Here is a 57,671-nt window from a genome sequence, read left to right as displayed (position 1 = left end):
GGTGAGCGTGATGAAAGCACTGACGGTGCGGCAACCGTGGGCGTCGGCGATCTTCTGGGGGAAGGATATCGAAAACCGCAGCCAGCTCTGGGGGTATCGCGGCCAGATCGCCATTCACGCGGCGGCCAACGACTCGCAGGCTGGGTGGGATAGTCCTCTGGTGCGCGACGCCTTCGGCGGAAGGGTGGACATTGAGGGAAGGACAGTGCCGCGGTCGGCGATCCTGGGGACAGTAGAACTTGTCGATTGTCATCCGGATGGCCCGGGATGCTGCCGGCCATGGGGAGAGTCGTCCTACGTCGAACACGGCGGACGTGTCAGGCCCAACGTGACACATCTTGTGTTTGAGAACGCCGTGCTTCTCGACGAGCCGATCCCATGCCGCGGTGCTCTAGGCCTATGGACACTGCCGACCGATATCGTCGCTCACCTGTCGGGCATTCAAGCGCGCGGTCAGGTGTAGCCACATGCACGTGGTTGTCGGTTAGGCGGAGGTCGAGCCTCCAAAAAGTTCCTCTGGCCCTACTGCCTTCTGGACGACACACCACAATCCCCACCGGTGCGGCTGAATGTAGACGTTGGTGGGCTCGGCCAAATTCGCGAAGCGAATTGGCACGCAGACGAATTCGTCTGGCGCGGCTGCCTTGAGGTCGCTTTCGACCTTCATGGCGCTCTCGTCGGTGTCCTCGCCCAGGGCATAGATGAGAAACTCGTTGGGCTTCGACGTCGGGTTCTGCAGGACCAACGCCCAGGAGAGAAGGGATCGGTCAGAATCAGCCGAGTAGTTCATGAGCCATGAGCCTATTCGATTCGGGCTCCAGGCCGATTCATCGACTCTGTAGCGCAACTCGATTGGGCATCGCATCTGCGGCCAGGCGTGTAGCCGCAGAGGTCAAATCCTCCAGTGAAGCAGAACTTTCGGTGTTGCGGAACATCCAGTGGGCCAGCCGATCTGGATCGGCGCCAGCGGTCAGGAACACGCTCAACGCGCGCAGGTCGCGCGGCCGCAGCGTCTCGTTTATTGTCATCGGGCTACCTCCATTGTCGCCGAGGTGAACGCTACCGAGGGACACCGACAAGTCGATACGGTCGCTAAGCAGCGGCGTAACCGTGTCACTGACATCGGTGGGCAGACCTAGCCGGGCATGCCCGCGCCCGCTCGCCGCCAGGGCGGCCTTGGGCTCAGGCATATGCCGCAGGACGATCAAGGTGCATCCCCGGACTGGTCCGTCATCGACACAATTGCCCTGCAAGGGAAAACTGGCGACGACGCGCGAACCATTGCAGCACCTAGATGGCGTTAGCCTCCGACTATCGGCTCCCTGGAGCAGGGCGCGATTCGCATCTTCAAACGGAGGGACCACGGCATGGCGCGATATGAAGACCCCGCATCAGCGCGCGGCGCAGCGTGCGGGCGGCTGGACGCCAATGGCAGCGTGATCGACTGGCGCCGTGGAATCCGCGGCGCTGTGTCGCCATGCCCGGACGTCGACACCGACGAGCAGTGCCGGCAACTGGCCGATCGTATTGAGCGCAAAGGTTCGGGCCACTACCTGTACGCGACCATTCCGGTTCTCGTCGCATCCGGCCACAGGGCAGAGGTGTCGCCGAGCGCGTATGGGGAGGAGGCCCGATGAGCAAGCCGCGCGCCGTCGACGGGTTGAGAATGGCGCGAGCTGTCGCGGCGGGCGGGAAACAAGCGCAGCGGATCAGCTTTCGGGGCTGGATCGTCGACGTCGTTGATGATGTCGTTGTCATACCCAGTCAGCGCTGCACCCGTGGAATGGCAGTAGCCGACCTGGAGACCCTGATTGCTCACGCGAAGGCCGAGGCGCAGAAGAAGTTGCGGCCGCCAATGCCGTGCGGCGCCGAGCCGAAGGCCGAACACCCCGATGCGCGCCTTCGCCGTGCTCGCGCATACGCAGAGGTGTTGCGCAGTGCGCACCACATGGTCGCCGACCAATGGCATCCGCTGAAATGCGATGTGTACCAGTGCATCGGTGAAGCCTGGGAAAGTCACTCAAATCCTGACGTTGCGCACACAGCGTTGGTGAAGATGGTGCGCGGCGCTCTTCCCGATCCGACCATCGCACTGATGGACTTCAACGACTCCTGCAATCGACGCGACATCGTCGAACTGTTCGATCGCGCACTAAGCCGAGCCCTGGCCGAGGTACAGGAGTTGGCGCACATCAGTGAGGTCGGTCCGACGCTCGCCGAAACCCATGGGGCAGCGTGATGGGGCGCCCGCGGCACAGGTCGTGCCGTCCGCGTAGCGCCGGCTGGATGCGTGGACTCTGCGCTGCGGGCGAATGCTGAACCGCGGGCTCTCCGGTGAATATTCGCCTGCGCTGTCATCGTCTGTGACGCATGACGTATTGATGCAGTGCGAAGCCACTACTGTGCGATGAGATGGCTCCGAATCGGAGGTTTGATCTGCACATGAGCGGTGAACAGACTCAGATGATCACGTGGACAGCATGGTGGCAGTGAGTAAAGAAGCCCGCGTGCCGGTGCCGCAACAGCAGCTGGCGACCGTAACCGACATCGTCGGTCGACCTCGCCGTGCAAGCAAGTCGATCAGACGGACGACGTCGGCAGGAGAATGCGTCGTTGTGGAGCTGGGGCAGCGCCAGGCGGCGGCTCTGGCCGTGCGGGTTCCGGGCTCGGTGGTCAGCTATGACGTCGCTGAGCAGGAGAGTGCTGCGCGGCGCCTGTGTTCGCGGTGCGGTGTCGATTTCCGGCGATGCGCGCGCGCCGCGGCAAGCACCATTTGCCTCGACTGCGTTGGCGTTCCGTGACGGCCCGGGCAGCGTCCTAGCGGCGTTCCCGCCGAAGGGCATGACGGCATCGGTGTGGCGGGGAGCCCTTTTGGGATAGCTGGAGGTATCTCAGAAGGTGTTGTGCCCCTTGCGTTGGCCGTCGCCTTTGCGTTCGGCGTTGAGGCGGCTCGATTCGTCATCCCAGAGTTCACCGATGCGGAGGGTGGCGGCGCGGTGCGCGAGTCGCGCTTCCTCTAAACCTCAATCCGTGGACTGACTTGAGTGGTGTGGTTCGACGGTGATTCTGACGGCGGTTTGTGGGGTGGGCAGGATGTAGCCGCTGGTCTGCCCAGCTTTTCCTGTGTGCTTCGGTGGGGCCTGTTCGGCGACGGTTAGACGGTTGCGGTAGCGGGTGGGCTGTAGCCGATGGTGTTGCGCCACAGGGTGAGCCAGTGCTCGGTCCAGGGCCAGTGGCTGGGTAGGTGCAGGATGGGTCGGCGTTGCGGTCGGGCCAGCCGTGCCGGGACGGTGATGATCGTGCGTCGCAAGGTGGCTCCCCGGGCCACTGCGTGCGCTCCACCGGCAAGCACACCGGCGGCGCGCAGCAGATTGTGGGCGATGGCCCCGCAGAGCACCCACGCGGAGTTGGCGCCGAATTGCCCGGAGGGCATGTGGGCCAAGGGGCCGGCGATCAGGTCGGCGAAGACAGTTTCGATGATCGCGTGTTGACGGTGGGTGATGTCGGCGTCGGCGGTTGGTAGGTCGGTGTTGGTGAAGAACGGGTGATACCGCCAGACCGGGAACAGGGCGTCGCGGAAGCGCGCATCTTTGACCCGACGTACCACCAGTCGGGCGGTGAAGCGGTCTGTGGTGGCCGCGAATGCGGTGTAGCTGATTTCGGCGACTTCGGCATCAGAGATCCACTCTCCGGTGTCGGGATCACGCACCGCGCCCGGGTATTTCACCGGTGTCCACGCCGCGTCGTCGATGGCGTTGATGGCCCGGTTGATCGCGCTGTTGCGGCCCATGACCACCGAGAATTGCGCACCATGGCGTCGGCAGGCGCCGACGACGGCGCGGGTGCCGTAGGACGAATCGCCGCGGACCAGGATCTGGCCGGTGACCCCGGCCGCTCGGGCCGTGGTGATGGCCTGGGCGACCATTCGACCGGCTCCTTTACCGGAGCCGGTCTTGCCGGCCCGCAGCCGCATCCCGGCGATCACCGGCGCCGCACCGGGGGTGCTGATCGTGGTCGCCAACGGCGAGAGTCCTTTGCGCAGGACCTGCTTGCCAGCGATTTTGGTGTGTCCGTAGGAGGCGCCTTGTTTGGCATGGCCGTAGACCGGTCGTAGCAGGGAGTCGATGTCGATGAACACACCGCTGTCGGATCCGGGTAGCAACTCAACGCGCCGGCAGAGGGCGGCCAAGTGTTCGCGCAGGACTGATTCGAGTTGGCGTGCGTGTCCGAAGGTGAACTCCCGCAACAGGGTTCCGATGGTTGATGGTGCGTACACATCGCCGAAGAGTGTTTTCATGCCCCCGGCCCGGACGATGTTGAGGTCATCAATGCTGTCGGCGCCGGCGCACATCCCGGCGATCACCGTGGCCAGCTTCGGTGCCGGATTCGCTGACCCGGATTTGATCTTCGGCGCGGGGATGAAGATCTTGTCAGCCAACAGATTCGGCAGGCCGGTCTGCTCAGCCAGTGTCATCACCGGCACCAGTCCGGCGCACGACACGAGATGATCCTCATCGAAGACCGCCGACGACGCAGCGAACCCGTGGGACACTTGCACTGGAAGTGCCTTTCTTAACTGGCCTGATTGATGCGTAGAGAACACCAATCCTCCCAGCTCAAGGGGCACTTTCCTTATATCGACACCCACCTACACAGGCAATTCATCGGTGGATCGAGGCTAAAGCTGCCGCGGCTCGGGCCACGTCAGCCTCGAGTGCGGGGTACTCGGGCCTGGCATGCACTCGCCGCCGCAGCTCGTGCACCTCGACTTTGTGCAACTTGCCCGAACGAGGTCGGGATGTTACGCGATCACCGAGACCGAGACAGATTCCGGCCGGTGCGTGAACCGTTGTGGGACAGGGCGGATTGCGGCAGCTGGCATGAATCGATGATCTCCGATTTGCGGCCCGGATGAGTCTCCCGCGACCGCTGAATGTGTCCTACGTCGATGCAACACGCGACTTTGGGCGCTGAAAGGCGAATCGCTGACCTTGTCATTGGAGGACCAACTCGCTGTTTGAAACCGCGCGGGCGGGCCAGGCGGCGGCGCGTACTTCGTGAGTTCATGACCGGACTGGGGCGTCCCCGCAGTTCCTTGAGGGCGCCCGGTTGCCGAGTATGCGGCAGCGTCCTCTGTCGGCGGAGTCGCTGCTGGCGCTTGCCCGGGAAGAATCGGCGCGCCGCTTGAACGGGGCCGTGGCCAGTGAAGGTGAGTTAGCAGGAAGGTCTGGGGCCTAGGTGGGGGCAGCGCCCGCGTCCTATCGGCGGGGGTTCTCTGTGATGGTTCGGCGTGTTGATTCCCGCAAGGCAATTTCGGGCCAGAAATCGGGATGACCTGTGGTTTTTCGATTCTCCGCCGGTTACATCTGGAGGGAAAACTAACCAAAGGTGGTAATTTTCGCCGTGGAGGGTTAGTCTGAGGACGCCAAAGACTTCTCAACGGGAAGGATCACCCATGAACATCACCGCTGCTGACGTGTTTGCCGGAAGGCGATTCTGATGTGCCGGGGGGCGGCGTCGGGGAAGCGCCGTTACTGCCCGAGTTGCAGTACCCCTGCAGCGGCATTCCGATCGAACGGAAACCGGCGGCTGACACGGCTCGCACGCCGGCGGGTGTCGGAGTATCTGCAGTGCCAGCAGCTGCCTCAAACCGCCGAAATGGTGTTGAAGTCACCGCCGAGCATCCTGCACGAACTGATGAGCGTGATGAAGATCGATATCGCTGTCCTGGGTGAGGGGCGTGTCCCTGCGGCCGACTGCGCCAATGTCGCCTCAGCCGAACCTGTGATCGCATGCGCCTTCGCCGAGCTTGCTGCTTTGGCGCAAGGCCCCACCGACGCGGCATCGCAGGCGGCGCCGGTGCCGGCAATGCCCAGTGAGCAGTCGGAGCGCCCGGTCATCGTGCCCGCTCCCGTTGATTGTGAGTTGAACAAGGCCGAGGGGCTTGTGGCCCGGCGTCGACTGGCCGAATCGCTGGAGCGTGAACGGCTTACGCAGACCGCGGCGATGCTGATGGACTCTCCTGCGGGCATCGTGGCAGCGTTCATGGACGCGTTGGAACTCGGCATCGAGCGGCTTGGTGGTGCACAGATGCCCCCCGCCAGCGTTGACGCAGACATGTTGGCGCAGCCGATCATTGCCTGCGCGCACGACGAACGTGAGCGCCTGGCCGCCGAGGATCGGCGCCGGGCAGCATCGGCGCGAGCAGCCCAGCCCAACCCGGCGCGGACAGGCCCACGTCACCTCGGAATCGCAAAGGCGGGACAGCCGATCCAGCGTGGAGGCCGCGTGGCGGCCGCGGCCAAGGCTCCCGAGCAGAAGCGCCTTGCTTGCCAGGCCGACCCTGACCGAGTGATCCAGTGGGAGAAGACGGTCAAGCAGATCTTCAGCACCGGCACGCGTACCGGAGCCCGCGCCACGCTCGCCGAAGCTCAGATGTTCTGCAAGGACTGCCCGCTGGCAGCCATGTGCAGTGACAACGCTCGCAATGCTGACTACACCGGTGTGGCTGGCGGGCAGGTATTCGTCGGGGGCCGGCACCGGAGCAGGCCCACTAACCCGGCAAGGGTCGTCGCGTAGATCGCGCGTGCATCCGTTGGTGCAGAGAGGAATTGGAGAACGAAGTGACCACGGGTATTGCCAAGCCGATCGACGTGTTCAAGCTGGGCTTGAATTATCTGCGCAACAAGGACCTCAATAAAGCGCAGCAAGCATTTGCTCACGCCACAGCCGCGGATCCCGGTATGTGTGACGCATGGATTGGCCGTCTGGCTGCCGGCGACCCGGACTTCGCGGAAGTTGCTGCAGGGGCCTATAAGTCGCGAGGGAATCTTGGCGGCGCGCTGCGCTCGGCTAAAGACAAGACGGCGACGGTCTCCGACCTGGAGGCCCGGTTCAAGCTGACGCTGGGTGCGATTGGCCTCGTGCGGCAAGTGTCGGGCGACACCGATCTGGCTATCGCGTATGCGATCTCGTTGGCTGAGTCATCGGAGCCGAATCTGGCTGCCGCCAACGAAGTGATTGAGCGGGCCGCTCGGCGGAATGGGCTCTCAGCGTTCGAGATGGACATGTTGGACTATGCCCGGCTGGGGTTGTTGGGCATGGCTGCGCGGTGGCCAGATGTCCTGAGTGTCACCAGCGAACAGGTGTGGCGTAGCGAAGAACCCGCACTGACGAATCTTCTCGATGCGGGAATGAATGTCTGGAAGGCCTGGGCGTTGATCGGCACAGGAAATCCTTCTGCTGCCATGCAGGCCGCCGAGGCTGGCCAATCGGTGAAAAACCTGCCGAGCGACGTTCATCAAAAGCTGCAGCTGGCCCGCGGTTACGCACTCCGGGCGTTGGGGCAGGCTGACGAAGCGATGCAGGCGTTCCGTGATCTGCGGGCCTGGATGCCGTCGACAGAGGTCAGCGAGGCGATCGCGCATCCGGACAAGACGATCGACATCGTGACCGCTGAGTCGCTGGCCACTCGACGGGATGTGTGGGACCCCACGTCGGGGGAATCGGCGGCAGCTCTGGAGACCGCTGAACTGGACAGCGCCCGCGAAAAAGCGTTGGACGAGGCCATGGAAGAGCTCGGCCAGCAGATCGGCATGGACGGCGTGAAAGAGCAGATCCGCCGGCTGAGAGCCCGAATCGCCATGGACAAGCTGCGCGCCGACCGTGGGCTAGGCGACAGGAAAGACGTGGGGTTGGCGTTCATTTTCGCCGGGCCGCCCGGGACCGGCAAGACCACCATGGCTCGAATCATCGCAAAAGTGTTCTTCGGGCTGGGCCTCATCGCGCGCTTCGATGTCGTCGAGGTGTCGCGTCAGCACTTGGTTGGCAAGTACTTGGGGGCGACGGCGCAGAAAACTGACAAGGTCATCACCTCGGCGCTCGGTGGACTGCTGTTCATTGACGAGGCGTACTCGTTGATCCAGAAGGGGTATTCAGAAGGAGACTCGTTCGGGCAAGAGGCTGTCGACACCTTGCTTGCGCGAATGGAAAACGAACGTACCTCAGCGGACCCTCGCAAGAAGCTCGTGGTCGTGATTGCTGGCTACGCCGCCGACATTGACCGGCTCCTCGACTCCAACGACGGTTTCCGTGGACGGTTCACCACCCGCATCGAGTTCGTGTCCTACACACCGGCCGATCTTGTCGAGATCGCCACCAAGATGGCAAAGAGCTACAACGCTGCGTACTCCGCAGAGGCCCAGGAGTTGCTGGAACAACGCCTGGAAAAGCTGTCCACCATCATGGTTTTCGATGAAAAGAAGAACCGTGAGATCCCGGGACTCGATAAGGCCGGCAACGCACGGTTCGTCCGGCACGTCACAGAACAGGCCGCTGAGTTCCGGGATTGCCGGGTGTTCGAGCGTGATCCTACGACGCTGTCTGATGAGGATCTGTACAACCTCAACGCCGACGACGTGGACCAGGCCTATCAGGTCGTGGCCGTGACGCAGGGGGTCGATCTGTCATGAGATGGACGGCCAAGACACATGTAGGGGCACAGTGATGGCAGAACTCGACGGTCCGGAACGGCGCCGCGGGCGCCGCGGCTTCCGGCTGACCTCGAAGTACCAGATCAGCGGAATTCGGTTCCTGCTCAGGAGATTGCAGCACGCCCTGGTGCGCTCGGACACCAGAATGATCGACGACCCGCAGCGGGCGCAGTCGTCGCCATTAATAGCGGGCATCGTCGCGGCAGTTATCGGGTTGGGGGGCACCGCGGTGTGGTCACTGTTGAGTCCCGCCGGCGTCGTCGACAACGCCCGCATCGTGGTCGACCGCGACACCAACCAGATGTATGTGCGGATCGCCAACCGCCTCGACCCGGTCACAGGCGGACTGACCTCAGCGAGATTGATCCTGGGGAGCCCTGAGAAACCGGTCAAAGTCAGCCCTGCCGAGATCCGGAAGTTTCCGCACGGATCGCTGGTTGGCATCCAAGGTGCGCCCGACGTTGTCGACAACGCCGACCCATCGTCGATCTGGACGGTCTGTGACACGACGTTGACCGGTGCGGCAGTTCCACTGGATCCCGTGTCGGGATTGCCGACGACCGCGATGGCTCCAGTGAAGACCACGGCGATCGGCGGTCCGCTGGCGCCCAGCGACGAGGTGAATGAACTATCAGGACAGCAGGCACGCGTCGTCGGTTATGACAGTCGTACGTGGCTGATCTATGCCCGACCCGACGGTGTCGTGGTGCGATCCACTGTCGATCTCAACAATGCGGTGGTAGCAGATGCCCTGGGGCTCAACGCCAAAGACCTCGTCCTGCCGATCTCGGCTGGCCTGTTCAATGCGATCCCCGCTGAACCACCGTTGGAGGCACCAGCGATCGCCGAGGTCGGGGCGCGCCCGGAGTACGCGCTGGATCGTCCGCTGACAGTCGGCACCATCGTCAAGGTCCAGGAACTGTCCGGCAGCACCTCGTATTACGTGGCGCTGGGCGACGGAGTGCAGCAGGTGAGTGTGACCGCTGCAACCATGATCCGTGCAGCTAACCGGCAGGTCGGGACTGAGCCGGTGGAGGTGGGGCCCGACGAGCTTGCGGCGCTGCCCAAGTCGACTCAACTGGCGATCGGGTATTACCCAGCTGCGCCGGTTGAGCTGGTGTCACCGGATCACGAACCTGTCACATGCTGGTCGTGGTCGCGTACCGGTAGCGAGCCGACCGCCCAGACTCAGGTGTTGGTCGGACGGACGTTGCCGTTGACGCGCGAGCAGAGTGCTGGTCTCAACGCTCTGGTGCCCGCGCCTTCGTCGAAGGGGATGACCGCAGATCAGGTGTACTTGCCCTCGGATCTGGGCCGGTTCGTTCAGATAACGGGTGCGGCGGTGGATTCGAAGAACCGTGAGAGTTTTTTCTGGATCGCTGATAACGGGATGCGGTACGGCTTGGACACCACCGATCCCAAGTCCGGCGATGCGACGTTGTCGTCGCTGGGTCTGCATAACGCGGTTCCGGCGCCGTGGGTTGTGGTGTCGCTGTTTGCACCTGGACCGACGCTGTCGCAGAACGATGCCCGCATCCGGCACGGCGGCGTGCTCGGCGATCGGGTCGTTGGACGTATTTCCGATGAAGAAATGAAGGAAAGGGCGCACTGATGCGCGTGAGTTTCCAACGGCTGCTGGTAGATCCAGACGAGACGCCGCGAATTGCCGCCAGTGACATCGAAGTGCCGGCGCCCAAAGAGATCGAGCCCAGCGAGCCGATGCCGAAATGGCGCACGATCGGTCTGCCCATCCTGATCCTGGTTGCTCTGGTCGGCGTCGTCGCGTTGATGATCCGCTCGGGCCGCGGGTTCAGCCCGTACATGTTGATCTTCCCGGTCATGATGCTGATGGGAGTCGGCGGCATGGCATTTGGGCAGAAAGGCAACGGGGGAACGTCGCGGGCGCAGCTACTGGAGGACCGCAAGGCATCCACGCGCGCTTTGGGGATGATTCGCGAGAAGATCTTCGACAACGGCCTGAGCATGCACCGCGGACTGCAGCACGCCTACCCGGATCCCCAGATGCTGACCTCCCGCGTCAGATCGAAGCTGATGTGGAATGTGACCCCTGTGTCGGCCAACAACGACGGTTACACCGCTCTGCGATACGGGCTCGGCGATGTGGAAATGAGAGCCAGGCTCATTGCCCCTGAAGCGCCCGATGGCGAATTCCTGGATCCGGTGGGCTGGTTTGGGACGGTGCGCCTGCTCAAACATCACTCGACGATGTCGAACATGCCGGTGGTCGTGACCGCCTCTCGGTTCCCGGTGATCGGCTTTAGCGGGGATCGAGAGGTCGCGCTGGGAATGGTGCGTTCCATGCTGGTGCAGGCTGCGGTCTCCCATGGGCCAGACAACTTGTCGATCGTCGTACTCACAGATGAGCACGACAGCCGCGAGTGGGGGCACTGGATGAAGTGGCTGCCCCACACCCGGCACCCCTACGAACTCGACCGGCTCGGCAACGCCCGGATGATCTATACGGATTGGTCGACGCTGGAGGAAAGCCTCAAGGGGAATCCCGAGGATCCGGATGATCCACGGAAGGTCATCGACTTCGACCTGAACTTCAATCCCGATCCCGAATACGGCACTGACGACTATCGGCACACGCTGGTAGTGGTGGACTCCAAGGCCCACTCCAAGTTGGTCGACTCCGTGATCTCGCCGCGCGCTGCGGTGACCTGGTTGCTGATCGATCCGCCCGAGGATGCCCTGACAGCCAACGAGGGAATCGTCTTCCGGTGCGATGCCGATCGCACAGTGTGGCTCAGCGAAGCGGAGCGGCCGCTGGCCAAACCGGTGAAAGTGGCCAAGGTAGACCAGGTGTCTCTGCTGGATGCGCTGACGATCTCCAGGCTGCTAGCCCGTTCGGAGGTAGCCACGCTGGCCGACATGAGCCTGGGTGCGAAGACTACTGAGCGGGGCCGAGATTGGCAGGCGCTGACCAAGATTCGTGACCCTGGTGCGTTCGCGCCGCTGGAAGCTTGGTCGGTGATCAACCGTTACGGTGACAAGCGCAGGTTGCGCATCCCGATTGCATTTTTGGTGCCCAGTGGAGACCGATTCGAACTGGATCTCAAGCAGGTCGCCGAAGGCGGCATGGGGCCGCACGGAATGCTCATCGGAGCGACCGGCTCGGGTAAGTCGGAATTCCTGCGCAACCTCGTGATCAACGGCTGCGCCACCCATTCACCCGACCTGCTGAACTGGCTGCTGGTCGACTTCAAAGGCGGCTCCACCTTCACCGGCATGGAGAAGGCGCCGCACGTGACCGCGGTCATCACCAACATGGAGGATGAGGCGCACCTCGTCGCCCGCTTCCGCGACATGCTCAACGGCGAGATGGACCGCCGCCAGCGAGTCTTGCGTCGGGCCAAAGAAGATTACAACGCCGACGTCAAAGATCAGGCTGAGTACGAAAAGCTGCGTGAAGGCGGGGCAGATCTGCCGCCCATGCCGACGTTGATTGTCGTGATCGACGAGTGGTCGGAGCTGCTGCAAGTGCACCCCGAGTTCGGCGAAGACTTCGTGCGCCTGTGCCGGCTCGGGCGATCACTGGGCGTGCAAATCCTGTTCGCCTCACAGCGTGTGGACACCTCAGGGCGTACCGACAAGCTCGATGCCAACATCAGCTACCGGATTGGGTTGAAGACATTCACCGCCGGTGAATCCCGGATGCTGCTGCAGTCGGACGCAGCATACAAACTGCCACCGCAGCCCGGCCACGGTGTCATGAGCGTCATGGGTGGAGATCTCATCCACTTCTACTCGGGCTACACCGGTGCTCCGTACTTCCCGCCGGCGACCGTAGACAAGCCGGGCGACACTGAGGTGAGCCAGGAGGGGGTGCAGGCTGACCCGGCCGACAGTGTGCCGGTGCGGCCGTTCACCGCCGCGCCGCAGCCGCTGTCAACGTCCGACGTCGTCGAATTCGTTGCGCCCGAGCGGACCGCGGAGGAGATCCGACAAGCCTCCAGCGTCTACACCACGATGGTGGAGAGGGTGGCGAGCGCCGAAGTTCCGCCGGCCTACCGTATGTGGCTGCCTCCGCTGGAAGTGGTGACCCTCGATACGGTCGATCCGCGGCTGCGGCAGTGGAAGGTGCCGACCAACAACAAGATCGCTACCCTGCGTGTTCCGATCGGCCTGTTCGATGAGCCGCTGAAACATGCTCAGCCGCAATGGATGTTCGATGCCGAGAAGCACACGCTCATCTACGGTGGCCCGCAGACCGGCAAGTCCACCACCGTCAAGACGATCGCCATGGCTTTGGCTGCGGCCAACACGCCCGAGCAGATCCAGATGTACATCATCGACTATGCAGGCGGTGGACTAAACCTCCTGGACCACCTGCCACATGTGGGCGCGGTGGTGTCGAAGTCGGATCCTGACGGCATCAACCGGATCCTGACTCAGATGGCGGCGTTCAAAGCGGCCCGAGAGAAGCTGTTCCTAGAGAACCGGCTGACCATCGAGCAGTATCGCCAGGCGCGGACCGATCCGGCGTCGCCCTATCTCGCCCAAGACCCCTACGGCGATGTTTTCGTGATCGTTGACGGCTGGGACGCTGCCGTGGCGCAGGGGCAGGTGCTGCAGTACCGGGGTGGCGGCGAGGTGGAGGCGCTGATGGTCGGCGCGGCCAACTACGGGCTGCACTTCATCTTCACGACGACTCGCACATCGGAAATGCGTGGCATCACCCCGAACGTGCAGACCACAATTGAGCTGCACACCACCGAAATGTCGCAAGTCAAGGCGTCGCTTGCCAAGGAGCGGCGCGCCGATCCCGGTCATGCGATCACGACCGCCTCGCAGCTGCAGGGGCTGGTGGCCCTGCCGCGGATCGATTCGGTTGCCGACCCGATGTCGATCCCCGACGGCCTCAACGCCATGGTCGGCGATGTGGCCGCGGCGTTCGCGCAGCGCGGCGCGGCGCGGCTGAAAACCTTGCCGACGTCCCTACTTCGCGAGGATCTGGCCGCGATGGTCGCAGACGCGGACTATTCGGCTGCCGCCGATCCGCGCCGGCAGTTCCGGCTGGCGCTGGGCGTCCGGGAAGACACCCTCGGGGTTGCCTACGCCGAGATGTATCGAGAGCCGCACCTGCTCATCATGGGAGACGGACAGACCGGCAAGAGCGAGCTGATCGGCACGGTCTGCGACAGCATCACCCGCCGATTCGAGACCAAGCAGGACGCCGTGATCGTGCTGATCGACCCGCGGCGCCGGCACCTGGGCGCTGTGGACGGCAAGAATCTGTTCGCCCATATTCATCGACAGGAGGACATCCAGCCCACCATGGAGCGGCTGTATCTGGAGTTCGACCTCAAGCAGCGCGAGGTCCCCCCGGACATCGACGCCGCGACCAGAGCGGAGCGGTCCTGGTGGAGCGGCCCGGAGATCTTCATCGTCGTCGATGACTATCACCGCGTGGCCAATCCACGTGACATGGCCAAACCGTCGCCGATGTTCCCGATGCTGCCGTGGTTGGAAAACCAGTCGCTGGCACGAGGATTCCACTTCATCCTGGCGCGCAGCTCCGCGGAGCTGTACGTCGCCGAAAACCGCGATCCGCTGATCAAGCGACTGCTAGAGGAGAAGGCTCCCACGGTGATGCTGTCGGCTGATAAGACCGCCGGTGCCATCGGTGAGACGAAGTTTGAACGGTTCGCCTACCCGGGGCGGGCCCGCTACGTCGAAACGGCAGTGGGCCGCTCGAACCGTATCCAGGTCGCATGGTCGGGTCATCAGGACACGTCGGGAGCGGACTTTGACGACTAACCGCGCCACGCCGACGAAGAAGTCCGCGACACGAGACGGTTGCGCATACGCTCCATCCACGGCAAGATTTACCATCAGAGGGAAGTTCTCGGTTCGTGAGCCAATCTGTTCGTGCAGGAAAAGGGGATAGCTGAGTGATTACCCAGGTGCAGACGCCGGCCCTGTATGCGGGCGTCATCGATGTAGTCAGTAACGCGTCCACCACAGCGGGCGTCGTAGCTGGCGGTGCGCCCATGATGGGCGCGACCCTGCCGGCCGGTACGGACGAGGCGTCGGTACTGGCGTCGAGCAATACCAGCCTGCACGCGGCGAACTTCGTGGGCGTCGCGGCAACCGCTGCGATGTTGCTCGGGGTGCAGTACGGCGGCCAGCTCGGGTCGTGTGCGTTCAACTACGACCTGGTCGACGGCGCCAACGCGATGAGCCTGGTCTAGCGGGAGCTGCAATGCGAAACGAACCGGGGGAGGTGAACACGGATGGTGTTTGCGCCACCTGAGGTGATCACCGGACGGCTGATGTCGGGCGCAGGGGCTGCTCCGATGACAGCGGCAGCCGGCTCGTTCACGGCCGCCGCTGCGGCTTACGAAGCGGCCGCGGATCGGCTGCTTGCACATTTGATGACGCTGCAAGGGGCCTGGCAGTCGCCCACCATGGAGACGCTGGCGGCAGCAGTCGCCCGATTCATCGGCTGGCTGCGTGTTACCCAGGTGCAGCTGACGACAGCAGCGGCCAGGACCGCAGACCAAGCGCTGGCGTTCACTACCGCCTACGCCACCATGGCGCAGATGCCTGAGATCATCGACAACCGCGTCACTACCGGAGTTCTGCATGCCACGAACTTCCTTGGGATGAACACGATCCCGATCGGAGTGCGCGAAGGTCAGTACCTGGCGATGACCCTGCAAGATGTCATGGTTCAAGAGACTTATCTCGCAACGTCGATTGCCAACACCACGTTCGAGCCGTTCGTGACGCCAACGCCGATCGCCGTCGCTCCGCCGGTTGTTCCCCCACTCATCGACCAAGCAACCATGGGGGCGGCCCGGGCTGGGGACACTCTGATGCTGGCCGCCGCGAAACTCGAGTCGAGCGCCCACATGCTGCAGCAAGCCCTAGGTCAAGGTGTCGCATTGGGTGTGATGTCGGGGATCAATGCGCGGACCGGCGCAGAGCAAGCCGACGCACGTGACGCGCTCGATCGATATCGGGACGGCCAGTCGCAGCAGGACACGGCAAATCAGATGGGTAATCAGCTGATTCAGCAGATCCCGCAGCAGATCGCTCAGGGGGCGTCGCAGGCTGGACAGATTCCCCAGCAGTTACAGCAGGTGACCCAGCCCCTGCAGCAAGGCATGCAGCAGATGACTCAGCAATTCAGTTCACAGATGAGCAATCTGATGAACCAGGTCAAGCCGGAACTGCGCCTCGACAACCCCGGGTTTTTCGATACCCAGCCGTCCTCGCCGACGTTGGACCGGCTGGCCGGCGGCATGGGGATGCCTGCACTGACTGCGGCGCTGCGGGTGCCCTCCTTCAGCGGCTTGTCCTCGGCATCAACGGGATTTCGCTTCCCCAGTGGATGGGATGACGTGGTTCCTGCGGCGCCGCCGGCGTCCACGCCGGGAAGCCCGGTCGCTGGCGGTCGGCCGATGGGGATGGGCCCACTAAACGCGCTACGTCGTCGTGGTGAGGACGACGAGGAAAAGGTGAAACGGCCGACCCCCGAACTCATTCCAGTGTGGGGAGCTGCACCGGAGGAGCAGGACACCGTTTCACCCGGTCAACTGGTCGGCGAACTGCAGGACACTAATGCGCGCACGATCTAACACACAGACTTGCACCCAACGCTATTCGGGGTGCGGCACGTCACGACGGCGTGAGAACCGAAGGAATGGCAGCAACCACCTGAGATCAGATGACAGGAGATGCTGATGACAGCAGGTACGCCGTTCTCGATGGACACGGCAAACCACATTGCCCAGACCCAAGGGTTCCACTCCCTCGTGGATGAGACCCGGGGTAACAACCAGCGGATGCAGGCCGCGGCGGACACGTTCCAGACCGTCAACCAGGGCCAGATGGCCCAGGCGGCCAACGTGGCACTGGCCGACGTGCACGCCACCGCGATGCAGAACAACCAGGTTCTCGACGGGATCACCCAAGGCCTGCAGAGCAGCTACTCGATTCAGGACAACACCGAGGCCGACAACGCCTCCAGCGTGGCCCACGCCGTGTCGAGCCTCGGCACCGGTATTTACACCTAACCGCCGCTCGACGCGAAAGTGGTGTTAGTGCACCACAATCCGCGTGGAGGGAATCAACACTCGTCAAGATAAGGACGGAAAAATGACCGACGTTCTTTACAACTACGCAGGCATTGAGGGCTGCATCAGCGAGATGACGCAGGTCCACCAGACTGCGACTGCGCTGAAGATGACCGGGATTGCTCACAAGCAGTCGCTTGCCGGCACCTGGAATGGCTCCTCGCACATGTCGTTCGAGGATGCGTTCAACAAGTACATCGCCGTCAACGAGAAGGTCGAGGAGGCCTCCGGCCGTGTCATCGCGGCGTTGTCCAACGGCACCCAGAGCATGCAGGGTGCAGAACAGGCCATGAGCGCCACGTTCTGACGCCACGGCGGGTTGCGCGCCCCGAGCTCAAGCAGAGGACAATCCTCTGCAATGGGTTCGGGGCGCGCTTCATTGTGCCCACTTCGGAATCATGTTGAAAGCCAGGCGTCAAAACAGTATTAGTGAAGCCGCGCAAGCGATCTGACGCTATCTCCAGCAGTAGCATCACTTTTCATGGCACGGAGAACCGACATGCTGGCCACCGCCGACCTCAGTGTCGACGGGGCACTGTTCCTGAAGCGCTTCTTGGGTATTGAGGCATTCCCCGGCGCGCTGGCGCTGCTGAACAACGTTGCCTACCGCCACGATCAAGCCGTCGTTGACGACCAGACCGTGCCGATCCTGGTGCAGAGCGGACTTCTGAACATCGACGGCACTGTCGAGCCGTCACTGCTGAAATGGCTGCGGGTCCTGGAGCGGCCCGATGTGCATATCGCGGTGCGCTCCCTGGACGGTGGGCGGATGCGTCGGGCCGTTCTGGCCCGCCGCGACAAAGAACATGTGCTGGCGGGCCGGCGCAACGAGGCTGTGAATATCCAAGGCATTTGGTCTCAGGGGCAATCGTTCGACAACACGGTCAGTGCCCCGGTGTGGTCGTCGCTGCGCGTGAACAAAGAAGTTCTCGCGCCGCCGGCAGCCGACATGGACACGGTGACCTTGACTCTGGATGAGGTCGAACAGCTCAAGCAGCTGCCGCCGGGGAAGAACTTGCCCTGGCTACGTGATCACGGCATTGACCCAGATTCGGCACGAGTCCTCAACGAGGTGTCGACCTACTCGGGGCAGCGCGCTGAAATCACTGCGCTGCAAGACAAAGGGATCACCACCTTTGAAACACCAGTGGGGGTTGTGGTGGCTGACACGAGTTTTGGCCGAGTCGTATCAGGAGTGCGTCGGCACGGGAAGCGAACTCATATCACGTTTGGTCCTGGCACGTATGCACGGTTTCGGGTTGCGATGGCAGATCTGATCGACCTCACTCCGTCAAAAGACTGGTTCACCGCGCGGCCGTGGGAGAAGTGATGCAGGTTGGGAACGATTCGCGATTTTTCATGATGTCGCGCAATCGTTTTGGCCGAAAAATGTGCATTAGGCTGCGGTATATGCGCGAGCTGGGCCGCGCGGGGTAGTCGAAGCGCAATTGGCTTGGTGGGGGAAACACATTGGCTCGACACAAGATTTGAAGATCCCTGGAAAGAGGTAAGGGCAATGTCTGAGGAATTGGACACGAACAATGGCCGGCACCGGTCCGAAGGCAGCGAGGTAGATTCGACGCTGAGTTCGGCCCTGACCAAGCCCGAGGATGTGCGCGACATCGCCGCGCCGACTTCCCCGAGCGAGGCTGATGGCGGGCGGTCAGCCGCAGTGGCGGAGCCAGTCGGTGAGCCCGCCGCGGTGCCGCTTCCGGGCCCGCCACAGGGCGCTGTCGCGTCTCTCGCCTCGACCGCTCCCACGGCGACAGGGCCAGGGCAGCCAGGAAAGGAACGGTCGCGCAAATCGGGCGAATGGCGTCCGGGAGTGGATCTGGCCGATTCGGGGCAGAAACGACCGGGTGCGAGAGCGGCGGGGGAGCAGCAACGCGGGCGCTCATCCACTCCGATGCAGCAGTTCGAACAGCAACCGGCCAACCAGGCGCAACCGCTTCAAGGATGGGGACCACAGAGTCAGAGTCCCCCTCAGGCGGCATGGCCCGCTCCGGCGCCGGCGGAGTCAGCTTGGGTGCCGCAGGGGCAGTGGGGGGCGCAGCCAGGGTTTGACGCCGGCCCCACCTCCGCGCCGCGCCGCGCCTCCATTCATGATCAGTCCAGACAGCATGATCCTGCGCTTCGGACAGGCGATGAGGTGACCCGGCAGTTCCACGTGGACAAGAACCTGGCGGGCCCGGTTACGAGTCCACGCGGCGACCAGGTGTATCCGGTCGATCAGTATGCGCGGGCATCTGCGCCGGCTGAGGCAGCGGCGACCGGTGTGCGTCACGAATTGATCAGTGCGGCAACGGAAGATGCATCGTTGCGGGCGGCGAAGGAGGGATGGCGCGGTGCGCTCAATGCGCTGGGCCTGTCGCTGAGCCCGGGGCGCAAGGAGAAGGCCCACCGGGATCTGATCCGTCGCATTCGGGCGGCCAAGCCGGAGATGTACTCGGTCGCGGTCTTGACGCTGAAGGGTGGTGCAGGCAAGACCACTGTCACCTCGGTCCTGGGGCAGGTATTCGCCGCGAATCGGGCTGATGGTGTGGTGGCGATCGACGCGGACCCGGCTTCGGGGGACCTTCCCCTGCGGACAGCTTTCCATCCAGAGAGCCTCTCGCTAGTTGATTTGGTGGGCGCCGAAGACTCCAGCCTCCGACAGCGTGACCAGGTGCTGCGGTTCATGTCGACTACCGATACGGATCTGAGCGTCTTGGCCAGCGGTTGGCGGCCGGACAGGGCTGAGACTTTGGTGCCGGCTGACATCACGGATGTGCACGAAATCGCCAAGCACTACTTCAGCTTGTTGCTGTGGGACAGCGACGTAAATCTGCATTCCCCATTGGTGCGGGAGATTTTGGACAAGTCCAACGCGCTGGTGCTGTTGGTGCAGGCCTCACAGCCGGGAGCGCTGGCCGCAGGGCATGCCATCGACTGGCTTCGGTTCAACGGTCATGAAGGCCTCCTCGCGCGCACTGTGTTGGTTGTCAACCAGACCACTGCCAACACTCAGGTCGATATGAAGCATCTGTTGACGGTGTTCCAGAAGCAGCAGATCAAGATTCACTCCGTCCCCTATGACAAGCATCTCGACGAGGGGCTGGCGATCGATCTGGCCAAGCTCGGCAAGAAGACGTTGAAGGCCTTCGAGGAACTCGCCGGCGTCGTCGCCGATGATTTCCTGCAGCCGCAGCCACCGGCCCCGGTCGCGGCTGGGCGCTGAAACACTAAGGGAGACAAATCATGTCTGTTGTACTGTCGGCGTATTCGCCGCTGGGTCCTGATGGGGGCGCGCCCGAGCAAGGCGGGGCGGCACCGCCGGTTCGGGCGGTGCCGGAGCAGATCTGGCTCAACGTCGATGTCGGCAACTTCTGGGTGGATGCTTCGGTGTGCGCGCACCGGCCATTGTCGGTGGTCATGGAGGAGCTGGTGCCGTTTCTGGTGTCGACTCTGAAGGAGGAAGGACTAGCGGTCGAGTTTGACAACCACGCAGTGTATTCGCTGGCGTTCGAAGGTGGCATGCCGTTTCCTCGGACAATGTCGCTGGCCGATGCTGGGGTTGTCGACGGCAATCGGCTGATCCTGAGGGAGGTCCACTCCAACGAGGTGTTCAAGCCGATCATCGAAGATCCCGCCGATGCGCTGGCCGAGTTCAATGCGGCGAAGTTTGCGGCCTTCACGAGGGTGACGGCGCGAGTGCTGGGATTAGCTGCGCTGGTGACCGGTGCTGGTGCAGTTGCAGGCCTGCTTCTGGCGGGATGGTGGTCCACCCCCAGTTTGGTGTGGTGGTTTCCGCCTGCGGCGGCGCTGATGGTGGTGTGCCTGATGGGCACAGTGGTCGCTCAACGTCGCAAGGCCACCCAGATCTCCTACGCGCTGGGACTGGCTGCGCTGCCACTGGCCATGGTGGCCGGCTGGGTGGCCGTGCCGGCGTATGACGGTGTGGCCGGCAATTGGACCCCAGCCAACGTGCTGGCCGGAGTCGCGACGGTGGCTGCGGCATCGCTGGTCACAGTGTGGTTGACCGGAGTGGGCCGGACGTTGCACACCGTGGTGATCACCTTGAGTCTGGCCGCTGTCGCCGCGGCCGCCGTGCTGACGTTCACAGGCTTTGATGGGCGCCAGGTCGCGGCGGGAGCACTCCTGGTGGGCGCGATCTTGGCGGCCTTTGGCCAGGCGTACGCGCTGATCTTGGCGCGGGTCCGGCCGCCGAGCCTGCCCCCGCCGGGGGAAGGACTTGACCGCAGAGAGCTTGAGGAAGCGGCACTGACGGTGGTGGTCAGCGATGACCCGAGTGGGGTGCGACTGGTGGAGCTCGATTCGAGCGAGGACACCTCGCTGGAGCGACGATCGCGGGATTCGAAGAAGTTACTGACCGGCCTTTTCGTGGCGGCGGCGGTCATCGTGACGACCGCGGCGATTGCGGTAGTCCAGCCCAGAACTCACTACTACTACTGGGAGATCGCGCTGGCGGTCGTGACCGCCCTGGTGTTGGCATTGAAGGCTCGTTCACTCAATGACCGGGTTCATGCTGTGGTGTTCTTCCTGGGCGCCTACATCGTCGCTGCAGGGGTGGCGTTCACTGTCGTGACCGGAACCGCAAACCCGGTGGTGCAGTTGAGCGTTGCCGGTGGATCGGTTTTGGTGGTCATCTTGGCGACGCTGGGAGGGCTCCGTTTGCCCGGAGCCAAGATTTCCGAGCTCACTCAGCGGCGGATTGAGAACTTGGAGTTCCTGCTGATCATGAGCAGTCCAGTGTTGATGGTGTACGTCAGCGGCGCATTCGCCGCTATGCGGAATCTGATCGGGCACTGATGCGAGTCCTCATGATGCTGGCAAGAACCGTCACCGTGCTGGTGACCGTCATCGGTTTGGTAGCAGCGCTGCCCGCAGGCACCGCCTCAGCAGCGACACCTCCAATCGCTGACATCGCCGCCGCGCCGCCAGACGGGCCGCCGTCGGCCGATCCTCCAATGCGCCGCAACGGTGATTGCATTGTCGGCGGTGTTCTGGCCAATTCCGATCTGGCCAAGCCGCCGCCCCCGCAGGTGTCGCTGCAGCTGGCGCAAGCACACAAGTTCTCCAAGGGGGCGGGGGTGATCGTGGCTGTCGTGGACACCGGGGTGCGCCCAGGGCCGCGGCTGCCTGGAATGATCCCCGGCGGCGACTATGTCGAAGCCGGAGACGGCTTCGCCGACTGCGACGGACACGGCACGATCGTGGCCGGAATCATCGGCGCTGCATCGTCTCCCACCGATGGCCTCGTCGGCGTCGCCCCCGACGCGCAGATCTTGGCGATCAGGCAGACATCGAAGGCCTTCGTCCCGGAGTTGGGATCAGCCGACCCCAACGACCCTCAAAACTCCCGCACCGCGGGTGACGTGCGCAGTCTGGCGCGTGCCATCGTGCACGCTGCCAACTTGGGCGCCAAAGTGATCAACGTATCGGTGGTGTCGTGCGTGAAGGTGTCGCGGCCAATCGATCAGGCCATGCTCGGCGGTGCGCTGGCCTATGCGGTCAACGTCAAGGATGCTCTGGTAGTTGCCGCGGCCGGCAATATCGGTGGAACTGGAGCTGGCGCAGGGCAGCAGAACAATTGCCGTAGCAATCCCGATGTAGATCCCGCCAATCCGTCGGACGCGCGGAACTGGAGTGGTGTGCAGGCGATCTCGACGCCGTCGTGGTTCGATGAGCAAGTATTGTCGGTGGGTTTCGTCTCGCCCGACGGGGTGCGGACCGAAAACTCCATGGCAGGGCCGTGGGTCGATGTGGCCGCCCCCGGCTCAGGCATTGTTTCGCTGAGCACCGGTGGTGATGGCCTCATCAACGGTTTGCCTGCCGAAGATGGTGCGGGGCTGGTGCCGCTGGCCGGCACGTCCTTTTCGGCGCCCTACGTTTCTGGCCTCGCCGCGTTGATCCGGTCGCGGTTCCCTGAGTTGTCTGCCAAGCAGGTGGCCGCCCGCATCATCACTACTGCGCATGCCCCGGCCAGGGGAGTCGACAACGTCGTGGGGCGAGGAATGATCGATCCGGTCGCCGCATTGACGTACGAGGTTCCGATCGAGGGGCAGCCGGACGTCACGGTGCAAGCCGCCGAACTGTCGATCCCGGCGCCTCCGCCGCCGCCGGATCGTAAACCGCAGCAGAGCGCAGCTATCGCTGTCGCAACTGTCATGGCTCTGTTGGTCCTGCTGGCGGTGGTCGTCACGGCTACGGGTGTACTTGGTCGTAAGGAGGAGGGGCAGCGATGATCGGACATCGTGGTCGCGTCCAGGCGCACCGGACCGGTTGGCTGCGCATGGGCAAGCCGTCGTCGCTAATCTTTAGCGCCCTGGCCACCGTATTGGTGGCTGTTGGGCTCGGCGGCGGATTACCTTGGTGGGCAGTAAGTCTGCTTGCCGTCGCAGTGTTCGTCACGCTGTTCGTGCCAGTCCGTGGGCGCGTGTTGCTTGTGGAGTGGATCGCAGTGGTGAACTCGTACCTGGGCCGGCGGCGCCGTGGTGGCGACATGGCCGAGAAACTCCCGGCCGCTGAGGACGTCGAGGTGGTCGCCGGCACCGCCGGTGTGCGCTGGGATGGATACACCGTGGTGTCGGCGATCGAGCTCGCCCCGGAAGAATCATTGACGTTCGCCGCAGACGGCGCCGTCAACACCGACAGCGTGCTGCCGCTGAATCTAGTGGTGACGATGATGAAGCAGTACGACCTCGACCTCGACATCGACATTGTGTCGGCCGGGTGTCACGTTCCGGCAGGTTCGGCGTACCGCACTGTCTACTCGGAGGTCGTGGGGCCGAGCTCACTGATCGGGCAGCGGCGCACCTGGCTTGTGCTGCGACTCAACGTCTTTGACAACCTCGACGATGTGATCGCCCGTGGCCCGTCGCGCACTGCGGCGCCCAAGGCTCTGGCGACAGCGACCCTGCGGGTGGTGCAGCGGCTGCACCAGGAGCGGATTCGTGCACACGCTCTTTCGGTCGAGGGGTTGGACGAGCTGTCCGACATTCTGCTCAAACCCATTGGGGCCGAGAACAATAAAGAGCGGTGGGGGACAGTCCAGTCAGGATTGAACTTCATCAGCACATACGTGGGCGACCCTGCTGGTCTGAACGTGCAACAGCTCAACAAGTGGTGGTCCTGGCGTACTGAAGACACCGTGGTCATGCTGCGTTTGACCGGTGCGCGAGCAGAGGATGTCCAGCTTGGCGCATTGGTGCGCTACGTGACCCACGGGAAGGCATATCGGCCGCCGGCCGAGGTGGAACTGTCACTGCCAACTGGGTTGCAGAGGCTGATGCTCAGCTCGCCTGTGCCCGCCGGTGACCGCAGCCTTGAGGTGGCATTGCCGACCGTACGTGTTGCGGAATTGGAGAGTGTGGCCGTGGCGATCGGGCCAGCGGGCCAGCTTCTGGGCCAGGCCGATGACGGCACGGCGGTCGCGGCGGCGCTGTGGGATCAAAGCGGTCAGCCGCAACGTCGCCGCGTCGATGCGCGGGTGGGCGTGGAATACGCCCGTCAGGTGGTGTTGCGGGCAGTGACTCTCGGAGCGGTGATCGGAATCCACACCGAGAACCGGAGTCAGTGGGAAGCACTGATGCGGTCGGTGGGAGACACGTCAAAGCTGTTCTACGCCACAGCCAGTGCCTACGCATGCGATATTGCCGTGTTCGACGGTCGGCCGGTGACCACGGCGCCGGCACGCACAGTGATGAGACTGCTCGGTCCCGACGAGTCGTCGGCGCGGGGCGCTGACCTGACATTGATCCAGGTAGACGACTACACCGTCGAGGTGGCCGTGGGCACGGGCAAGCCACACAGATTGCGCATCGTCCGCAGCCGTGAAGAAGACCGCTACCTCGGGATAAGTGCGCCAGTGCCACCCCCGCGGCGTGCAGTCTCCACCGAGCCTGAACTCAATCGCGCGCACCGGCGCCGGGAACCGGTCCCGCGGCGGAACCCGGAGCGGCCTGGTCCACGTCCGGTCGAAGAGCGTGTCGCCGGCGGCCGGCCGACTAGGCGGCGTGAGGAACTAGCTGGGCCGCAACGTGTTTCGCGGCAGGGATCACCAGCTCCTGCCACTGCTACCGAGGGTCGACAGCCCCGCAAGTTCAATCTTCCGGAGGCTCCCATGATCAACGATGGGGCGCGGTCCTCGTCGAGCGGTGTGCGCAACACCGGCCAAATCTGGGGTGAGTCCGCGCACTGACAACCCCCGGTCAAAACCGTGACGTCGCGGTGGATCGCCCAGGGGAAGTGCCAACTCGGCTGGTCGCAGCGGTACTGCTGGTAGGTGAAACGGGTGGCGATGAAAGATCTCGCCACCCGTTTCACGGCGTGGCGGCTGGATTCGAGGGCCTGAACAGGTTCTGATGAGCGTGTTTGGGCTAGTCGATCAGGTCGGCGAGTGACGCTCGGTGATGTGACCGAGATGTGAACTGGGGCCTCGAATGTTTGTGAAAGGCACCGAGCGTGTCGTCCACACACATTGTGAATGACCCTCTGACCTGCAGTGACAGTATTGCCCCAGGTAATGTCCAGAAGTTTTTGGCCCGGAGTGACTCCTCCCCTGAAATGGGAGGTTATGATTTGCACATGCCAAAGACTCCGAAGCTGGTTCGGGCGCAGGACTCGCCCACCCACGTGATTGCTGTGAGCTTGCGAAAAGGCGGCGTCGGAAAGACCACCACTGCGATCAACCTGGCCTACGAGCTGCGCCAGCTCGACGTGTACGACGTCGAGGAAGGCCAAGTGCGGCCCATCCGGGTGCTGCTGGTGGATCTGGATCCGCAGGCGAACGCAACCTCAGGTCTCGCGGTCCCCATTTCTGTCAATGGTGACGGCACCGCCAGCATGTTCAACGTTCTGCATCCCGATAAGTCGCGGCGGGTGCCGCTCAACGATGTCATCGTTGGAACCGAATTCGGCGTTGACGTCGCGCCGGCGAGCGAGCTGCTCGACGACCTGGACCGCTCACTGGGCCCCGGCGGGCAGATGCGTCTGGCCAGCGAGCTGGACAAGATGCAGGCCTACGACTTCGTGATCATCGACTGCCGACCGACACTCAACGAACTCACGGCCTCGGCGCTATCAGCGGCGACATCGGTGCTGGCCACAGTCGGCAGCGGCCGCGACGAAGTCGAAGCACTGGCTTCCTTGGAGGAAGCAGTAGAGAACGTGGCACTGATCAACAAGGGGATCACGATCACTCACGTGCTGCTGACCAACTTCATCGGTGGGACCAAGACCACCAAGGCCATTCGCAGCCAGCTTCAGGACGAGTGGGGCGACAAATACCTCGGCTATATCTCGCGAACCGTTCGCGTGACCGAAGCCAAAGTCTTCAGCAAGCCGATCAGCGTGTATGACCCTGCGTGCACCGCTGCTGAGGACTACCGCAATGTGGCCCGGAGCATCGCTGACCAGATGCTTGGGACCGCGGAGGAAGGAGTGGACAGCGATGGCGACTAATGAAGGGCTACCGCTGCCCTCGTCGCGGTCTCGTGCAGTCGCACCGGATGCCACCGGGAGGCGCGGGGCGCGCAGCGAAGAGTCTCGGCCCGCGGCGACAAGCCGCAACGTGGCAGCGGTGCGCTTGCCTCAACGCGATGGCGCACGAACCCGGGACCTCGTAGCGGCGGACCCCGCACTGGAATTGCTGCGGGCGAAGAAGACCAAGCGGACCGGAATCAACGTGCACATCCTTGAGGCTGTGAACAATTCCTTCATGCAGTTCGTCAACGAGTTCGAACTGCCGAAGGGGGATACCGTTTCGATGGCGATGCAGGAGTTTCTGGAGCGGCGTGGGGTCACCATTCCCGGAGTGCCGCGGCTGATCGCCGAGCCGGAAGAAGAGACTTACGACGAAGATGACACCGGTGATGCTGCAACTTAGGGACAATACAAAGCGTGGCATAGTAAACAAGCGGGCTGGGGATAGCAGGGACCGAGGTTGGTGACGAAAATGAACCGGGCCGAGAAGGCTTATGAGCTCGCTGATGACGACAACGACAGTGCCGCCAACGTCGTCGACGACGACGCTGATGCCGGCGATGAGGATGCCGCGGTCGAATTGGTCCGCGACGCCCTGCTTGAGGCGCCCGATCCTGGGGCGCAGTACTTTTCGCGGAAGCTGCAAGAACTGGCGTCCACGATGAGTGTGCGGATGCTCGACGGGAGCGGGAAAACTCGCAAGCTCACTCCGTTGAGGCTGCAAAAGTTGCTGAAACAGGAGTTCCCGCAGTTGCCGGTATCACAGACTCAGATCTATCGCTACTACCACGGCCAGGCGGTTCCTCGGGTGGATGTGGTGATCGCGGTTGCCAATCTGTTCGGGGTCTCACCACGCGAGTTTCTGCCCGAGTAGAGCGCTGTATCTGCCCTGCGGGATGCGGAAAATGATGTTACGAAACGACATGTCCGCAGGCGCCTGAACTGGGTCGAGGTGGCTCTACACTAAAACCAGCAGCTCCGGCATGGCCCAAAAGGAGTCTTTGGCAAGGTCCTCCCCGGCGAAATCGGTATCCGTTTGCTGGCTCGTCCAGCAGCGGTTCCCGACATGCCGGAGCTGCACTCTTTTCACGGGACTGTTCCCGCAGTCCCTCACGATAGGCGGGAGCATCCTCAATGCCACCGCGTGAGGCCTACGAATCCCGATCAGCGGTCCGGCTGGGTGTGGCGTTCTGGGGTGCCGCGGACCGCCGCAGTATCAAATCCGGGCCCGAGTGGCTATGGCGCGGCCCGCTGTGGGGGCCTGTGCGTGAGAGCGACTTGCCTGTGGCCGTGGCAGACAAGATCCTCCGTCGCCGGCACGCGATGCCGCGCGAGGCCGTCGTTTCCGGCTGGAGTCCCCGATCGCTGCGCCTGCCGCGCTGGATCAGTGCGCGCACCGCGGTGCGGCTCACCCTATTGGGCATGACGCTCATGGTCGTTGCAGTCATCTGTCTCTACTCTCGCGATGACCGGCTCGGGCTCGGTGTCGTGGCGGGGTGGCTCGCCGCTGCAACGCTGATCGCATCCGTGCCGATATGGGCGGGGCTGGCCTGGATACATCAAGATCCACTGCGACTGACCCGCACTGATAGCAGTGCCCTGCAAGCCTCGTACCGCATGCTCGACTGGAACCCTCTGGCAGGAGAAGGGAAACCCACCGCCGGCGGCGCCTACGCACTGGAAGGCATCGAGGCGTGCAACGAACTGCGCGATCACCCTGGGTGGGCTCTGCCGGGCCTGGCGGTGCTACGCAGCAGGTTCGACCCCGATGAAGAGATTTTCCAGATCGCACGGGCAGCAATGCGGATGGATCAGCTCGCCGAATATGTCGGACGCAATGCGATGCCGCCCAATGATATTGGCGCAACCACGGAGATTGCAGCCCGTGAACGAAGCCTGTTGGAGGACGCTTTGTTCACCCGGTTGGTGGCGCTCAGATCGTGCGTGAACACCTTGGGTCGGCTACAGGCGCATGCGGACTCGGCTGCCGGCGAGGAGCTTCCACCGGGATTCGGGGCTGTTGTCGAAAACGAGCTTGCATCTGAAGACCTGAACAATCTCAATGGCGATCTGGTGGCGATGGTGTCGGCCTATGCTGCCGTGGACCGTCGGTCCTCCAGCTGAGGCCGAGTCGCCCGCCTGACCTGACTGATCGGGGGGCTGTGCCGTCGTCCCTGCGTAGGCCAGTCATTGTCGTATGCATACGGTGGATCCGGCGCCCGCGGCGAGAAAAAACTTACCTCTGATGAAAAGTTCCCTGTACGCGCCTCGCGAATAGCGCTGGTAGGCGTCCTATCGTTGGCCGTGTAGTGCAAATCGTAACTATGCGATATCGGCGGAAACGCGGTTCGATCTGGAGGTGCTCTCAAATGGGTGGACACGAGGATCTTGAAGCGGCCTGCCACGGCGAGGACCCCAACGAGTTCTTTCCGAAGAAAGGTCGATCGGCGGCCAACGCCAAGCGAATCTGCAGAAGGTGCCCAGTGCGAGTGGGATGCCTGGATGCGGCCATAGGAAGCGGACAGCGCTACGGGGTATGGGGCGGTTTCACCGACCCCGATCGCGCCCGTATCGCCAAGGAAATCAGAGATCTCGACGCATCCGCACGCGCGAGCTATCTGCGCGAGCTGTGCGAGAACGACGTCGCTGACGCAGCAGGACGAGGGACGGCGGGATGACTACACACGAAGGCGGCCAGAACCGTTGCGGGCCGGCCGGACCGGATAAGCCGGACCTGTCAGAGGCCATCGCGGAGGCATTCGGTCTCGCTGTCGCTTTGATCGACGCTGGTTGGCAGCTAAGAACATTCGGGTACCGGGTCGATTCGGCGACTGGCACCGTGCATGCCGAGACACCGTCAGGGCGAGTAGTGACCGTCAGCTGCACCACCGATGGCACCACATGGGCACAGCAGGTACCGGAAGACAGTGACACAGTCGGATTGGCACGCCAGATCGCTGAACTGGGCGCACGGGATCAACTGTCCGGCGGTGACAACCTCGATCATCTACGACTCATCGTCCAGCATCGCGCCGGCCGGCGCCCGCGCCTGCCCCGGTCGGCGTGGTGGCGCAACGACGAACTCCCGACTCTTCCGGCCGACGAGCAGCCGCGACAGACCGCCCGCGCCGCCGCATGGCTCATCGCCTACTTGTCAGTCGAATGCGAGTGGACCATAGGGCATTTCGGTGAGGACGTGGCCGCCGGCGGCTATATTGCAGCCACCCCGGACGGCACGCTGGCAGTCTATCCGCGCCCCACACGAGCCCACCGCATGCGCGATGACGGCACTCCGGCCACCATGCTTGCGCTGATGATCGCCCGGCTCAATGCCTCCGAGCTGATGCTGCTGCAGCATTTGGACTATCGCCTGCTCTACGCGGCAGGACGCGGGGCGGCATCGTGAACGCCCTGATCGCCCCCGCTGCGTGGGTTCCCGATTACGTCCACGGGTCAATGCGGCACTGGAGAGCGCCCGTGTCGGAGTTCCGGCCGAATGCCCCCTACTCAGGATCTGAAGTCATCCACTGTGTGAGTTGGTGGCAGCACTTCGTCGACGCATGCGGCCGCACGCCACGGGCGAGGTGCGGGGTGAAGCTCTGCCAACGGCAATCCTCGTCGTTGTATGCCGATGGAGCGCCGTTGTGCCCAGCCTGTGCCGCGGTGACTCACCCTCCATCGGACCAGGTCGCCCTCTTCAACGGGCGCGGCCACCACTACCAGTCTTGCCGAGCTGGCCAATGAGTCAGCGCGGGAACGTGGGTCAACGCGAGAGCCGCAGGGCCAAGGCAGCATCGCTGCGAGCTGAACTGTTGGAGATTCTGGCCGGGTCGATGGATCCCATGACCACCACCGAACTGCGTGAGCGCCTGGACAGCGCTCACGGGGAACGCGTCAACGAAGACGTCTACCGCAATCTGAAGGTGCTTGAGGGGCGCGGCCAGGTCAGCCGCACGCGCCTATCAGGCCGCCATGTGCAGTGGCGGGTTGGTTCGGCAACTGAGGAAGTGCAACCGTGAGCACTGCAGAGTCCCTGGACGGGTCCGCGGTGAGGGACAGCTCGCCGCCGAGCGAAGATCTCGGGCGCCAGCCCCCGCAGGACATGGCGGCCGAGCAGGCGGTGTTGGGTGGCATGTTGCTGTCTAAAGATGCCATCGCCGACGTTCTGGAGCGGCTGCAGCCCGGGGACTTCTATCGCCCGGCGAACCAGACTGTCTTCGACGCGATCCTGGACATCTACGGGCGCGGGGAGCCTGCTGACGCTGTCACCGTGGCCGCCGAGCTTGATAGGCGCGGGCTGTTGCGCCGCATCGGCGGAGCCCCCTACCTGCACACCTTGATCTCCACTGTGCCGACTGCAGCCAACGCCGGGTTCTACGCGGGGATCGTGGCCGAGAAGGCGTTGTTGCGCCGCTTGGTGGAGGCGGGGACCCGAGTGGTCCAGTACGGCTACGCCGGCGCCGACGGCGCGGAGGTGGCCGACGTGGTCGACCGGGCGCAGGCCGAGATCTACGACGTCACTCAGCGACGAGCTTCGGAGGATTTCGTCCCGCTCGAAGACCTCCTGCAACCGACCATGGATGAACTCGACCTGCTTGCTTCCCAAGGCGGAGTGGCTCGCGGCGTGCCGACCGGCTTCATTGAACTCGACAACGTCACGAACGGGCTGCATCCGGGGCAGATGATCATCATCGCCGCCCGCCCCGGCGTCGGTAAGGCGCTCGCGTTGGACACGCCTCTACCAACCCCGCGCGGCTGGACCACCATGGGCGACGTCGCAGTCGGAGATGACCTGCTCGACGCTGACGGTGAACCAACACGCGTGGTGGCCGCGACAGAGGTGATGCTTGATCGTCCTTGCTACGACGTCGAATTCTCCGATGGGACAGCGATTGTCGCCGATGCGCAACATCAGTGGCCGACCAACGAAGGCATCCTCACTACCGCGCAACTGCGCGGCGGGTGGCACACGATCAGTGTGGTGTCAGTTGCCGGCATGAGCGAGTTGGTGCTGAGACCAGTGGTGAAGATCGACTCGGTGCGTCCTCGGGATACCGTGCCGGTCCGGTGTGTCGAGGTGGACAATCCAGCGCACCTCTACCTGGCCGGCGCTGGCATGATCCCGACGCACAATTCGACGCTGGGCCTGGACTTCATGCGGTCCTGCTCCATCAAGCACCAGATGGCCAGCGTCATCTTCTCGCTGGAGATGAGCAAGTCCGAGATCGTCATGCGACTGCTCTCGGCGGAGGCCAGGATCAAACTGGCCGACATGCGCTCGGGTCGGATGAGCGACGAGGACTGGACCAAGTTGGCCCGGCGGATGAGCGAGATCAGCGCGGCTCCACTGTTCATCGACGATTCGCCGAACCTGACCATGATGGAAATACGCGCCAAAGCGCGGCGGTTGGCACAGAAAACGGACCTTCGGCTTATCGTCGTCGACTACTTGCAGTTGATGAGTTCGGGTAAAAAATACGAATCACGCCAACAGGAAGTGTCCGACTTCTCGCGAAGCCTAAAGCTGATGGCAAAAGAATTGGACGTGCCAGTGGTTGCGATCAGCCAGCTTAACCGAGGCCCAGAACAACGCACCGACAAGAGGCCGCAAGTGTCTGACCTGCGCGAATCTGGAAGCCTGGAGCAGGATAGTGATATGGTTATGCTGCTGCATCGGCCGGATGCATTCGACCGGGACGACCCACGCGGCGGCGAAGCGGACATCATTCTCGGGAAACATAGAAATGGTCCGACAGCCTCAATCACGGTGGCGCACCAATTGCATTTGTCCCGATTTACAAATATGGCGAGAGATCATTAATGATGTGTAGGTTCTCACGGAACGTGGCGGAATCTCACGAGTGATGGCGGAGCGATGGCGGATCCGCCAGGTTCGTGAGACACGCGGGTTGGTCAATCCGAGGCCTGCGCCGGCGGCTATGTGATGATCGGGCCGTCAGAGCAGTTAGATCCGATTGCAGGGCAGAGGTGGTTGCGATGGGCCGCAGTGGAGACAAGGTGCCGACTGCCTCTGTCTCATACCGACGTGCTGACGACCTCAGTGAGGTTGCCCGAGAGTGGGCTTCGGTGGGTATCAACGAACTTGCCAACGCGGCTCCGTGGCGGACGTTTCGGTGGCACCGCGGGCAGAAGCACTACTCGGGGACCTACTGGTCGAGCACCGTTGGCCGTCACGTCATCTATGAATCGCGACTTGAATTGTCCCGCTTGCTCTTTGCCGATTTTGATACCAGCGCGCGGCAAATTGTCGCCCAGCCATTCCTGCTCCGAGCTACGGTCGATCGCAAGCCACGAAAGCACATCCCGGACTATCTCTTGATCACCGATGCAGGCCCTGTAGTCGTGGATGTGAAGCCCGCCGGCCGTCTCTCGGATCCCAAGGTCGCTTTCACATTCGAGTGGACCCGCGGACTCGTTGAGGCGCGCGGCTGGCGCTATGAAGTGGCGACCGAACCCAACGCAGTTGAGTTGGAGAATGTCCGTTTCCTTGCGGGATACCGGCGCAGTTGGATGTTCCGCCCAGAGCTGCTGGCACAAGTGCGGGAGAAGAATCTGGTTGGCTTACAACTTGCGGATGCGTTCAGGTGTCTGCCAGGGGAGCCGATCAATCATGTCAAGTCTGCTGTGCTGCACCTTCTCTGGCGTCAAGAACTTCTAATCGATCTGAGCGAGCGACTAAGCGGGCGAACAGAACTGAGGATGTCGATATGACTTCAGCTGGGGTACGAATCGGTGTGGGTACTAGGCTCGTGCACGATGGTGAGTTGGTGGAGATCGTTGAGATCCACACTGGTCAGACAGGCATGGACGTCGTATTGAAAGGGACGTCGAAGAAGGCGGTCATCCGAGCCCGCCTCAATGACCTTCTCCTGTCAGACAGCACACGAGTAGTCCCGGATTCGGAGGGACCGTGCAGCGATGACGACTTCGAGCCTGCCGGGGTTGTTCTCGCACAGCTCAGCGACGTCGAGCGCAACGAGATGATCGAGCGAGCGGCGCACGTCCGCGAAGTGCTCACCGGATTCCGTTCGGGTAGTGCGGAGTTGGCGCTTCCTGGGGAGCCGCGGCCGGAGTACCAAGCCGTTGTGCCACTGTCGAGGCGTTACGCAAGCAAAGGGCGGGAGCTTGGTGCTGGGGTCCGGTCAATCGAACGTTGGGTTCAGCAGTTCCAGAAGTACGGTGAAGCGGGTCTGGCGTCGACGCGGGCGAAAAGGACTGCAGGCCCGGGGGCGAATGTAGACCCGCGGTGGACCGAGACCGCCATTGAAGTGATGGTGGAGCACACAGACCAGTCGCGTCCTTCGCAGACGATGGTAATCAACAGAACCAACGCTAGAGTCGTCGCGCGGTTCGGCGAGGGGGTCGTGGAATTACCGTCCCGCGCAACGGCATTCCGCGTCCTTGCCGAGCTGGAGAGCCGGTACCCGACGTTTCGGTTGAGCACCAAACGGAACCGCGACATTGCTGAACGGCCGGATGGTGTGTATGGAAAGCTGCGCCCGACCCGGCCGGGTGAGTACCTGTTGATGGACACCACGCGGCTGGATGTTTTTGCGATGGATCCGATCACGTTGCGGTGGGTGCAGGCCGAACTGTCGATCGGAATGGACTGGTACACCCGGTGCGTCACAGGAATCAGATTGACGCCGGTGTCCACGAAGTCGGTCGACGCAGCGTCAGTGCTGTATCAGGCTTACCGGCCCCGACCAGCGGGAAAGGATTGGCCAGCGCAAGCGGTATGGCCCGAGCACGGAGTCCCAAGGTCAGTCCTGATCGATGTCGACGCGATCGCTGGGTCCCTGGTCGGCGCGGCCGGGCCAGCGATCGTGCCGGAAACGGTCATTATTGATCACGGCAAGATCTATGTATCCGAGCATTTGACCAGCGTCTGTCAGCGGATGGGGATTTCGATCCAGCCTGCGCGACTGCGGACGGGACGTGACAAGGGCCCCGTGGAGCGATTCTTCCGCACCATCCGCGAGGACTTGTTGCAGGCGCTGCCGGGCTACAAGGGCCCGGATGTGCACTCCCGCGGACTGGATCCGGAATCTGAGGCGTTCTTCTACCTGGACGAGTTGGAGGCGATCATCCGCGAGTGGGTGGCTGTGGTGTATCACCGCCGACCGCATGACAGCTTGATCGATCCGCATGTGCCGGGATTGCGGATGTCGCCGGCGCAGATGTTTGAGCACGGCGTCGCTCGCGCCGGCTACATCGAGGCTCCGCGCGATCCCGATTTGGCCTACGAGTTCCTCAAGACCGAGTTCCGGAAGATCCAGCACTATGGAGTGGACTTCGGTTCCCGCCGCTACAACGGGCCGTCACTGAACCCGTTTCGTAACATGACCAGCCCGTACAAAGGGAAAGCCAAGGGCCGCTGGCCCATTCACTACGATCCTGACGACATCACCCGCGCCTATTTCCGCGATCCCGATACGCGCAAGTGGCACCCACTGGTGTGGGAGCATGCCCCGTCGTTGCAGATGCCGCTCAGTGAGGACGCGCTGCAGTTCGCGCGCAAGCTCGCCGCGTCGAAGTACACCTACCCCGATGACCGGCTCGCGGTGGCGGATCTGTTGGAGCGGTGGAACCTCGGACTAGGCTCTACGCTGGCCGAACGGCGAATGGCTTTGCGGCTCTCCCGCGACGCCACCCTGATCGACGAGACTGAGATACAGGACGAGGTCGCCGCTCTGCCGTCGGTCGCTCGCGTGTTGGCGACAGCAGATCCTGCCGCCGACGAGGACACGGACACGACGATCGAAGAACCCGATCCCGAGACCGGCGATGACGACGCCGAGGACGAACTCGACGACCCCGCCAACGACTTTTACGCCGACGCGCTGGACGACGCGTGATGGCCAAGAAAAATCCGGCCCAACCGGAGACCGAGGCCCGGCTGGACAATCTGACGTTGGCCCGCAAAGAGGGTTGGCAGCGATTTGTGAACACCGCTGCCCGGATTCCACCGGAGCCGTTGACCCGCAAGCAAATTGAGTCGCTCAGCGAAGATGCCCACGACGACTACAATCGGCAGCGCCGTGAGTGGCACGCCAATCTCGGCCCGATCAGAACACCGCAGCTGGCCGCCCTGCATGAAGACTTGTGGGACATCGTCGACAGTAACGTCCAAGACGGCGACAAGGCCAAAGGAGCGGTGGCGATCGATGCCTTTCCCGGACTAGGGAAGACCACATCGGTGCTGGATTTCGCCAGGAAGTTCCACCGTCGCGAGATCAAAGAATTGGGGACTGAAACCACTGAGGGTCACGAGCGGTGGCCGGTATGCCGGGTCGGGTTGACCGGCAACACCGGCATGGTCGAATTCAACCGGGCCATGTTGTCGTTCTTTGCTCATCCGGGGATGTCCCGCGGCAACGCCGCCCACTTCGCTCACCGGGCACTGGACTGCGTACTGGCCTGCGAGACCAAGCTGCTGATCGTTGATGATCTGCATTTTCTGCGATGGCGCAACACCGTCGGCGTGGAGATCAGCAACCACTTCAAATACATCGCCAACGAGTTTCCCGTCACCCTCGTCTTCGTCGGCGTCGGGTTGGCGGCGCGGGGGCTATTCTCCGAAGGGCATTCATACGAAGACGCGGTGATCGCTCAAACCGGCAGACGCACCACCAAGCTCGACATCGGCCCGTTCGTGATCAACACCGATGAGGGCCGCCGCGAATGGCGCCAACTGCTCCTCGCCCTCGAGCAGCGGATCGCGCTGGCTGACAAGCACCCCGGCATGTTGGCCGACGACCTCTCGGAGTATCTGTTCGCCCGCAGCACCGGACACATCGGTTCGCTGATGACTCTGATCAATCGGGGCTGCCAACGAGCCGTGCGCACGGGGGCGGAACTGTTATCCCGTGAGCTGATGGATCTCGTCAAGAACGACGAGGCATCGGAAAAGGCCCGCCGGGAACTCGAAACGGCCTTCGAGGCGCGAAGACTGACGACAAGGATCGGCAAGGCCGGATGAACGCCGTGCGCACACTGCCGATGCGCATTGCCCCGATCGGGGGTGAGGCGATCGACTCGTGGCTGGAAGCGATCGCTCACCGCACCCACACCGCCTTCGGAGACCTCCTGACCGCCGTCGGGCTGAGCCCCCACAACGGGATGGACACCACCGCCTGGATCGTGCGCCTGAATTCTGACGAAGCCGACATGATCAGGACGGCGACCGGAATCGACCGTGATGCGCTGGAAATGATGACGCTGCAGCACTATTCGGATCGGGCGGTGCGCATCAAGCCCGACTCACGGATGCTCAGTCGAGCCTTCCCCTGGGGCCGGGGACGGGGATCGCGGTTCTGCCCAGCATGTTTGGACACGACCGGGGGACGCTGGCAACTGAGATGGCGACTGGGCTGGACGTTCGCCTGCACCACCCATAACTGTCTACTGTCCGATGCCTGTCCACACTGCGACGCGGTCCAACGCCGTCGCACACACATCGGCGACATCATTCCGCAACCCGGACGCTGTTCGCACCCGGCCGCGGACGCAACCGGCCGCACCCCACCGAGGTGCGGCGCCGACCTCACCACCGCGACCGTCGCCTCATTCGATACAGATCACCCAGTGATACACGCACAGCGGGTCGTGAACAGCGTCCTCGACAGCGAGACCCCAACGTTCGGGGTGTACCAGGCATCGCCGCAGCCACGACTCAACGTTCTCTCGGATATCCGGGCCGTCGCCGGCCGCGCGCTGGCCTACGCCACACCCCAAGACCTGGAAGCCGTTATCCCGCAAGACCTCAACCGCATCTACCGGGCCACTGGTGAGCCCTCGGATGTCCGGCGCGGTCCGGCACGAACCGATACGAAGCCTGGGCTGGCGGCACCGGCACGGGCCGTAACTGCCGGCGTCGGCGTGGTAGCTGCCTTGAAAGCCCTTGATCGCCCCGACGTGGCGCACGCCGGGGACTCGCTGCGTTGGTTGGTGACCTCCTCGAGGGAACGCGGATCGGCTGTGAACGCCACGAACATCTCGTGGGGTAAGAACACGTCGCCGGTGCTCACCGGAGTTCAGCTCACCGCCCTGGGGCCACTGCTCAATCCAAGCGATCAATTGCGTTACCGTATCGGCACTCCAGTACCCGCTCAGCCGGCCGCTGGCGCGCAGCGCACCGCGGACATGTCGCGCCGTGTGCCCTCAATGCTGTGGCCGATCTGGTCGCTACCGCTGGCGATTGAGACGTGTCACCAATGGCAACTGCGTCCAGCACTGTCCAGCATCCTTCTGCTGGTCAACAGCAAGCTCAACCTCGACGAAGCCGCTGGCGCGATTGACTATCCCATCACGGGCCACGCCGTATCTCGGGTTCTGCAGCTGCTGCAAAAGCAGGACCAGTGGTCGAGTATTCGCGCTGCTCTCATCCGCATGGCCGACTACCTCGCCGACCATGGCGTTCCGATCAACTACCAGCGCCGCCGCCAGCTCGACTACACGATGCTGCTGCCCGACAAGATATGGACACAGATCTGCCGCGACACCGCCACCCCGGGACCGGGTCCGGCCAGGGCGCGGATCGCCCGCTGCTTTCTGTTCGAGCGCCTTAGCGGGCGTCCCGCCAGCACGTCGCCATGGGCTCGGGACGACAGCGCTTTTCGCACCAAGACCGCCGACTTCCCCGGCCACCTCACACCCGAACTGGCTCAAGCGCTCAAGGAACACGCCCGCGAGTTCTTGGCCGACCAGAACATCGACGACGAACCAGTGACATGGCACCCGCCAAAGGAAGTGCTCGACGGGCTCGATCTACCCGGACCCGACCCCGCCGTGGTCGACATCGCCCGTCTGCACCAAGTCATTGCGGCGGACAGAGTCAAGCTCGGTGCAGCTGCACAGCGGTTGAACACCAGCCTCGACGCAGTGCGCTACCTTCTGGAGACCCACCCCGTGCCCCGACCGGATCCGGATAATGGCGCGACGCTCTCGACCCCTTACAACCGCGCGTATCTGACCGCCAAGCAGACGCTTTCACGGGAGCGTTTGGCCGACCTTTACGAGCATGAACGGATGTCGCTCAAAGATATTGCGGCGTCGGTTGGAGTCAGTCGCCAGATCATCGCCCGACTCGCCCGTGATTACGATCTGGCGCTACGTGAACCTGGTCTGCAAGCCCGCACGACAATCGACCGGGACTGGCTCTACGACCAGTACGTCAACAAACGACGCACGCTACCCGACATTGCCAACGAGGCCGGTATGAGCACAGCCAACATGGCACGCTGGGCCAAAACTCACGCCATCCCGATGCGAGGACGAGGTGGCGGCAGCCACAGTTCCACCCTCGCCGCCGAGCAAGTCGCCGTTGAGGCACCGGATCTCATCCGGCCCGCACTGGCGGGAATCGGTGGACGGGAACGGCTCGAGCGATTCGCTGCGGCAACGCGTTACAGCACGCTCACGGTCGCCGCCGAAGAGCTCGGCGTCGGTCAGGCCGTACTGGTGTCTCAAATCAACCGCATCGAAAGCGAACTCGGCACCAAGCTACTCGTACGCGCTGAGCGCGGACGTCCCATGAGGCTCACCGACGACGGCGCACGGGTCGTTGCCACCGTACGGGCATGCCAACGTCGCGATTGGCAGTAGAGACTGATGCTGAATTGTGGGCGACGGCTCTGTGGTACGCACCACTTGCGCGACCGGCTGGTTACCTCAATACCGGCTCTTCAGTGGGGCCACTCCTGAGGGCCACCCGTCAAAAGTGCTACTAGTAGTGCAAAGCTATCAACGGGCCGGTACTGCGGTCGGCTGCGGCTGGGATGCGAGTAGTTAAGGCCCGGTGCCGGGGCTTGCAACGATCTCTCTACGCATTCATTGAGCGCCGAGCTCGCGGCGGTCCGAGCTCGGGGGTTTCGTGGGCAATTTCGGGCCTGTCTCGTCAACCAGCAGGTCGCCGGCCGGGATCCCGAGCACCTCCGCTAAGTCGTATAGCCGTTCGAAGAGCAGGCCACGCTTTCCATGCTCAACGTGGATCAGCACGTTGCGGGTCACTCCGGACTCCAGGGCAAGGGCCTCCTGCGTGAGCCCGCGTTCGATTCTCAAATTGCGAATGCGTTGACCTACTGCTTGTCGGCGCTGAGCCCAGAGTTCAGCGCGCTCCGGATCTGTTTGGCTGGGTCTGGTTGGCACGCCACAAGTACCCTGTGCGCCAACGAAAATGTCTGCCCTACTAACATTACGCTTATTGAGTACACGGACGAGCGCACCACTGATTGCGCCAGCATCGAGACACTAGGAGACTCCCCGCCCACGTGATGACGAATTCCCAACCGCGCAGCAGTGCGGACACGAAAAGGACCCAACGCAGCGGGTCCGAAACGCGTCAGCGCAATCGCGACTGCAAGGTCCGGCTGCTGGGTCCAGAAGCGGACTTTCTCGAGCAATTGGCGTTCGAAGAGGGAGTGTCTCGTCAGCAGCTGTTCCTACGAGAGTGGTTGTGGCCGAAGATGATCGCCGCTGGTATTGATGTCAGTGACGCTTCGTAGGGGCTCGACCCGGCGCCCTGACTGGTTGGAGAACGCCCGAATTGCGACCACCGTTCCGCTCCGGGTGCACGATCCTGCAGTCACGATCGGCGAGCCGACGATGACGCTGGTACTGACGAGACAGGAGCGATGAAGTACGACGCCGACGCACGCCGCGTCGAACTCACGACCCGAAACCTGCAGGCGCTCACCGACAAGTTGGACGACCCCCACAGCGCTCGCACCCTCGGCTCCCCGTGCGGCATGGTGCGAGTACGTGCGGTCGAAGACACCGACCGGACAGCGGCGCAGTCCCACGCCGGGACTGCGGAAGGTATGGTGCTCGTCACCCGCGGTGAGCTTGCGGCGATGCTTTCCGGGGAAACGGTGATGGTCGGCGGGATCCAAGTCGTTCCGGTGCCCGACGCCGCGCACTACGCCGATCGCCCGGCGGGTGATGTGATCATGCCGAGCACTGGCGAGCTCCGCCGTGGTGTGCTCGCGATGGTGCTCCGACACGTGTGCGAGTGCTGTGGTGTCGAGGAGGTCCTGACGCCGGACGAGGCGTACGAGGCGGGGTGGGACTACCCGCCGCGGCAAGGGCGGTTCGGCGTCATCAGTCCGCGCGTCTGTCCCGGTTGCCCGTCGACTGCCACGGTCTGGTGGGCGCTTATGTGCGATGGCTACACCCAGGAGATGCTGTCGGACCGGCAACGCGACGTGGTGGCGCGCATCCTCGCGGAGCCGGCGTCGATCATGGTGGAGCAGCCGTGAACGATCCGGTCATCCCCAGTGATCGCCCAGGCTGGCAAGCCTGCATTGACCGACTGGTCGTCGATCTCGCCGAGGTGGAACCCGCCGCCGTAGTGCAGATGATCGACGCAGCCACCCCAATTCCGAGGGCGGTCTTCACCGCCAACACCGACGCTGGGCGCGTGCTGGTCTGGGCAACGCTTGCAGAGCTGGCACACACCTGCGGCCGGTGCGGGAGGGTGGCGCCCGAGCGGATCACCTGGTGCGCGAAATGCGGAGAGGACCAGCGATGAGCCGGCTCCGGTGGACCACTGTCGCGGTGAAACCGCCCGGCGACACTGCGGTGCGGCTGACGTTCGCGGGCACTGCAGCAGTGGAATGCGACGGGCTCACCTCTTGCTTGACCGACCCAGCGGGGTCTTCGGCACACTCGCCCCCGAGTGCCCTCCCGGGCCCGCCCCACGGTCACAGTCAGCCGGTCGCGGTGGTGTACATCGCCGACGCTGGCGAGGTTCGGGCCGACATGCAGTTCGCGGATAGGGTCGGACACCTACATGGCGTCAGAGATTCGGGGAGCCCCCTTGAGCGGGCGCGGCAGCTGGCTGGCCACAGCGGGCCGGTGCAGTTACCCGTGATCTAGCCCGTCACAGGTCTCGACGTACCTAGACTCCACCGGTGAGCTCGAACGCGGTAGAACACGACACCGTTGCCTCGCGGCAGCTGCTCAAAGTCGCCCTCGACGATCAGATCAAACGTTGCAGGCGCTGCGACGGGCTGAACATCGACGGCGTTACCGCCTCCGCGCCCGGATACGGCTGCTTGACCTCACCGGTTGCGCTGGTCGGGCAGAGTCTGTGCGAGAAGTGTATGGAGACCCAGATCCCGTTCACCGAAGGCAGCGGTGACCTGATCGATGAGGCCATCGCGCTCGCCGGACGCGGCAAGAAGAATCTCTTCATCAGCAACGCGGTGCACTGCCACCCGCCGAAGAACCGCGCGTCTCATCAGCACGAGATCGTCAATTGCTCCCCGTTTCTGCACCGCGAACTGGAGATTGTCCGGCCGCGGCTGGTGATTACGCTGGGCCGTGACGCCGAACGGGTGATGAGGTTCTTCTTCCCGCGGGCGCGGGTTTCGGTGTCGCCGTTCGAGCCTCCGCGGGGACGGCTTCCGAAGGGCGTGCCGTACATCTTCAACGTGAAGCACCCGTCGTGGATCCAGCGCCAACACGACAGCGAACTGGAGGCCGGATATATGGCGAATCTGGCCGCGGCCATCCGGTGGAGTTTCGATCGCGCACGCGGGGATTCAAGGGGGTAGACGTCACGTGGAGTTTCGCTCCGACGATGAGGTTCTCGCGCACGGCTTCCGGTTTCGGCCTGCGTGGTGGACGCCGCGGGTGCCTGAGAGCTGGGGCAACTTCCTCGAACAGCTGCCCGCAGTGCACCGCGGTTACCGCACGATCACGAGGGCCGACCTGCTCGACACCGCAAACAGACACGGCCTGCCGCAGTCGCTGCTCGCTGGTTACGTCTGGGGTACCGGGAGTTCAGCGTTCCTCGTCGGCCGTCGCGCGCGGGTATTCCGGGATAACGACTCTCGCCGCGTGGACGACGCCCTGCAGTCGGTCGCCGAGACGGTGCAGAGAGGCAACACCGTCGACGCTTACATCGCGATGTTGCGAGGGCAGCCGCATTACCTCAAGTACCTCGGCCCGTCGTTCTTCACCAAGTTCCTCTACGCCGCAGACGCCCGTGACCGTCGAACTGGCCGAGCGCTGATCCTGGACCAGTTCGTGGCCGTGGCGTTGAAAGCGGTTGACGGTTGGGATATCTCGCGAAACGGGCCGTGGGATCCATCTACCCATTCGAGGTGGATTGACCACAATCACGGCATCGCAGCTGTCGAGGGTGTCCGAGCGGACGCGGTGGAGATGGCCTACTTCAACGAGGGCCGGAAGATCGCGGCCGCGCACATCAGGTCAGGTGACCGTCCCAGACGCCCTGCGGGGCCGGCCGAGTGATCGACCCAGCATGGACGCCAACTTGTCAGCACCCGTGAATACCTTCACCCCATGGTCCGAAAGTATTCAGGTTCACCGCGGGGTCGCTATGTGCGCGGTGACGTCTGCCCGCACTGCTCCGCGGACGAACCCCGCTCATCTCGGCTCGAAAGTGACATCTTCAGCGTGTTGCAGCTGGTACTAGGGCCTGGAGAACAGGGCGTGCCGGTTCCTGCCGATCAGCGGATTTGGCTCGACATGCTTTTCCGTGGTGGCAACGGCATCCCGATAGGGATCGAGTACGACGGCGCATACTGGCACGCCGGGCGCGAAGTCGCTGATCTCAGAAAGAGCGATCTGCTGATGTCCACCGGCACCGCAGCCATCGTCGTTCGCATCAGGGAGTCACCGTTGACTCCGTTGACTCCCGAGGACGTTGAAGTTCAAGCCAGGGCGTCCGCGCCGGAGATCGCAATCGCCGTCCTACTACATCTCATCCACCTCAGGGTCATCGACGGTGAAGTCAGGACGCGAGTCGCCGCCTTACTCGCCGCAGCTGCGGTGAAGGTGGGCCGGCAACACATATACTGCCGCCAATGCCAACGAATCTTGCTCAACCTGCTGCACTCTGAGAAGTGGCGCGGCGGTGAAGACAGGTCATGGCACCGGATGAACCAGGTAAGCCTTGGGTCCGAACCCCGCTCAAATCCCGAGCCGCCGAATGCCTCAGACACGCGAGTAGCCCCACCAATTGTGCGAGCGACCTCGGCTGGCGGTCTTCGAAGACCGCGGTAGCCCCATCCCGCAGCGGATCTGCGGGACTCGTTGGGGCGCCACAGTTTCCGAGGATCCGCCGATGTCCCGCACCGATGCCCACGCTCCGTTCGCCGTCCGCGTCGCACGCCGTGAAGTCGGCGTCGTTCCTGTCCACCGCTGCGCAGGCAGCGTGTGCGACCTTCCTGACCCTGATCCCGAATGGACCATCAGCCGTACCGGTCGCTGCTACTGGCAGTGGATCTTCACGGGTGTCGAGGTCTGCTCCTGCTGGATGTGCCACTGGCCAAAGCACCGTCAGCCCCACCGAGCTGGACGGGGTGCGCGCCGCGCCGCTCTTCGGGGAGTCGCCCGCGAGTGGAACGGCGGTGAGGCTGAGGCCGGTTGGGGGGTGTGAACTGAGCCAGCGCGGCATCCGGGGGCTGTCGGCACCCGCTTGTAGGCTGCCGCTCATGCCAGGTGGGGACGCTGAGTTCGGCGATGTCTATTGGGTACACAAGGATTCGACCGAGCACCCCGCGCGCGTCGGCAAGCCGGTGCGGCCGATGGCGTGCATGGATGACCGCCGCGACGACACGACGTGGGCCGGTCTCCCGCGAGTTACCAGCGATCCTAAACCCGGCGACAAGCCGAGCCGCGCGATGCCCGAGATCCACGCGACACGCCTCGGTTCCGCAGGATGGTGGACCTCCCGCTACATCCACCCGGTTCACAAGGCCGTCACGGGGCATGCTGGCAAGTGCGAGCACCTGGGAAAGCTGCCCGAGGATGAGGTGGAGGTGGCCCGAGAGGTCTACCGGAATCGGCTGTTCGACTCATGACCTGTACTCTGGCGATTCTTTTTCAGCGACGACCGTGGGAGGTGAGGAGTGAGCGGTGATCGACCGATAGGCGTACCGGCATCTGCGCACGAGCTCTGGGACCGCGGCGTGCAGGGCGATCAGGTCCGCGCCGGCGACCTGTGGATCCTGTCCTGGGAGGGCGAGGTGGCGGGGCTCGCGGTGATCGCCGCCGCGAAGCACGGGTTCGTCTTGGCCTGGCCCGTGACGCTTCCCGGTGAGGTGTCGTTCTCACCAGGCTTGGTGGTGGAGGACTCGCCGCTCGGTGTCTCCGTCACCCTGTGGCCCACCCGGGAGACTGGGATCGGCAACCATCTCCTGGACCGCAGCCTCGGCCGGCTGCTCCCGCCCGACCGGATCCCGCCGATCTCCTTCGCGCTGGACGACGGAGACGACCCCGGACTGGCCTTCGCGCCGGGCTCGGCCCGCGACGCGGAGAACACCGACGCCGACCGGCTGATGGTCGAACACTGGACCGAGCTGTGCTTCAACACCGGCGGCGCCGAGGAAGGGGCATTCCTCGACTCGGAGAAGGTCCGGCAAGCCGGGGGCACCTCGCGGATCGTCGCTGCGGTGCTGGGACTAGCGCTGCCCGAACTGCGAGCGCTGATGGACGGCGTCGTGCCAGTCACCGACGAGCAGCTCACCGCCGTCGCCGAGCGGCTCGGTGTCGACGGCGACTCCCTCGTCGGAGCCGACCCGCTCGCGGACGTCGTCATCGACATCGCCTGGCCGAGCTACAAGCATCTGGTCGTGGCACGGACCGAGGAGACCGGCATCGGGGAAGCCGACATCCGCCGCCTCGCCCGTCGTGAGTTCGCGCTGGCGGCGCGCAACGACAGCGACGCCCTCCGGGAGACCAAGCTGCGCGACGCCATCGGCCGAGCCGGCCGGGACGCCGGGTAGTCCCGTGGACGGGTGGGACGACCTCGCCGTCGGCCTTGATGCCCGAGCGATCGCCGCTCGAATCATTGAGGAGTGCACCACCTTCAACTTCGCGGCGCTGCGCGACAATCCGCTAGGAACGCTGTTGCGAAGTCCGGGGATTGAGGTGGAGATCGAGGACGGCCTCGTCGACACCGGCTGCGGCGGAGGCGGCTACTACCGTCCAACCCCGCCCACAATCCACCTCCACCCGGCCACCTACCGCCGTGACAACTTCACCCTGCTCCACGAGCTCGGCCATCACCTGCAGCAGACGCACGACCAGTGGGGGTTTTCGCTCATCGACATGGTCGACGGGGAGCGGCGCAAAATCGAAGAGCGGGTGTCCGACCAGTTCGCCGCGCAGGTTCTGATGCCCGTGGGTGAGAGCGACCGGCGCGATGCCTCGCTTCATCCGGCGGACCTGATGGCCGGCCTGTACGCCCGGACGGAGGCTTCCCGCCCGGCGACCATGCTGCGCGTGCTCGAGATGCTCCCGGCCGGTTCCCGTTGGATCCTCGCGGTCGCAGATCTCGACGGGGTCGTCACCACATCGGCGACGACCTACGACGACCCTCAGCCGCCGAAGGACTTCGCCCAGGAGGGGTTCAGGCGCATCGCCGCTGAGGCGATGGAGGCCGCCGTGCGGCGGGAGTTCCACGAGGGGATCGAGTACAAGACCGGGTCCGTGCTCGACGGGATGCGGGTGGAGGCGGCGATCGATCATGAGGAGCGGTACGTGTTCCTCGCCCTGAGGCCCACGACCGTGAACGGGGCGGGCACCTGGACCTTCCCTTCGCAGGAGTGCTCCAACCCCGTGTGCGAGAAGACATTCCAGGCGAAGTCGTCCAGCGGCCGCTGCGAGAACTGCCAAGACTTCAAGTGCCCGCACTGCCAGCGCTGCGGGTGTACGGCGCCCGCAGCCCCGACGAAGTGCGGCACGTGCTTCCTGCCATACACACCGGCTGAGATGGCGTCGGGCAAGCACGAGTGCTGGTGACCGAGCCGCGCCGCGGCTGCCGGCGAAAGGCCATCGTGCCTGCTCATTCCCCTGGCGATCGGGCGGTGTCGGTACCAGGATCTAGTCTGCCGTCAAGCACAATGAGGGACGAGCCATCGACTCAGGATGAAGATGGGCCACGAGTAGAGGGAGCGCGGCCATATGCCCGACGAAGGCCTGACCAGCATCGATCTGTTCGCCGGTTGCGGTGGTCTGTCCCTGGGTCTGCACAACGCGGGGTGGGATGGTTTGTTCGCGATCGAGCGCGACCCGATGGCGTTCGACACGCTGCGCACGAATCTCGTTGGGGCGGACGCGTCCTACAACGCCTACGCGGAGTGGCCCGACTGGGTGCCTCAGGCCCCCCACGACATCGACACCTTCTTGGGCAACTCGGCGAACAAAAAGCGACTGCGCGGGCTGCGTGGTGCCGTCACGCTCGTCGCCGGCGGGCCCCCATGCCAGGGGTTCTCGGTGGGCGGCGCCCGCAACGGCACAGACGAGCGGAACCACCTGGTCCACCGCCTCCTGGAAGTCGTCGACCTCGTTCGGCCGAAGGTGGCTCTGATCGAGAACGTCGAGGGCATCACCCGCGCTTTCCGATCACGGCCCCGTGAAGATGCCCAGGAGTCAGTGGCAGCCGAGGTTGTGGCAGCGTTCAAGGAGCTCGGCTACGAGGCCGACTTCGGGATAGGCAATGCCAGCGAGTTCGGTGTCCCCCAGGTGCGCCGGCGGGCCATCATCATCGGCGTGCGGAACGACCTGGGGATCTCCCCCTCGGACTTCTTCCGCTACCTGGACAAGGTCCAGGAGGAGCACCTGCTCGCGCACGGACTCCCGACCGATAGGCCCGTGACGGCCGCGGAGGCGCTGGCGGACCTGCACAACCCGGGCGGCCGCGTGCAGTGCCCGGACTCGCCCAAATACGACTCCTCGAAGTACATCAAGGCTGAGGGGCCGTACGCGCGAGCCCTGCGCCGCGGAATCCGCGCCGGATCGATTCCGGACTCCCATCGGTACACGAAGCACGGGGAGCAAATCCTGGACCTGTACTCGACGGCCCACGCAACACAGCCGAAGGGCCGTCTGACGAAAGAGTTCCTGCTGTCCATGGGCACGAAGAAGGACAAGAAGGTGCTCATCGACCCTGACGCACCGGTGTCCACGATCACCACCCACCCGGACGAGTTCATCCACTACGCCGAGCCTCGCAACGTCACCGTTCGGGAGATGGCGCGGCTGCAGTCCTTCCCCGACGACTTCAAGTTCCGGGGCAGGTACACGATCAACGGCCCGCGGCGGAAGTTCGACGTCGCGCGCTGCTCGCAGGTCGGCAACGCGGTGCCGCCCCTGTTCGCGGAGGCGATCGGGCGAGCACTCAGGGGGATGCTGGGTGCCTGACGAAGTCGATGAAGTCACGGTCGAGGACGCCGACACCGACACGGATCAGTCCGACGCCCCTGATTGGGACCTGACGCCGGTCGTCAAGTTCCTAACCGCGCGCTCCGAGACGGCAGCCGAGGCCGCGTGGGTAGATGCGCTCCCAGCCATCAGCGAGGGATTCCCGCCTGCCGCCTGGGGGTACGACCACACCATCAACCCATACGGGCAAGGCGCGCACAGCAACTTGTACAACAACGAGAGCCAGAGCGATTTCAAGAACTGGCTGCAGGACTGCAAGGTATCGGTTGAGGAGTACGCCGACGCTGTCGGCCCGATCCAGTACGTGAGCATCCAGATTCACCTGCTGTCACTTGGACAACGGCTCAGGAACAACAAGGGCTGGCGTGTCCGGATCATGGGGTTTCCGTCGCTCGGAATCATCGCGTGCGGACTTGGGAGCCATTACCAGGGAACTCAGAACCACAACCTGATGGGTGAGGCGTCTGCCCGAATCCGATCGCGTGCACTCGAAGTGCTGAACGGGGAGACGCGAGCTGCGCTCGACGGCTGGCTGTCCGCCACCGCCGAAGACTGGGAGGAGCGCGGGCTGATGGCGAATCCGATCTTAACGATCGGCGACCTCAATATCGGATCGTTCGACGACGGGCGCGGGGCGAAGCTCCGTATGGTCCGAAACACCACGGTGAAGAAGGAGCTCGCGACCTTCTTTGCGATCAAGGGCATGACCGCTCCTGAGTTCCTTCAGGACGGTCCTCACTATCTGGAGACGTTGAGGAGCATCGCGGCCGACCTTGGGAGGTCAGCGTCGCGATGAGCAACCCCTTTACAGACGTCGACTCCTTCGAGGCGCTGCGCGCTGCCGCTATGGGGGACGATGAGGCATTCGAGCGCTACCGGCGCCGGGAAGCGGCGGCTGCCCGCCGGCACGTGTCACACGTGGTCGAGCTGCAGCTCTCCGCTCGCGTCGAGAGGATGATCGAGGTCGCGATCGCCTCGTCGCGCGCGGTGCTACTGGTTGGCCCGCCGGGCACTGGCAAGACCGAGATCCTTGAGCAGGTCATCGACAAGGCGGACAAAGACCCGGCGCGGTTCGGCTTCACCAGCGAGGGCATCGACTGCGCCTGGGTGACGCCCGAGGAGGAGTGGACGTTCGAGAAGCTGGTGCTCGGTGAGACGGTCGTGGACGGCGAGATCCGCAGCGTGGAGGGTGATCTCCTCGTGGCGGTGCGCAATAACCAGTGGCTGGTGCTCGACGAGACGAACCGAGCGGACATGGACCGCGTGCTCGGCGGGGTGCTCACCTGGCTGTCGGGCAAGCGGGTCAAGGTCGGCGTCTGGCGGGGCCCGGACGCGACAGGGGGCAGCGGCGATCAGACGGTCCCCGTGTACCTGGAGTGGACCGATCAGCCGGAGAGTCGGGTCCGACCAGTCGCCACGCCTCCGTCCCTGGAGTACGCGGCGGGTTCAGAGTGGCGTGTACTCGGGACGTACAACGCGGTGGACGCGCAGCGTGTGTTCCGGATGGGACAGGCTCTGAGTAGGCGCTTCAAGCACGTGCCCGTCCCGCCCGCGAGCGCCGACGACTTCCGAGCGATCATCGCGGGCCGCGTCAACGACGAGACGCTGCTCGACTGGCTGACAGACCGGGTCACCCGCCTGTACGCGGCTCACCTCGGGATCGAAGACGCCCAGCTCGGGCCTGGGCTGTTCGTGGACATCCCGGCCTACGTTGAGCACGGCCTGCGGATGCACACGTACGCAGACGCCGGCGGGGATGGCACGACGACCACAGTGTCTGAGGATGAATCCCAGTCCGGCGACGGTGACGGCGAGCCCGCCGAATCCGAGCCGGCGAATGGGGACGAGAAGCTGACACACCCCGCCGATCTGTTGGAAGAGCTCCTCGCAGAGGCGTACCTGGTGTCGGTGGGGAACCTTGTGGCCAAGTACGAGCCGGACCTACTCGACGACCTCTCGGTCGCGATCTCCAGCACCGCCGCTCTGACAGCCGGCAACTGGGCATGGGTGCAGCAGAGCCTGCACGCGATGCGCGCCTGATGGACGACACCGCGCTCTCGGTTCACGAGGGCGGGCTGATGCGGGTGCTCTCCGAGTGGTCGGGTGTCGGCAACCTGTACTCCGCCGTCGCGGCCGCGTCCCCGGCCCCCGTCGAACGGGAGTGGTCACCCGAGGACGTGGAGCGCCGCGCGATGCGGATCCTTCTCCTGCAGTGCAGCCCGATCCTCAGGAGGTGGCCGAAGTCGGCGAGGGAGTGGCAGAACCACCTCCCCACTTTGTCCAACCGCCACCGCTTCTGGTCGGACGTGCCGCAGACCCGTGTGGACTGGGCCAAGACCCGGCGGGCGGGCTGGCCGCCTTCGGCGTTCGCGATCCGCCGCCGTAGGCGCACCACCGATCAGCTGACTCTGAGCGTGCTCGCGTGGACGCTGGGCAAGCTCGACCAGGCGCTGGCCGCCTCGCAGAGCTTGACAGGGCCGCACACGGGGACGCTGATTGAGCAGCTGTCCGAGGATGTGGAAGGCACTCTCGTAAGAACTTTGCCGATCCTCGGCCTGCTCGACGAGGCCGACCAGACGCCGCCCTCGCGCGACGATATCGGCTCGGTACGGGCGTCTGGGTGGCCATGGAATGTGGTCGCCGAGGTCGCGGCCTTCTTCGCGGCGGTGGAGCGCGGCGGGGCGGAGGGTCTCGCGCGAAGGTTGCTGAGACCCGACGGGTTCCCGGAGGCGATCTTCCAGCTGGGCGTGCTCGGCGCGGTGATGATCGCTTGCGAGCGTGCGGGCGCCACGGTCACCAGCCTGCGCCCGATCGGCTACATGACGAGCGGGCCCGTCTACCGCATCGACTTCCCTGGTGGGGAGCCGTGGGACCTGTGGTGTGAGGCCGCGCGCTGCTGGGATGTGTACGGGGTCGCCGACAAGTACCGCGACCTCGCGCGAACACTCTCCTACAGGGGTGGGCAGGCGTTCCAGGCGCGGAACATCCGGCCGGATGTTCTCCTGGCGCGTCGCGGAGACCGGGCCCTGGTGCTGGAGTGCAAATATCCCGCCGAGAGCCTCGACCCCGGGTACGTCGCCCAAGGGATGTACCAGGCGGCGTTCTACGCGCATCAGCTCGTGCCAGCTTTCGGCACGGTGTCCGGCCTCGCCGTCGGGCCCACCGATCTTGTGCCCGGTCATGTTGATTGGCAGCTGGGGGCTGTCCGGGTCGGGGTGGCGAGCCCAGCGGACCTGGAGGAGCTACTGATGCGGTTCCTCGACGCCGGTAGCACGGGGGCGCCGCAGGCCATAGGGGTTGCGCCGGCCCAAGGGTGATCGCGCTCGCCGCGTAGCGCTCTGCCCCGAGCCTCTCCTTTGCGCCACACTGGTTCCATGGCTGAGAGCTGGGCATCCAGCCCCGCGGTGCGAGCCAGCATGCGCGGGAACCGCAGCAGGGACACCAAACCCGAGCTCGCGGTGCGGAAGTTGGTGCACCGCGCGGGCCTTCGCTACCGCGTTGATCGTGCGCCGCTCGACACCCACCGCCGGCACCGCGCCGACCTCGTATTCACGCGCGCCAAGGTGGCGGTGTTCGTCGACGGCTGCTACTGGCACGGCTGCCCCGAGCACCATCGGCTACCCGCCGTGAACACGGACTACTGGGAGGCGAAGGTAGCGGGCAACCGCGACCGCGACGCCCGGGTGAGCGCCCTGCTCACCGATGCCGGCTGGACAGTGATGCGGTTCTGGGAGCACGAGGATCCCGCCGTGGTGGCCGCCGTGATCGTGGATGTGGTCACCGCGGCTCGCACAGGATGAACTTGCTGGGCTACTGGCCTGCGTCCCACGTGAGCACCGCCATCGCCGCCGACGCGAGCTCCTTGCCCGCGTGCAGCATGTCGTCCTCGGTGGGGCCGCGGCCGTCCCACCGGGCCAGCGCGGCGGACAGCTGCTCAACGAGGTGCGCGGGGATCATGCTCCGGATTATCCCGGGGCACGGCTCTCTCCGCGCCGCGGTTCCTGTCGGGCACAGTGGCTTAGCCTTGGAACTGTGAGAGGCATCGAGGGCATCGAATGGACGGCCGTCAGCGTCCGTTCAGACATCGCGGCGGATCCCCAAGCACGACTCCACGCCCTCGGCTTCGTGGGGAAAGTCCCCGTCGCTACTGCCGAGGCGTCCCGCGACTATGTCGAGAACTGGATGATGGGACCCGACACGGTCGTCGAGGGCGACGGGGCCTGGTCCACAACTCCTACACCGACCGCTTCGTGTTCCCCGTCGTGGGCACCGCTGACGGGGTGCCCGTCTACGCGATCAAGGGCTACGGGGCCTTCCAGCGGTAGTGCTACGGTTTGATCCACCGCGTCAGCTCAGCCGCCGACTCCGCCAGCGTCACGGCTTCGAGTCCCCCGCAGTAGCCGGTGCCACTCGCGTTCCCCGGCCAGGTACTCCTCCACGGCGGTCGGCAACTGCGGCCCCGTCAGATCCTCCGCGAACTTATCCACGACGGGTTAGACGCACCTCGGACACCATCGGTTCACCGAGTTTCGGACCCGCTCACCCCGCCGAACAGGTGTCGGTGCAGGTGCAAGTCGTGAGATAGGCTCACGACCAGGTGTGGCCGGTTGGGGGATTGGCATGGCAAACGAACTGAACGTCGACGCGGTCGGCCTACAGGCAGCGGCAACGAGTAGCGAGGCCGTCGCCGCGACTGAACTGAGCGGCGCGCAGGTCTGCGGTTCAGCATCCTGGCAGCCCAGCGGTGCCGGAGTTGATGCGGTCAACGCGGTGTGGGCCTCGGTGCGTCAGCGTCAGGCCGCACGTATCACCGGTCAGGCCGCCGACCTGTCGGTCAGCGGTGCTCGTTACGACACCACCGACGAAGAGGGGCGCGACGCGATCACGGTGACCGTGTGAGCCCTGCGGCGGGCGGTGACGCTGTGTCGCTGACGCGTTCGCAGATCGAGGCGTGGAGCACCACTCACCTGACCGAGGCCGCGACGGACTGGCGTGCAGCGGCCACCCAATCGGAGAACGCGTTCGATCAGCACCGGCAAAACATTGCCTCACCGGGCGGCACCACATGGGAAGGCGATGGCAAGGACGCCGCCCTGGATCGGGCGAGCGCTGATTGTTCGGTCGTGGGCAGCCAGGCCGACGCCTACGTGAGGCCGCCGACCTCGCCGAGAGCGGTGTCACCGATATCAACGCCGCACACCGCGAGATTGTTGCCGCGATCACGGCCGCCGAAGAGGACGACTTCAATGTCAGTGAAGAGTTGAAGGCCACCGACACTCGCCGCTACGACATCACCACGATCGCCGCCCGGAACAGGGCTCTGGCCGAGCACACCGAGGACATCCGCTGGTACGCCGACCGACTCGTTCAGCCGATACCCATGTTCGGGAACGGCTGCGGGCGAAAGCGGTTGAGCTGGCGGGGATTAAGTTCGAAGGCGAGGGCGAGGGAGGTGTAAGCCCATCCGACCACGTGAGGCTTGTCGACAACAAGGTCAAGTACGACGCCGACGGCAAAGACCAGCCAGGGCGAGAAGAAACCTGAGGTTCCGGCGCAGGCGCCTGGTCAGATCGGCCCGTTCGCGGTGCCCAAGTCGGTGGAGGACGCCGCAAAGAAACCGGAGGGCAAACCCGCCGCTACCGGTGATGTCGGGGGCGACCTGCGCGACTTGCTGGGCGCCAACGATCCTGCGACCGCAGGGGCAGAACCGAAGCCCACCGCCGCGCCTCAGATACGCCCACAGGACGTCGAACAGTTCAAGACCCAGGCTCGGAACCTGTTGCGGCAGCACGGTGTACCGCCCGACCAGATCGAGGCACAGGTCAACGCCATGGTCGCGGACGCGCAGAAGACGAACACCGCGCTTGCGGACTCAGCTGCCCACACGCCGGCCAATCCGGACACCACGCCGGGTCCCGCGCCCGCCGACACCCGCAGCCTCGGAGAGAAGCTCGGGGATAAGTTCAACAATTTCGTCAACGAGGCTCACGACCAGTTCTACAACCGCCTCGACTCCACGGCGGAAACGTTGCAGAACCTCACCGGCACCGGCGGCGAGGGCCGCCCCGGCGTCCTCGAGTCGTGGCAACAGCTCGGGGAAGCGGCCGTCGAAAACCATATGAAGGATCCGCTGCATCTACGTGACCCGATGGGGCCGCTGGGGCCGTGGGGCGCGGTCAACGGGGTCGTGGACGACATACCGGAAATGATCGACAACCCCGGCAAGCACGCCGGCGACGTGTTGTTCGACGCAACCGCCATGGCCGCCACGGCACCTCTGGGCGCGGAGGGCTTGCTGGGCAAGTCGATGCTGCCCGAGGTGGGTGCGCTGGAACGTGGCCTGGTCTCGGAAGGCGGACGCACGCTCGAACACGGGGCGGCACCGGCGGTTCCGCACACACCGACCCGCCCGCAGCGCCTCGCACCGCAGAAGCCCCTCCCGTCCCGCACAGCGCCGAGCCGGTCCCTCCCCACACCGCGGAGCCGCCTCCCGTTCACCACAGTGCGGGGCCACCACCAGTCGGACACCATGCGGATGCACCACCTCCGGCCCATCCGCCTGACTCACCGCCAACGGGGCCGCTACCCACCGCACGGCGAACCCGGGTCGTTCGGCTACGACGAGAACGGCGACCGTCTGAGGTATGCGAACGGCAGACGAGACTCGGGGCTGGGCAGGAACAGGGTCTGGAACGACTCCCGCGACGGATCAGCTAGCGCGGATCGATGGCGGCCGGGTCGACCTTCCGCAGCCCGGCCCGGACCGGCAATCGGTAGAGCTCACCGAACGGTCCGATCGGCGACGACTGGGTTGTCAAGGAGGGCCATCGACTCGTCAAGTGACAGCCCGGCGACCTACCCCCGCGACGGGTTGTGGGACATGGGTCACGGGAACAGCCATCAGTACCGAGATCTCCGACAGGCGTACCTGAGCGGAGAAATATCGTTCAAAGATCTGCGCGAGTTCCGAGACCCCGACGATTACCTTGTCCAAGACCCGTATCGGAACCGGTCCCACATCGATGAGCAACGATGACCGGCCCCTCGAACGATAGGGTGGCCAAGTGAGCCTGGTCTACGCCGCGCATCGGGGGTCCTACGAGGACTTCAGAGACGCCGGGGGACGCTGCAGGAAGCTGTTCCGGTATCGGTCGGCCACTGCTGTTCCAGTCAGTCGCGAACAAGGACGTCGAGGCGCGGGTGGCGATCACGAATCGACTGCTGGACGATGGCGCTGATCCGTCAATCGCCCCGGATGGTGTCAACGTCCTGCACGTGTTGTTCGATCAGCAAACGCATGACACGGAGTTTGAAGCGCCGATGCTCCGGCGACTTATTCAGTGCGGTGCCGACATCAACTTGGTTTCCAAGCGATCCGGCCCACCCCTCGCGTTTTGATCCAGCACGGACCGACACCGGAAAGTGAATGCGTCCCGTTCTACGACGTGATCTTCGATCAGCCAATCTCGACCTGACCCATCCCTACCTACACGATCTCATCTCAATCCCGTATCGAACCTGCCGATCTTGCGTGAGCGGGTACGGGCATACGAGTCCGCGCGGCAATCGTCCTAGGCGGCCATGACACGGTATATCGAGTTCATCCCCAAGTCCGGCGTATGTCGCCACGGAGAACGTCGTCGGACGGCGCGGTGTTGTGCGATGGATGCTGCGACGGGAGTCGCAGCGTCCCGCAACAACGGCTGGAGAGATCAGCAATATCGACACGACCGAGTATCTCGATGATCCGAACAGTTCGCGGACCGTCGCCTTCAACGATGCTGAACATCGAACCGGCACTCGTAGGTCTCTACGATTTCCAGTCGGGTCAGACGCAGATCGTGCGCGACGAACGCGGCATCAGCATCTACGACACCCCGACCAGTCGGCAGATCCCCGTTGAGGAGTCTACGTGCCGCCTCAGTTCCGTGACTCTCGAGCGCGACCAAGGCCGATGATGATGGCCTGACGGGGACGGGGACGGCTGGAGGAGCGTCGCGCCGGGGCCGGTTCCGTCCGTTCGTGGCGAACAAGAAGTTCCGCTTGCCAGCCGAAGACGGCTCGTCCGGGCCTCGATCCAGGGGACGGCTGCGGGCGACCGACCAATCCTCGTCGACGGCCGCCCGGTCGGCTACATGTACGACGGCACGGGATGGGTGTTCACCGTCGGCGACGACCCGGAGTGCCTGGCCGAACGGCCGGCCACGTGAATCTGCTGTCGCTCAACGAGATCGCCAACTACGACCGCTCGATCGTCGCCTACCTCGAGTCGCTTCGGTCGGTCTCTCGAAGAATCACGCGATGACCTTCAGTCACGTCTATGACACGCCGGTACCGACCGGCTGCTGCGATCACGGAAGTGCTTGATGCCCGTGGCGGATCAGGAAGCCGATGGCAGTACGTCGGCGGCGTCCTGTGGTTGTGCATCGCTTCAGCGTTTGATGAATTGCTGGACTGAATCCGGAAAGTAGGCAACCCGATCGACGCTGAGGATCGCTCCGCGTAGGCGCTTGAGGTTGCCGAGCACCATGGACTTGAGTTCGCGCTCGACCTGCCAGCGCCTTGCAATTCTCGTGGGCGTTGAGACCACCGAGGGTAGGATTTGAGGAACTTCTTGGACAGGAAGTTGTCGTCGCGATCAAGGGTGAACCCGACGTGGTCTAGGGCACCGACGATCATCTGGACGTTTCGGCGCACTCGGTCGGCTGCCTCGGATTCGTCCATGGGGCGCAGGAATAGAGCGAGAAATTCGTAGCGCGGGGCCAGTGGGCCGGGTCACCCGAGAGTGCCCGATGTCGAAGAGCCCGTAGTCGGCGTAGTGCAGCATGCGGATGTAGGGGTCGTCGTCGATGTCTTCGACGTTCTTCCAGTAGGACTTGACATCTCTCGTCGGCACGGTGTTCGTGTTGCCGACGCCTGAACATCTCCGTCCACGAGTCCGGATCGTCGCTGTTGCATTGACGGGGTCGAGAGGTCAGGGAGTGAAACGGCCTGGCCACGACGAAGCTGACGAAGTAGCCGTCCCTGCGGTCGACTTCGATGGCGCCCAGCAGGTAGTTGATCAACTCGTTGTCGGACAGGTGCGATCCCCGCGCGACATCCCAGCCCGGGTCGATCGGCGCGACGTCGCTGGCGGGGTGGCCGTGTTTGATGAACCAGTTGACGATGGTGGCGAAGAGGTCCAGTTGGCTCAACTTACGGCACCGGCGAACACGATCATGCGGCGGTCGCGGATGTGGCGCAGCACGTCGTGGCTCAGTCGTACGCCTTCGCGGACCATCGCCCCGTCAGTGGCGAACTGGTAGTGGTCTGGACACCGTCTGCAGGTAGACGGTTCCGTCGCGGAAGTGCCGCCCAGGAGGTCGGTCGTTCCTCGCCGGCGCCCAGCAACTGCCGTGGCCGGTGAACGCGCGCTCGTCGGCGCGCGCAGTTGGACGACGTCGGTCACGCATTTGGCCATGTGCTCGTAGGAGCTGTCGGTGAGGCCCTCGCTGCGATACATGAACGGCGCCATCACCATGCCCCCGTTGATCGGGTTGTCGATGGCACTTCGGGTCAGCGGGACGCTGAGCGGCGAACGGGGTCGCTTGGCCCCCTTGGGCAGTTCAAGGTAGACGACGCCGCTGTTGCTGAAGGTGATGACTTCCGCGCCGGCGGCGTCGACGAATTTAGCGCCGGTGTCGATCTGCATCACGCTGGAGTAGGTGCTGCCGTCGCTTCCGGAGACGGTTGCGTTGATCCAGTCGACCGGTTCGATTGCGCACCGGTAGATCCGGCTCGATTGCGGTCGTCCCGTAGATCCGGCGCCGAAGAACTCGGCCCGAGGCGCGGCGGGATGCACATCGATGCGCTGGGCGGGGTCGCCGTTCGGTAGGGCGCCGTCGCCGACGAGGGAATGGTGATGGCTTGGCGGGTTAGGCCCACCAGGCGTAGCAGAAGGTGTCCAGCGTGAGACGCTGGTCGCGGATGCGGTGATGGTGGGCGATGTCGGTGGCGTCGCCGTCGGCGCAGATGTCGACGTCGGCGTTGTAGGCGGCGACGAGGTCCAGGACGAGGTCCTCGACCAGACGTCGCGGGTCGACTCCAGGAGCGCGATGGCCGCGTCGCGCAGGACTGTGTCGCGTTTGCCCTGGATGTACTCGCGGGCGTCGACGAGGGCGGCGATCACCTCGGTGGGGCGTTGGGCGTGCACGTCGTCGATATCGGCCAGCGTGAGTGCGGTGTCGGCGTGCAGCGCGTCGGCGAGGGTGTAGCGCGCATCACGGTGGCCGATGAAGGGCGTTCCTCAAGGTGGCCGATGGCGACATCGACGGACGATCTTGTCAGTGACCGGGCCACGACACGGTATCGCGGATCGGTTCGTCGGCGG

At 64.2% G+C, this 57,671-nt stretch carries 55 protein-coding genes (1 of these 55 running past the window's edge); 47 read left to right on the top strand and 8 right to left on the bottom strand.

Features of this window, described 5'->3' with window-relative positions:
- On the top strand, positions 1-5 hold the 3' end of the coding sequence (locus ACNQVK_RS00275; protein ID WP_418028098.1) for a phage Gp37/Gp68 family protein. 922 nt of this gene lie to the left of the window's left edge; the window shows 5 of its 927 coding nt (coding positions 923-927); the start codon falls outside the window, past its left edge; it ends in the stop codon at positions 3-5.
- 5 nt (positions 6-10) lie between these two features.
- The gene (locus ACNQVK_RS00270) at positions 11-463 is read left to right on the top strand and encodes a hypothetical protein (RefSeq protein ID WP_418028097.1); all 453 of its coding nucleotides are present in this window, start codon (positions 11-13) and stop codon (positions 461-463) included.
- Between the two features lie 21 nt (positions 464-484).
- Here ACNQVK_RS00270 and ACNQVK_RS00265 read toward each other — a convergent pair whose 3' ends face one another.
- Together ACNQVK_RS00265 and ACNQVK_RS00260 are read right to left on the bottom strand one after the other, a co-directional pair.
- On the bottom strand, positions 485-790 hold the full coding sequence (locus tag ACNQVK_RS00265; RefSeq protein ID WP_418028096.1) for a hypothetical protein: 306 nt from the start codon (positions 788-790) through the stop codon (positions 485-487).
- A gap of 37 nt (positions 791-827) precedes the next feature.
- Positions 828-1,208, bottom strand: a complete 381-nt coding sequence (locus ACNQVK_RS00260) for a hypothetical protein (protein WP_418028095.1) — start codon at positions 1,206-1,208, stop codon at positions 828-830.
- A 159-nt stretch (positions 1,209-1,367) separates the two neighbouring features.
- Here ACNQVK_RS00260 and ACNQVK_RS00255 point away from each other — a divergent pair, with 159 nt between their 5' ends.
- The 3 genes from ACNQVK_RS00255 to ACNQVK_RS00245 all read left to right on the top strand — a co-directional run bounded on the left by ACNQVK_RS00255 (position 1,368) and on the right by ACNQVK_RS00245 (position 2,801).
- Complete coding sequence (locus tag ACNQVK_RS00255) at positions 1,368-1,637, top strand: hypothetical protein (protein WP_418028094.1); 270 nt, start codon at positions 1,368-1,370, stop codon at positions 1,635-1,637.
- Entirely contained in the window at positions 1,634-2,239 is a 606-nt protein-coding gene (locus ACNQVK_RS00250) for a hypothetical protein (RefSeq protein WP_418028093.1), read from the top strand. The genes ACNQVK_RS00255 and ACNQVK_RS00250 overlap by 4 nt, the downstream gene beginning before the upstream one ends.
- A 232-nt stretch (positions 2,240-2,471) precedes the next feature.
- Positions 2,472-2,801: a hypothetical protein gene (locus tag ACNQVK_RS00245; protein WP_418028092.1), complete on the top strand. Its 330-nt coding sequence runs from the start codon at positions 2,472-2,474 to the stop codon at positions 2,799-2,801.
- 353 nt (positions 2,802-3,154) lie between these two features.
- Here the strand turns inward: ACNQVK_RS00245 and ACNQVK_RS00240 are convergent, their stop codons facing one another.
- Positions 3,155-4,558 (bottom strand): IS1380 family transposase, encoded by a 1,404-nt coding sequence (locus ACNQVK_RS00240; protein WP_011768002.1) that lies wholly within the window; start codon positions 4,556-4,558, stop codon positions 3,155-3,157.
- 1,100 nt (positions 4,559-5,658) lie between these two features.
- Here ACNQVK_RS00240 and ACNQVK_RS00235 point away from each other — a divergent pair.
- From ACNQVK_RS00235 to ACNQVK_RS00115, 25 genes are all read left to right on the top strand, one after another.
- On the top strand, positions 5,659-6,579 hold the full coding sequence (locus tag ACNQVK_RS00235; RefSeq protein WP_418028091.1) for a hypothetical protein: 921 nt from the start codon (positions 5,659-5,661) through the stop codon (positions 6,577-6,579).
- A gap of 44 nt (positions 6,580-6,623) precedes the next feature.
- Positions 6,624-8,471: an AAA family ATPase gene (locus ACNQVK_RS00230; protein WP_418028090.1), complete on the top strand. Its 1,848-nt coding sequence runs from the start codon at positions 6,624-6,626 to the stop codon at positions 8,469-8,471.
- A gap of 34 nt (positions 8,472-8,505) precedes the next feature.
- A complete protein-coding gene (eccB, locus tag ACNQVK_RS00225) occupies positions 8,506-10,104 on the top strand; it encodes a type VII secretion protein EccB (protein WP_418028089.1) in 1,599 nt (532 codons plus the stop codon).
- Positions 10,104-14,276, top strand: a complete 4,173-nt coding sequence (eccCa, locus tag ACNQVK_RS00220; protein ID WP_418028088.1) for a type VII secretion protein EccCa — start codon at positions 10,104-10,106, stop codon at positions 14,274-14,276. Before eccB ends, eccCa begins: the two co-directional genes overlap by 1 nt.
- Positions 14,277-14,410: 134 nt before the next feature.
- Complete coding sequence (locus tag ACNQVK_RS00215; protein WP_418028087.1) at positions 14,411-14,710, top strand: hypothetical protein; 300 nt, start codon at positions 14,411-14,413, stop codon at positions 14,708-14,710.
- A 42-nt stretch (positions 14,711-14,752) separates the two neighbouring features.
- Entirely contained in the window at positions 14,753-16,102 is a 1,350-nt protein-coding gene (locus tag ACNQVK_RS00210) for a PPE family protein (protein WP_418028086.1), read from the top strand.
- A gap of 105 nt (positions 16,103-16,207) precedes the next feature.
- Positions 16,208-16,540, top strand: a complete 333-nt coding sequence (locus ACNQVK_RS00205) for a hypothetical protein (protein ID WP_418028085.1) — start codon at positions 16,208-16,210, stop codon at positions 16,538-16,540.
- 82 nt (positions 16,541-16,622) lie between these two features.
- Complete coding sequence (locus tag ACNQVK_RS00200; protein ID WP_418028084.1) at positions 16,623-16,907, top strand: WXG100 family type VII secretion target; 285 nt, start codon at positions 16,623-16,625, stop codon at positions 16,905-16,907.
- A gap of 192 nt (positions 16,908-17,099) precedes the next feature.
- Positions 17,100-17,930, top strand: coding sequence for an ESX secretion-associated protein EspG (locus ACNQVK_RS00195; protein ID WP_418028083.1), 831 nt, complete (start codon positions 17,100-17,102; stop codon positions 17,928-17,930).
- 696 nt (positions 17,931-18,626) lie between these two features.
- The gene (locus tag ACNQVK_RS00190; protein WP_418028082.1) at positions 18,627-19,817 is read left to right on the top strand and encodes a hypothetical protein; all 1,191 of its coding nucleotides are present in this window, start codon (positions 18,627-18,629) and stop codon (positions 19,815-19,817) included.
- Between the two features lie 20 nt (positions 19,818-19,837).
- Positions 19,838-21,409 carry a type VII secretion integral membrane protein EccD gene (eccD, locus tag ACNQVK_RS00185; protein ID WP_418028081.1) on the top strand — a complete coding sequence of 524 codons (1,572 nt, stop codon included), beginning with the start codon at positions 19,838-19,840 and terminating at the stop codon, positions 21,407-21,409.
- Positions 21,410-21,420: 11 nt separating this feature from the next.
- On the top strand, positions 21,421-22,845 hold the full coding sequence (gene mycP, locus ACNQVK_RS00180) for a type VII secretion-associated serine protease mycosin (RefSeq protein ID WP_418028080.1): 1,425 nt from the start codon (positions 21,421-21,423) through the stop codon (positions 22,843-22,845).
- Positions 22,842-24,800, top strand: coding sequence for a type VII secretion protein EccE (eccE, locus tag ACNQVK_RS00175; RefSeq protein WP_418028079.1), 1,959 nt, complete (start codon positions 22,842-22,844; stop codon positions 24,798-24,800). The genes mycP and eccE overlap by 4 nt, the downstream gene beginning before the upstream one ends.
- 263 nt (positions 24,801-25,063) lie before the next feature.
- Positions 25,064-26,062, top strand: coding sequence for a ParA family protein (locus tag ACNQVK_RS00170; protein ID WP_418028078.1), 999 nt, complete (start codon positions 25,064-25,066; stop codon positions 26,060-26,062).
- A 109-nt stretch (positions 26,063-26,171) separates the two neighbouring features.
- Positions 26,172-26,486, top strand: a complete 315-nt coding sequence (locus ACNQVK_RS00165) for a hypothetical protein (protein ID WP_418028077.1) — start codon at positions 26,172-26,174, stop codon at positions 26,484-26,486.
- Between the two features lie 60 nt (positions 26,487-26,546).
- Entirely contained in the window at positions 26,547-26,957 is a 411-nt protein-coding gene (locus ACNQVK_RS00160; RefSeq protein WP_418028076.1) for a hypothetical protein, read from the top strand.
- A 416-nt stretch (positions 26,958-27,373) separates the two neighbouring features.
- Positions 27,374-28,207, top strand: coding sequence for a hypothetical protein (locus ACNQVK_RS00155; RefSeq protein ID WP_418028075.1), 834 nt, complete (start codon positions 27,374-27,376; stop codon positions 28,205-28,207).
- Between the two features lie 245 nt (positions 28,208-28,452).
- Positions 28,453-28,761 carry a WhiB family transcriptional regulator gene (locus ACNQVK_RS00150; RefSeq protein ID WP_418028074.1) on the top strand — a complete coding sequence of 103 codons (309 nt, stop codon included), beginning with the start codon at positions 28,453-28,455 and terminating at the stop codon, positions 28,759-28,761.
- Positions 28,758-29,489, top strand: a complete 732-nt coding sequence (locus tag ACNQVK_RS00145) for a hypothetical protein (protein WP_418028073.1) — start codon at positions 28,758-28,760, stop codon at positions 29,487-29,489. The genes ACNQVK_RS00150 and ACNQVK_RS00145 overlap by 4 nt, the downstream gene beginning before the upstream one ends.
- Positions 29,490-29,823: 334 nt before the next feature.
- Positions 29,824-30,102, top strand: a complete 279-nt coding sequence (locus ACNQVK_RS00140) for a transcriptional repressor (protein ID WP_418028072.1) — start codon at positions 29,824-29,826, stop codon at positions 30,100-30,102.
- Between the two features lie 83 nt (positions 30,103-30,185).
- The gene (dnaB, locus tag ACNQVK_RS00135; RefSeq protein WP_418028443.1) at positions 30,186-31,904 is read left to right on the top strand and encodes a replicative DNA helicase; all 1,719 of its coding nucleotides are present in this window, start codon (positions 30,186-30,188) and stop codon (positions 31,902-31,904) included.
- Positions 31,905-32,170: 266 nt separating this feature from the next.
- Positions 32,171-32,815, top strand: coding sequence for a TnsA-like heteromeric transposase endonuclease subunit (locus ACNQVK_RS00130; RefSeq protein ID WP_418028071.1), 645 nt, complete (start codon positions 32,171-32,173; stop codon positions 32,813-32,815).
- Positions 32,812-34,962, top strand: a complete 2,151-nt coding sequence (locus ACNQVK_RS00125; protein ID WP_418028070.1) for a Mu transposase C-terminal domain-containing protein — start codon at positions 32,812-32,814, stop codon at positions 34,960-34,962. Before ACNQVK_RS00130 ends, ACNQVK_RS00125 begins: the two co-directional genes overlap by 4 nt.
- Positions 34,962-36,086 (top strand): ATP-binding protein, encoded by a 1,125-nt coding sequence (locus ACNQVK_RS00120; protein WP_418028069.1) that lies wholly within the window; start codon positions 34,962-34,964, stop codon positions 36,084-36,086. The genes ACNQVK_RS00125 and ACNQVK_RS00120 overlap by 1 nt, the downstream gene beginning before the upstream one ends.
- The gene (locus tag ACNQVK_RS00115; protein ID WP_418028068.1) at positions 36,083-38,710 is read left to right on the top strand and encodes a TniQ family protein; all 2,628 of its coding nucleotides are present in this window, start codon (positions 36,083-36,085) and stop codon (positions 38,708-38,710) included. The genes ACNQVK_RS00120 and ACNQVK_RS00115 overlap by 4 nt, the downstream gene beginning before the upstream one ends.
- 225 nt (positions 38,711-38,935) lie before the next feature.
- Here ACNQVK_RS00115 and ACNQVK_RS00110 read toward each other — a convergent pair whose 3' ends face one another.
- Positions 38,936-39,253: a helix-turn-helix domain-containing protein gene (locus tag ACNQVK_RS00110; RefSeq protein ID WP_418028067.1), complete on the bottom strand. Its 318-nt coding sequence runs from the start codon at positions 39,251-39,253 to the stop codon at positions 38,936-38,938.
- Positions 39,254-39,738: 485 nt separating this feature from the next.
- On the opposite strand from ACNQVK_RS00110, the gene ACNQVK_RS00105 reads away from it, so the two are divergent.
- The 12 genes from ACNQVK_RS00105 (at position 39,739) to ACNQVK_RS00050 (ending at position 51,102) form a co-directional block, all read left to right on the top strand.
- Positions 39,739-40,362: a hypothetical protein gene (locus tag ACNQVK_RS00105; protein WP_418028066.1), complete on the top strand. Its 624-nt coding sequence runs from the start codon at positions 39,739-39,741 to the stop codon at positions 40,360-40,362.
- The gene (locus tag ACNQVK_RS00100) at positions 40,359-40,634 is read left to right on the top strand and encodes a hypothetical protein (RefSeq protein ID WP_418028065.1); all 276 of its coding nucleotides are present in this window, start codon (positions 40,359-40,361) and stop codon (positions 40,632-40,634) included. Before ACNQVK_RS00105 ends, ACNQVK_RS00100 begins: the two co-directional genes overlap by 4 nt.
- A 382-nt stretch (positions 40,635-41,016) precedes the next feature.
- Positions 41,017-41,661 carry a uracil-DNA glycosylase family protein gene (locus ACNQVK_RS00095; protein WP_418028064.1) on the top strand — a complete coding sequence of 215 codons (645 nt, stop codon included), beginning with the start codon at positions 41,017-41,019 and terminating at the stop codon, positions 41,659-41,661.
- Between the two features lie 79 nt (positions 41,662-41,740).
- Complete coding sequence (locus tag ACNQVK_RS00090) at positions 41,741-42,364, top strand: hypothetical protein (RefSeq protein ID WP_418028063.1); 624 nt, start codon at positions 41,741-41,743, stop codon at positions 42,362-42,364.
- A 1,205-nt stretch (positions 42,365-43,569) separates the two neighbouring features.
- Positions 43,570-43,938, top strand: coding sequence for a hypothetical protein (locus ACNQVK_RS00085; protein ID WP_377151813.1), 369 nt, complete (start codon positions 43,570-43,572; stop codon positions 43,936-43,938).
- A gap of 48 nt (positions 43,939-43,986) precedes the next feature.
- The gene (locus tag ACNQVK_RS00080; RefSeq protein ID WP_418028062.1) at positions 43,987-44,862 is read left to right on the top strand and encodes a hypothetical protein; all 876 of its coding nucleotides are present in this window, start codon (positions 43,987-43,989) and stop codon (positions 44,860-44,862) included.
- Between the two features lie 4 nt (positions 44,863-44,866).
- Entirely contained in the window at positions 44,867-45,880 is a 1,014-nt protein-coding gene (locus ACNQVK_RS00075; protein WP_418028061.1) for an ImmA/IrrE family metallo-endopeptidase, read from the top strand.
- A 162-nt stretch (positions 45,881-46,042) separates the two neighbouring features.
- Positions 46,043-47,281: a DNA cytosine methyltransferase gene (locus ACNQVK_RS00070; protein ID WP_418028060.1), complete on the top strand. Its 1,239-nt coding sequence runs from the start codon at positions 46,043-46,045 to the stop codon at positions 47,279-47,281.
- On the top strand, positions 47,274-48,098 hold the full coding sequence (locus ACNQVK_RS00065; RefSeq protein WP_418028059.1) for a hypothetical protein: 825 nt from the start codon (positions 47,274-47,276) through the stop codon (positions 48,096-48,098). The genes ACNQVK_RS00070 and ACNQVK_RS00065 overlap by 8 nt, the downstream gene beginning before the upstream one ends.
- Positions 48,095-49,342 carry an AAA family ATPase gene (locus ACNQVK_RS00060; RefSeq protein WP_377151823.1) on the top strand — a complete coding sequence of 416 codons (1,248 nt, stop codon included), beginning with the start codon at positions 48,095-48,097 and terminating at the stop codon, positions 49,340-49,342. The genes ACNQVK_RS00065 and ACNQVK_RS00060 overlap by 4 nt, the downstream gene beginning before the upstream one ends.
- Positions 49,342-50,619 (top strand): hypothetical protein, encoded by a 1,278-nt coding sequence (locus ACNQVK_RS00055; RefSeq protein ID WP_418028058.1) that lies wholly within the window; start codon positions 49,342-49,344, stop codon positions 50,617-50,619. Before ACNQVK_RS00060 ends, ACNQVK_RS00055 begins: the two co-directional genes overlap by 1 nt.
- A 57-nt stretch (positions 50,620-50,676) precedes the next feature.
- Positions 50,677-51,102 carry a very short patch repair endonuclease gene (locus ACNQVK_RS00050; RefSeq protein WP_418028057.1) on the top strand — a complete coding sequence of 142 codons (426 nt, stop codon included), beginning with the start codon at positions 50,677-50,679 and terminating at the stop codon, positions 51,100-51,102.
- 10 nt (positions 51,103-51,112) lie between these two features.
- On the opposite strand, the gene ACNQVK_RS00045 is transcribed toward ACNQVK_RS00050, so the two are convergent.
- Together ACNQVK_RS00045 and ACNQVK_RS00040 are read right to left on the bottom strand one after the other, a co-directional pair.
- Positions 51,113-51,259: a hypothetical protein gene (locus ACNQVK_RS00045; protein WP_418028056.1), complete on the bottom strand. Its 147-nt coding sequence runs from the start codon at positions 51,257-51,259 to the stop codon at positions 51,113-51,115.
- Between the two features lie 395 nt (positions 51,260-51,654).
- Positions 51,655-51,789, bottom strand: a complete 135-nt coding sequence (locus tag ACNQVK_RS00040; protein ID WP_418028055.1) for a hypothetical protein — start codon at positions 51,787-51,789, stop codon at positions 51,655-51,657.
- 133 nt (positions 51,790-51,922) lie between these two features.
- Here ACNQVK_RS00040 and ACNQVK_RS00035 point away from each other — a divergent pair, with 133 nt between their 5' ends.
- The 4 genes from ACNQVK_RS00035 to ACNQVK_RS00020 all read left to right on the top strand — a co-directional run bounded on the left by ACNQVK_RS00035 (position 51,923) and on the right by ACNQVK_RS00020 (position 54,700).
- Positions 51,923-52,201: a hypothetical protein gene (locus ACNQVK_RS00035; RefSeq protein WP_418028054.1), complete on the top strand. Its 279-nt coding sequence runs from the start codon at positions 51,923-51,925 to the stop codon at positions 52,199-52,201.
- A gap of 214 nt (positions 52,202-52,415) precedes the next feature.
- Positions 52,416-52,760: a hypothetical protein gene (locus tag ACNQVK_RS00030; RefSeq protein ID WP_418028053.1), complete on the top strand. Its 345-nt coding sequence runs from the start codon at positions 52,416-52,418 to the stop codon at positions 52,758-52,760.
- Positions 52,761-52,781: 21 nt separating this feature from the next.
- Positions 52,782-54,338 carry a GH-E family nuclease gene (locus ACNQVK_RS00025; RefSeq protein WP_418028052.1) on the top strand — a complete coding sequence of 519 codons (1,557 nt, stop codon included), beginning with the start codon at positions 52,782-52,784 and terminating at the stop codon, positions 54,336-54,338.
- 164 nt (positions 54,339-54,502) lie between these two features.
- Positions 54,503-54,700, top strand: coding sequence for a hypothetical protein (locus tag ACNQVK_RS00020; RefSeq protein WP_418028051.1), 198 nt, complete (start codon positions 54,503-54,505; stop codon positions 54,698-54,700).
- Positions 54,701-55,733: 1,033 nt separating this feature from the next.
- On the opposite strand, the gene ACNQVK_RS00015 is transcribed toward ACNQVK_RS00020, so the two are convergent.
- Positions 55,734-55,892, bottom strand: coding sequence for a hypothetical protein (locus tag ACNQVK_RS00015; protein ID WP_418028050.1), 159 nt, complete (start codon positions 55,890-55,892; stop codon positions 55,734-55,736).
- Between the two features lie 600 nt (positions 55,893-56,492).
- A complete protein-coding gene (locus ACNQVK_RS00010) occupies positions 56,493-57,494 on the bottom strand; it encodes a hypothetical protein (RefSeq protein ID WP_418028049.1) in 1,002 nt (333 codons plus the stop codon).
- Here ACNQVK_RS00010 and ACNQVK_RS00005 point away from each other — a divergent pair.
- Positions 57,489-57,671 (top strand): hypothetical protein (locus ACNQVK_RS00005; RefSeq protein WP_418028048.1); only part of this gene is annotated, 183 nt, incomplete at its 3' end. The two genes, ACNQVK_RS00010 and ACNQVK_RS00005, sit on opposite strands and share 6 nt — an antisense overlap.

Origin of the sequence: Mycobacterium sp. 134 (assembly GCF_048282715.1) — a bacterium.
In the GTDB taxonomy this organism is placed as follows: Bacteria; Actinomycetota; Actinomycetes; order Mycobacteriales; family Mycobacteriaceae; genus Mycobacterium; species Mycobacterium septicum.
Note: the sequence above shows the minus strand (reverse complement) of the source record. Positions and strands in the feature narration are given on the sequence as shown.

Excerpts from the sequence above, each read along its gene's own strand:
- ACNQVK_RS00210 (WP_418028086.1), top strand. The coding sequence starts at position 14,753 with ATGGTGTTTGCGCCACCTGAGGTGATCACCGGACGGCTGATGTCGGGC.
- ACNQVK_RS00250 (WP_418028093.1), top strand. The coding sequence starts at position 1,634 with ATGAGCAAGCCGCGCGCCGTCGACGGGTTGAGAATGGCGCGAGCTGTC.
- eccB (WP_418028089.1), top strand. The coding sequence starts at position 8,506 with ATGGCAGAACTCGACGGTCCGGAACGGCGCCGCGGGCGCCGCGGCTTC.
- ACNQVK_RS00140 (WP_418028072.1), top strand. The coding sequence starts at position 29,824 with ATGAGTCAGCGCGGGAACGTGGGTCAACGCGAGAGCCGCAGGGCCAAG.
- ACNQVK_RS00270 (WP_418028097.1), top strand. The coding sequence starts at position 11 with ATGAAAGCACTGACGGTGCGGCAACCGTGGGCGTCGGCGATCTTCTGG.
- ACNQVK_RS00115 (WP_418028068.1), top strand. The coding sequence starts at position 36,083 with ATGAACGCCGTGCGCACACTGCCGATGCGCATTGCCCCGATCGGGGGT.
- eccE (WP_418028079.1), top strand. The coding sequence starts at position 22,842 with ATGATCGGACATCGTGGTCGCGTCCAGGCGCACCGGACCGGTTGGCTG.
- ACNQVK_RS00205 (WP_418028085.1), top strand. The coding sequence starts at position 16,208 with ATGACAGCAGGTACGCCGTTCTCGATGGACACGGCAAACCACATTGCC.
- ACNQVK_RS00105 (WP_418028066.1), top strand. The coding sequence starts at position 39,739 with ATGAAGTACGACGCCGACGCACGCCGCGTCGAACTCACGACCCGAAAC.
- ACNQVK_RS00035 (WP_418028054.1), top strand. The coding sequence starts at position 51,923 with ATGGCAAACGAACTGAACGTCGACGCGGTCGGCCTACAGGCAGCGGCA.
- ACNQVK_RS00150 (WP_418028074.1), top strand. The coding sequence starts at position 28,453 with ATGGGTGGACACGAGGATCTTGAAGCGGCCTGCCACGGCGAGGACCCC.
- ACNQVK_RS00265 (WP_418028096.1), bottom strand. The coding sequence starts at position 790 with ATGAACTACTCGGCTGATTCTGACCGATCCCTTCTCTCCTGGGCGTTG.
- mycP (WP_418028080.1), top strand. The coding sequence starts at position 21,421 with ATGATGCTGGCAAGAACCGTCACCGTGCTGGTGACCGTCATCGGTTTG.
- dnaB (WP_418028443.1), top strand. The coding sequence starts at position 30,186 with ATGGCGGCCGAGCAGGCGGTGTTGGGTGGCATGTTGCTGTCTAAAGAT.
- ACNQVK_RS00125 (WP_418028070.1), top strand. The coding sequence starts at position 32,812 with ATGACTTCAGCTGGGGTACGAATCGGTGTGGGTACTAGGCTCGTGCAC.
- ACNQVK_RS00070 (WP_418028060.1), top strand. The coding sequence starts at position 46,043 with ATGCCCGACGAAGGCCTGACCAGCATCGATCTGTTCGCCGGTTGCGGT.
- ACNQVK_RS00195 (WP_418028083.1), top strand. The coding sequence starts at position 17,100 with ATGCTGGCCACCGCCGACCTCAGTGTCGACGGGGCACTGTTCCTGAAG.
- ACNQVK_RS00255 (WP_418028094.1), top strand. The coding sequence starts at position 1,368 with ATGGCGCGATATGAAGACCCCGCATCAGCGCGCGGCGCAGCGTGCGGG.
- ACNQVK_RS00200 (WP_418028084.1), top strand. The coding sequence starts at position 16,623 with ATGACCGACGTTCTTTACAACTACGCAGGCATTGAGGGCTGCATCAGC.
- ACNQVK_RS00085 (WP_377151813.1), top strand. The coding sequence starts at position 43,570 with ATGCCAGGTGGGGACGCTGAGTTCGGCGATGTCTATTGGGTACACAAG.
- eccCa (WP_418028088.1), top strand. The coding sequence starts at position 10,104 with ATGCGCGTGAGTTTCCAACGGCTGCTGGTAGATCCAGACGAGACGCCG.
- eccD (WP_418028081.1), top strand. The coding sequence starts at position 19,838 with ATGTCTGTTGTACTGTCGGCGTATTCGCCGCTGGGTCCTGATGGGGGC.
- ACNQVK_RS00145 (WP_418028073.1), top strand. The coding sequence starts at position 28,758 with ATGACTACACACGAAGGCGGCCAGAACCGTTGCGGGCCGGCCGGACCG.
- ACNQVK_RS00120 (WP_418028069.1), top strand. The coding sequence starts at position 34,962 with ATGGCCAAGAAAAATCCGGCCCAACCGGAGACCGAGGCCCGGCTGGAC.
- ACNQVK_RS00060 (WP_377151823.1), top strand. The coding sequence starts at position 48,095 with ATGAGCAACCCCTTTACAGACGTCGACTCCTTCGAGGCGCTGCGCGCT.
- ACNQVK_RS00045 (WP_418028056.1), bottom strand. The coding sequence starts at position 51,259 with ATGATCCCCGCGCACCTCGTTGAGCAGCTGTCCGCCGCGCTGGCCCGG.
- ACNQVK_RS00055 (WP_418028058.1), top strand. The coding sequence starts at position 49,342 with ATGGACGACACCGCGCTCTCGGTTCACGAGGGCGGGCTGATGCGGGTG.
- ACNQVK_RS00050 (WP_418028057.1), top strand. The coding sequence starts at position 50,677 with ATGGCTGAGAGCTGGGCATCCAGCCCCGCGGTGCGAGCCAGCATGCGC.
- ACNQVK_RS00235 (WP_418028091.1), top strand. The coding sequence starts at position 5,659 with ATGGTGTTGAAGTCACCGCCGAGCATCCTGCACGAACTGATGAGCGTG.